Source organism: Streptomyces sp. NPDC090021 (assembly GCF_044748225.1).
Classification (GTDB): Bacteria; Actinomycetota; Actinomycetes; order Streptomycetales; family Streptomycetaceae; genus Streptomyces.
The window spans coordinates 1-57,671 of sequence record NZ_JBIVFO010000006.1 but is presented as its reverse complement, the minus strand read 5'-3'; the positions used below and the strand labels follow the sequence as shown (position 1 = coordinate 57,671).

General features: G+C 71.3%; 44 protein-coding genes and 2 pseudogenes (1 of these 46 running past the window's edge). 25 read left to right on the top strand and 21 right to left on the bottom strand.

From position 1 onward, the window contains the following. Window positions 1–1,754, top strand: the 3' portion of a protein-coding gene (locus ACIPXC_RS06040) for a heavy metal translocating P-type ATPase (RefSeq protein WP_401613958.1). Its footprint begins 505 nt before the window's first position; the window shows 1,754 of its 2,259 coding nt (coding positions 506–2,259); its start codon lies off the left edge, out of view; it ends in the stop codon at window positions 1,752–1,754. Window positions 1,755–2,135: 381 nt separating this feature from the next. Here the strand turns inward: ACIPXC_RS06040 and ACIPXC_RS06035 are convergent, their stop codons facing one another. Both ACIPXC_RS06035 and ACIPXC_RS06030 read right to left on the bottom strand, forming a co-directional pair. Further along, the gene (locus ACIPXC_RS06035; RefSeq protein WP_401613956.1) at window positions 2,136–3,425 is read right to left on the bottom strand and encodes a citrate synthase; all 1,290 of its coding nucleotides are present in this window, start codon (window positions 3,423–3,425) and stop codon (window positions 2,136–2,138) included. Window positions 3,426–3,607: 182 nt separating this feature from the next. After that, window positions 3,608–5,863 (bottom strand): ATP-dependent RecD-like DNA helicase, encoded by a 2,256-nt coding sequence (locus tag ACIPXC_RS06030; RefSeq protein WP_401613954.1) that lies wholly within the window; start codon window positions 5,861–5,863, stop codon window positions 3,608–3,610. A gap of 265 nt (window positions 5,864–6,128) precedes the next feature. Between ACIPXC_RS06030 and ACIPXC_RS06025 the strand changes: the two genes are divergently transcribed. Beyond that, entirely contained in the window at window positions 6,129–6,662 is a 534-nt protein-coding gene (locus ACIPXC_RS06025) for a DUF937 domain-containing protein (RefSeq protein ID WP_401613952.1), read from the top strand. Window positions 6,663–7,029: 367 nt separating this feature from the next. Here ACIPXC_RS06025 and ACIPXC_RS06020 read toward each other — a convergent pair whose 3' ends face one another. Next, entirely contained in the window at window positions 7,030–7,956 is a 927-nt protein-coding gene (locus ACIPXC_RS06020) for an EamA family transporter (RefSeq protein WP_401613950.1), read from the bottom strand. 88 nt (window positions 7,957–8,044) lie between these two features. Here ACIPXC_RS06020 and ACIPXC_RS06015 point away from each other — a divergent pair, with 88 nt between their 5' ends. Both ACIPXC_RS06015 and ACIPXC_RS06010 read left to right on the top strand, forming a co-directional pair. Beyond that, window positions 8,045–8,944: a LysR family transcriptional regulator gene (locus tag ACIPXC_RS06015; protein ID WP_401613948.1), complete on the top strand. Its 900-nt coding sequence runs from the start codon at window positions 8,045–8,047 to the stop codon at window positions 8,942–8,944. Window positions 8,945–9,337: 393 nt separating this feature from the next. After that, on the top strand, window positions 9,338–11,164 hold the full coding sequence (locus ACIPXC_RS06010; protein ID WP_401613946.1) for a glycoside hydrolase family 3 protein: 1,827 nt from the start codon (window positions 9,338–9,340) through the stop codon (window positions 11,162–11,164). 91 nt (window positions 11,165–11,255) lie between these two features. On the opposite strand, the gene ACIPXC_RS06005 is transcribed toward ACIPXC_RS06010, so the two are convergent. Both ACIPXC_RS06005 and ACIPXC_RS06000 read right to left on the bottom strand, forming a co-directional pair. Beyond that, window positions 11,256–12,689, bottom strand: coding sequence for an aminopeptidase (locus tag ACIPXC_RS06005; protein ID WP_401613944.1), 1,434 nt, complete (start codon window positions 12,687–12,689; stop codon window positions 11,256–11,258). A gap of 84 nt (window positions 12,690–12,773) precedes the next feature. Then, on the bottom strand, window positions 12,774–13,028 hold the full coding sequence (locus tag ACIPXC_RS06000) for a hypothetical protein (RefSeq protein WP_401613942.1): 255 nt from the start codon (window positions 13,026–13,028) through the stop codon (window positions 12,774–12,776). 395 nt (window positions 13,029–13,423) lie between these two features. On the opposite strand from ACIPXC_RS06000, the gene ACIPXC_RS05995 reads away from it, so the two are divergent. Then, complete coding sequence (locus ACIPXC_RS05995; RefSeq protein ID WP_401613940.1) at window positions 13,424–13,978, top strand: EF-hand domain-containing protein; 555 nt, start codon at window positions 13,424–13,426, stop codon at window positions 13,976–13,978. A gap of 27 nt (window positions 13,979–14,005) precedes the next feature. On the opposite strand, the gene ACIPXC_RS05990 is transcribed toward ACIPXC_RS05995, so the two are convergent. The 3 genes from ACIPXC_RS05990 to speB form a co-directional block, all read right to left on the bottom strand. Beyond that, window positions 14,006–17,857 carry an ABC transporter ATP-binding protein gene (locus ACIPXC_RS05990; protein WP_401613938.1) on the bottom strand — a complete coding sequence of 1,284 codons (3,852 nt, stop codon included), beginning with the start codon at window positions 17,855–17,857 and terminating at the stop codon, window positions 14,006–14,008. A gap of 189 nt (window positions 17,858–18,046) precedes the next feature. After that, on the bottom strand, window positions 18,047–19,732 hold the full coding sequence (locus tag ACIPXC_RS05985) for a thiamine pyrophosphate-binding protein (protein ID WP_401613936.1): 1,686 nt from the start codon (window positions 19,730–19,732) through the stop codon (window positions 18,047–18,049). Window positions 19,733–19,750: 18 nt separating this feature from the next. Further along, window positions 19,751–20,713 (bottom strand): agmatinase, encoded by a 963-nt coding sequence (speB, locus tag ACIPXC_RS05980; RefSeq protein WP_030032703.1) that lies wholly within the window; start codon window positions 20,711–20,713, stop codon window positions 19,751–19,753. 116 nt (window positions 20,714–20,829) lie between these two features. Here speB and ACIPXC_RS05975 point away from each other — a divergent pair, with 116 nt between their 5' ends. Continuing rightward, window positions 20,830–22,257: a PucR family transcriptional regulator ligand-binding domain-containing protein gene (locus ACIPXC_RS05975; RefSeq protein ID WP_401613934.1), complete on the top strand. Its 1,428-nt coding sequence runs from the start codon at window positions 20,830–20,832 to the stop codon at window positions 22,255–22,257. On the opposite strand, the gene ACIPXC_RS05970 is transcribed toward ACIPXC_RS05975, so the two are convergent. The 4 genes from ACIPXC_RS05970 to ACIPXC_RS05955 all read right to left on the bottom strand — a co-directional run bounded on the left by ACIPXC_RS05970 (window position 22,254) and on the right by ACIPXC_RS05955 (window position 27,275). Beyond that, complete coding sequence (locus tag ACIPXC_RS05970) at window positions 22,254–23,036, bottom strand: M48 family metallopeptidase (protein ID WP_401613932.1); 783 nt, start codon at window positions 23,034–23,036, stop codon at window positions 22,254–22,256. The two genes, ACIPXC_RS05975 and ACIPXC_RS05970, sit on opposite strands and share 4 nt — an antisense overlap. Window positions 23,037–23,041: 5 nt before the next feature. Continuing rightward, window positions 23,042–26,602, bottom strand: coding sequence for a type I restriction endonuclease subunit R (locus ACIPXC_RS05965; protein ID WP_401613930.1), 3,561 nt, complete (start codon window positions 26,600–26,602; stop codon window positions 23,042–23,044). Between the two features lie 128 nt (window positions 26,603–26,730). Beyond that, on the bottom strand, window positions 26,731–27,051 hold the full coding sequence (locus ACIPXC_RS05960) for a hypothetical protein (protein ID WP_401613928.1): 321 nt from the start codon (window positions 27,049–27,051) through the stop codon (window positions 26,731–26,733). Then, entirely contained in the window at window positions 27,051–27,275 is a 225-nt protein-coding gene (locus tag ACIPXC_RS05955; RefSeq protein WP_401613926.1) for a hypothetical protein, read from the bottom strand. The genes ACIPXC_RS05960 and ACIPXC_RS05955 overlap by 1 nt, the downstream gene beginning before the upstream one ends. Window positions 27,276–27,481: 206 nt before the next feature. Between ACIPXC_RS05955 and ACIPXC_RS05950 the strand changes: the two genes are divergently transcribed. Together ACIPXC_RS05950 and ACIPXC_RS05945 are read left to right on the top strand one after the other, a co-directional pair. Next, window positions 27,482–28,276 carry a helix-turn-helix domain-containing protein gene (locus ACIPXC_RS05950; RefSeq protein WP_401613924.1) on the top strand — a complete coding sequence of 265 codons (795 nt, stop codon included), beginning with the start codon at window positions 27,482–27,484 and terminating at the stop codon, window positions 28,274–28,276. Next, complete coding sequence (locus tag ACIPXC_RS05945) at window positions 28,269–28,490, top strand: DUF397 domain-containing protein (protein WP_401613922.1); 222 nt, start codon at window positions 28,269–28,271, stop codon at window positions 28,488–28,490. The genes ACIPXC_RS05950 and ACIPXC_RS05945 overlap by 8 nt, the downstream gene beginning before the upstream one ends. Window positions 28,491–28,537: 47 nt before the next feature. On the opposite strand, the gene ACIPXC_RS05940 is transcribed toward ACIPXC_RS05945, so the two are convergent. The 4 genes from ACIPXC_RS05940 to ACIPXC_RS05925 all read right to left on the bottom strand — a co-directional run bounded on the left by ACIPXC_RS05940 (window position 28,538) and on the right by ACIPXC_RS05925 (window position 34,394). Then, window positions 28,538–29,503 carry a restriction endonuclease subunit S gene (locus ACIPXC_RS05940; protein WP_401613920.1) on the bottom strand — a complete coding sequence of 322 codons (966 nt, stop codon included), beginning with the start codon at window positions 29,501–29,503 and terminating at the stop codon, window positions 28,538–28,540. A gap of 241 nt (window positions 29,504–29,744) precedes the next feature. Further along, a complete protein-coding gene (locus ACIPXC_RS05935) occupies window positions 29,745–32,348 on the bottom strand; it encodes an N-6 DNA methylase (RefSeq protein ID WP_401613918.1) in 2,604 nt (867 codons plus the stop codon). Window positions 32,349–32,442: 94 nt separating this feature from the next. Next, the gene (locus ACIPXC_RS05930; protein WP_401613917.1) at window positions 32,443–33,123 is read right to left on the bottom strand and encodes an RloB family protein; all 681 of its coding nucleotides are present in this window, start codon (window positions 33,121–33,123) and stop codon (window positions 32,443–32,445) included. Continuing rightward, on the bottom strand, window positions 33,123–34,394 hold the full coding sequence (locus ACIPXC_RS05925; protein ID WP_401613915.1) for an ATP/GTP-binding protein: 1,272 nt from the start codon (window positions 34,392–34,394) through the stop codon (window positions 33,123–33,125). Before ACIPXC_RS05925 ends, ACIPXC_RS05930 begins: the two co-directional genes overlap by 1 nt. A gap of 142 nt (window positions 34,395–34,536) precedes the next feature. Here ACIPXC_RS05925 and ACIPXC_RS05920 point away from each other — a divergent pair. Next, window positions 34,537–34,807: pseudogene (locus ACIPXC_RS05920) on the top strand (helix-turn-helix domain-containing protein); the annotation flags it as partial. Window positions 34,808–34,843: 36 nt separating this feature from the next. On the opposite strand, the gene ACIPXC_RS05915 reads toward ACIPXC_RS05920, so the two are convergent. After that, window positions 34,844–35,704 carry a hypothetical protein gene (locus ACIPXC_RS05915; RefSeq protein WP_401613913.1) on the bottom strand — a complete coding sequence of 287 codons (861 nt, stop codon included), beginning with the start codon at window positions 35,702–35,704 and terminating at the stop codon, window positions 34,844–34,846. 215 nt (window positions 35,705–35,919) lie between these two features. On the opposite strand from ACIPXC_RS05915, the gene ACIPXC_RS05910 reads away from it, so the two are divergent. Both ACIPXC_RS05910 and tesB read left to right on the top strand, forming a co-directional pair. Beyond that, window positions 35,920–37,077 (top strand): acyl-CoA dehydrogenase family protein, encoded by a 1,158-nt coding sequence (locus ACIPXC_RS05910; RefSeq protein WP_030655469.1) that lies wholly within the window; start codon window positions 35,920–35,922, stop codon window positions 37,075–37,077. A gap of 6 nt (window positions 37,078–37,083) precedes the next feature. Further along, complete coding sequence (gene tesB, locus ACIPXC_RS05905) at window positions 37,084–37,959, top strand: acyl-CoA thioesterase II (RefSeq protein WP_401613911.1); 876 nt, start codon at window positions 37,084–37,086, stop codon at window positions 37,957–37,959. 30 nt (window positions 37,960–37,989) lie between these two features. Here tesB and ACIPXC_RS05900 read toward each other — a convergent pair. The 3 genes and pseudogenes from ACIPXC_RS05900 to ACIPXC_RS05890 all read right to left on the bottom strand — a co-directional run. Further along, window positions 37,990–38,298, bottom strand: a pseudogene (locus ACIPXC_RS05900) (DUF4253 domain-containing protein); the annotation flags it as partial. Between the two features lie 75 nt (window positions 38,299–38,373). After that, window positions 38,374–39,153 (bottom strand): phosphatase, encoded by a 780-nt coding sequence (locus tag ACIPXC_RS05895; RefSeq protein ID WP_401614163.1) that lies wholly within the window; start codon window positions 39,151–39,153, stop codon window positions 38,374–38,376. A 98-nt stretch (window positions 39,154–39,251) separates the two neighbouring features. Then, window positions 39,252–39,830, bottom strand: a complete 579-nt coding sequence (locus ACIPXC_RS05890; RefSeq protein WP_401613909.1) for a TetR/AcrR family transcriptional regulator — start codon at window positions 39,828–39,830, stop codon at window positions 39,252–39,254. A 99-nt stretch (window positions 39,831–39,929) separates the two neighbouring features. Between ACIPXC_RS05890 and ACIPXC_RS05885 the strand changes: the two genes are divergently transcribed. From ACIPXC_RS05885 to ACIPXC_RS05825, 13 genes are all read left to right on the top strand, one after another. Next, complete coding sequence (locus tag ACIPXC_RS05885; RefSeq protein ID WP_401613907.1) at window positions 39,930–41,546, top strand: carboxyl transferase domain-containing protein; 1,617 nt, start codon at window positions 39,930–39,932, stop codon at window positions 41,544–41,546. Window positions 41,547–41,572: 26 nt separating this feature from the next. After that, window positions 41,573–43,591 carry an acetyl/propionyl/methylcrotonyl-CoA carboxylase subunit alpha gene (locus ACIPXC_RS05880; protein WP_401613905.1) on the top strand — a complete coding sequence of 673 codons (2,019 nt, stop codon included), beginning with the start codon at window positions 41,573–41,575 and terminating at the stop codon, window positions 43,589–43,591. An 11-nt stretch (window positions 43,592–43,602) separates the two neighbouring features. After that, complete coding sequence (locus tag ACIPXC_RS05875; RefSeq protein WP_401614161.1) at window positions 43,603–44,520, top strand: hydroxymethylglutaryl-CoA lyase; 918 nt, start codon at window positions 43,603–43,605, stop codon at window positions 44,518–44,520. A gap of 7 nt (window positions 44,521–44,527) precedes the next feature. Continuing rightward, window positions 44,528–45,688: an acyl-CoA dehydrogenase family protein gene (locus tag ACIPXC_RS05870; protein ID WP_392579807.1), complete on the top strand. Its 1,161-nt coding sequence runs from the start codon at window positions 44,528–44,530 to the stop codon at window positions 45,686–45,688. 148 nt (window positions 45,689–45,836) lie between these two features. After that, the gene (locus ACIPXC_RS05865) at window positions 45,837–46,877 is read left to right on the top strand and encodes an ABC transporter substrate-binding protein (protein ID WP_401613902.1); all 1,041 of its coding nucleotides are present in this window, start codon (window positions 45,837–45,839) and stop codon (window positions 46,875–46,877) included. Window positions 46,878–46,984: 107 nt separating this feature from the next. Beyond that, a complete protein-coding gene (locus ACIPXC_RS05860) occupies window positions 46,985–47,884 on the top strand; it encodes a siderophore-interacting protein (protein ID WP_401613900.1) in 900 nt (299 codons plus the stop codon). 147 nt (window positions 47,885–48,031) lie between these two features. Next, the gene (locus tag ACIPXC_RS05855) at window positions 48,032–49,522 is read left to right on the top strand and encodes a pyridoxal phosphate-dependent decarboxylase family protein (RefSeq protein WP_401613898.1); all 1,491 of its coding nucleotides are present in this window, start codon (window positions 48,032–48,034) and stop codon (window positions 49,520–49,522) included. Beyond that, the gene (locus ACIPXC_RS05850; RefSeq protein WP_401613897.1) at window positions 49,506–50,807 is read left to right on the top strand and encodes a lysine N(6)-hydroxylase/L-ornithine N(5)-oxygenase family protein; all 1,302 of its coding nucleotides are present in this window, start codon (window positions 49,506–49,508) and stop codon (window positions 50,805–50,807) included. Before ACIPXC_RS05855 ends, ACIPXC_RS05850 begins: the two co-directional genes overlap by 17 nt. Continuing rightward, complete coding sequence (locus tag ACIPXC_RS05845) at window positions 50,804–51,391, top strand: GNAT family N-acetyltransferase (protein WP_401613895.1); 588 nt, start codon at window positions 50,804–50,806, stop codon at window positions 51,389–51,391. Before ACIPXC_RS05850 ends, ACIPXC_RS05845 begins: the two co-directional genes overlap by 4 nt. After that, window positions 51,388–53,169, top strand: a complete 1,782-nt coding sequence (locus ACIPXC_RS05840) for an IucA/IucC family protein (RefSeq protein ID WP_401613893.1) — start codon at window positions 51,388–51,390, stop codon at window positions 53,167–53,169. The genes ACIPXC_RS05845 and ACIPXC_RS05840 overlap by 4 nt, the downstream gene beginning before the upstream one ends. 136 nt (window positions 53,170–53,305) lie before the next feature. After that, complete coding sequence (locus tag ACIPXC_RS05835; RefSeq protein ID WP_401613891.1) at window positions 53,306–53,605, top strand: hypothetical protein; 300 nt, start codon at window positions 53,306–53,308, stop codon at window positions 53,603–53,605. A 9-nt stretch (window positions 53,606–53,614) separates the two neighbouring features. Next, window positions 53,615–55,198: an alpha/beta hydrolase gene (locus ACIPXC_RS05830; RefSeq protein ID WP_401613889.1), complete on the top strand. Its 1,584-nt coding sequence runs from the start codon at window positions 53,615–53,617 to the stop codon at window positions 55,196–55,198. Window positions 55,199–55,230: 32 nt separating this feature from the next. Further along, a complete protein-coding gene (locus ACIPXC_RS05825; protein ID WP_401613887.1) occupies window positions 55,231–55,746 on the top strand; it encodes a hypothetical protein in 516 nt (171 codons plus the stop codon). A gap of 34 nt (window positions 55,747–55,780) precedes the next feature. On the opposite strand, the gene ACIPXC_RS05820 is transcribed toward ACIPXC_RS05825, so the two are convergent. Beyond that, entirely contained in the window at window positions 55,781–57,361 is a 1,581-nt protein-coding gene (locus ACIPXC_RS05820; RefSeq protein WP_401613885.1) for a beta-N-acetylhexosaminidase, read from the bottom strand. A 51-nt stretch (window positions 57,362–57,412) separates the two neighbouring features. Here ACIPXC_RS05820 and ACIPXC_RS05815 point away from each other — a divergent pair. Next, window positions 57,413–57,671, top strand: a 259-nt coding sequence (locus tag ACIPXC_RS05815) for a DUF4429 domain-containing protein (RefSeq protein WP_401613883.1), incomplete at its 3' end; no start/stop codon positions are given.

Genomic DNA, 57,671 nt, shown 5'->3' with positions numbered 1-57,671 from the left:
TCTCGGTCGGTACGCTCGCCGCCTTCGCCTGGTCACTGTGGGCCCTGTTCTTCGGCCACGCGGGTATGCCCGGCATGCGCCACGGCTTCGACCTCAGCATTTCCCGCACCGACGGCTCCTCCGCCATCTACCTGGAGGTCGCCGCCGGAGTCGTCACCTTCATCCTCCTCGGCCGCTATCTGGAGGCCCGCTCCAAGCGGAAGGCGGGCGCGGCCCTGAAGGCCCTGCTGGAGCTCGGTGCCAAGGACGTCGTCGTCCTGCGCGCGGGCAGGGAGGTGCGCATCCCGGTGGCCGCGCTCACCGTCGGCGACCGCTTCGTCGTCCGCCCCGGCGAGAAGATCGCGACCGACGGCACGGTCGTCGAGGGCAGCTCCGCCGTCGACGCCTCCATGCTGACCGGCGAATCCGTCCCGGTCGAGGTGTCCGTGGGCGACGGGGTCACCGGCGCCACCGTCAACACCTCCGGGCGCCTGCTCGTCGAGGCCACCCGGGTCGGGGCCGACACCCAGCTCGCCCGGATGGCCAAGCTGGTGGAGGACGCACAGAACGGCAAGGCCGAGGTGCAGCGCCTCGCCGACCGGATCTCCGGGGTCTTCGTCCCCGTCGTGCTGGTCCTCGCGCTCGCCACCTGGACCGGCTGGCTGCTCGCCACCGACGACGCGACGGCCGCCTTCACCGCCGCCGTGGCCGTCCTGATCATCGCCTGCCCGTGCGCCCTGGGCCTGGCCACCCCGACCGCGCTGATGGTCGGCACCGGGCGGGGCGCGCAGCTCGGCATCCTGATCAAGGGCCCCGAGGTGCTGGAGTCCACCCGCCGCGTGGACACCATCGTCCTGGACAAGACCGGCACGGTGACCACGGGCCGGATGACCCTCGCCGGGGTCGTCACCGCCGAGGGCGTGGACGAGGCGGAACTGCTGCGCCTGGCCGGATCCCTGGAGCACGCCTCCGAGCACCCGATCGCCCGGGCCGTCGCCACCGCCGCCGCCGACCGGGCCGGCGCCCTGCCGGTGCCCGAGGGCTTCGAGAACCTCGCCGGTCTCGGCGTCCAGGGCGTGGTGGACGGGCACGCCGTGCTGGTGGGCCGCGAGCAGCTGCTGGCCGACTGGTCGATCACCCTGCCGGACGGGCTCGCGCGGGCCAAGGCCGCCGCCGAGGCCGAGGGGAGCACCGCCGTGCTGGTGGCCTGGGACGGCGCCGCGCGCGGTGTCCTGACCGTGGCCGACGCGGTCAAGGAGACCAGCGCCGAGGCGGTCGCCCGGCTGCGGGAGCTGGGGCTGACCCCGGTGCTGCTGACCGGCGACAACCGGGCCGTCGCCGAGACCGTGGCCCGCGAGGTGGGCATCGACGAGGTCATCGCCGAGGTGCTCCCGCAGGACAAGGTGGACGTCGTACGCCGGCTCCAGGCGCAGGGCCGTACGGTCGCCATGGTCGGTGACGGGGTCAACGACGCGGCCGCGCTGGCCCAGGCCGACCTGGGGCTCGCCATGGGCACCGGCACCGACGCGGCCATCGAGGCCGGCGACCTGACCCTCGTACGGGGCGACCTGCGGGTGGCGGCGGACGCGATCCGGCTCTCCCGCCGGACCCTGGCCACCATCAAGGGCAACCTGTTCTGGGCCTTCGGCTACAACGTCGCGGCGCTCCCGCTGGCGGCGGCCGGTCTGCTCAACCCGATGATCGCGGGGGCGGCGATGGCCTTCTCCTCGGTCTTCGTAGTGACCAACAGCCTGCGGTTGAGGTCCTTCCGCTAGCGGATTACCTTCGCATCGTTCCCACACTTCCTTCACGGGAGACACAGATCACAGTGACCTCAACGTAACCATCCGGGGTCGTGACAGGTCTAATGGGGCGATGCCAGGAACGTCTTGGGGGACGTTCCACGGAAACCTTGGGGGTTTTCCGTGGCATCCGCCGGCCGGGACACGTGCCCGCGGGAGGCTTTGAGCGGCCCTCCCGACCCGAACGGGTCCCGGCTCAAGGACGCCCCGATCCGGGTCCCGTGGGGGGAATCCGTTTCGGGGGGAAAAGGGAAGCGCCCCGACCGTCGACCCGTGGGGGGATCGACGGCGGGGCGCTTCTCGTATGTCCGGGGCGGCGCCGCGCAGAGGTACGCGGCGCCGGGCGGCCTCGGGTCAGCGGGCCTCGACGGGAACGAAGTCGCGCAGGACCTCGCCCGTGTAGATCTGGCGCGGGCGGCCGATGCGGGAACCCGGCTCCTTGATCATTTCCTGCCACTGGGCGATCCAGCCGGGGAGCCGGCCGAGCGCGAAGAGCACGGTGAACATCTCGGTCGGGAAGCCCATGGCCCGGTAGATCAGACCGGTGTAGAAGTCCACGTTCGGGTAGAGGTTGCGCGAGACGAAGTAGTCGTCGGCGAGCGCGTGCTCCTCCAGCTTGAGCGCGATGTCGAGCAGCTCGTCGCTCTTGCCGAGCGCCGAGAGGACGTCGTGCGCCGCCGCCTTGATGATCTTCGCCCGGGGGTCGAAGCTCTTGTAGACGCGGTGCCCGAAGCCCATCAGGCGGACGCCGTCCTCCTTGTTCTTCACCTTGCGGATGAAGGAGTCGACGTCGCCGCCGTCGTTCTTGATGCCTTCCAGCATCTCCAGGACGGACTGGTTGGCGCCGCCGTGCAGCGGACCCCACAGGGCCGAGATGCCGGCGGAGATCGAGGCGAACATGTTCGCCTGCGAGGAGCCGACCAGGCGCACGGTGGAGGTGGAGCAGTTCTGCTCATGGTCCGCGTGCAGGATCAGCAGCTTGTCGAGCGCGGAGACCACGACCGGGTCCAGGTCGTACTCCTGGGCCGGCACCGAGAAGGTCATGCGCAGGAAGTTCTCGACGTAGCTGAGGTCGTTGCGCGGGTAGACCACCGGGTGGCCGACCGACTTCTTGTACGCGTAGGCCGCGATCGTCGGGAGCTTGGCGAGCAGGCGGATCGTGGAGAGGTTGCGCTGCTTCTCGTCGAACGGGTTGTGGCTGTCCTGGTAGAACGTGGACAGCGCGCTGACCACGGACGACAGCATGGCCATCGGGTGGGCGTCGCGCGGGAAGCCGTCGTAGAAGCGCTTCACGTCCTCGTGGAGCAGCGTGTGCTGGGTGATCTCGTTGCGGAACGACGCGAGCTCGTCGACGGTCGGCAGCTCACCGTTGATCAGCAGGTAGGCCACCTCGATGAAGGACGAACGCTCGGCCAGCTGCTCGATCGGGTAGCCGCGGTAACGCAGGATGCCCTGCTCACCGTCGAGGTAGGTGATCGCGGACTTGTAGGCGGCGGTGTTGCCGTAGCCACTGTCCAACGTGACGAGCCCGGTCTGGGCCCGCAGCTTCGAGATGTCGAAGCCCTGGTCACCGACGGTGCTTTCGACCACCGGGTAGGTGTATTCACCGTCCGCGTACCGGAGTACTACAGAGTTGTCGCTCACGTCATCCCTCACCGACGTAGTGCCTCTTCTTCGAGGTGCCCTGACTGCCTCTACCTTCCCCCATTTGGCGCAGAAGAGTGCACTCGGGGTCGGCCTTTGGTCTTTCTGACGGCACTGAGTGCCGCCAACCTGCTCATCCTGCCCCCTCCGCACCGGTGCGGGAACCCCAAATGATCGATCATTTAGGTGATGTTTCCCACCGGTATCCGTCCGGAGAGCCTCGGCGCGACCGCCGTGTACCTCCTGCCTGCGGAAACGGTACGCACCGCCTGCCCGAGGGCCTTCCGGGACCCGACGAGGACGACCAGCTTCTTCGCCCTGGTCACGGCCGTGTAGAGCAGATTCCGCTGGAGCATCATCCAAGCGCCGGTGGTGACCGGGATCACCACAGCGGGATATTCACTCCCCTGGGAGCGGTGGATGGTGACGGCGTAGGCGTGGGCCAGCTCGTCGAGCTCACCGAATTCGTACACGATCTCCTCGTCCTCTTCCGTCCGCACCGTCAGGCGCTGTTCGTCCGCGTCCAGACCGATGACCACGCCGACCGTGCCGTTGAAGACGCCGTTGGCCCCCTTCTCGTAGTTGTTGCGGATCTGGGTGACCTTGTCGCCCACCCGGAAGACCCGGCCGCCGAAGCGCTTCTCCGGCAGGTCCGGCCGGGCGGGCGTCATCGCCTGCTGGAGCAGCCCGTTGAGGTTCCCGGCGCCCGCCGGGCCGCGGTGCATGGGGGCGAGCACCTGGACGTCCCGCCGCGGGTCGAGGCCGAACCGGGCCGGGATCCTGCGGGCCGCCACGTCCACGGCCAGCACACCCGCCGCCTCGGTGTCCTCCTCGGGGAAGAGGAAGAAGTCCGGCAGTCCGTCGGTGATCGGCGGCAGCCCGGTGTTGATCCGGTGCGCGTTGGTGACCACGCCGGACTGCTGGGCCTGCCGGAAGATCCGGGTCAGGCGCACCGCGGGCACCGGCCCGCCCTCCGCCAGCAGGTCCCGCAGCACCTCCCCGGCACCGACCGAGGGCAGCTGGTCCACATCCCCCACCAGCAGCAGGTGGGCACCCGGCGCCACCGCCTTGACCAGCTTGTTGGCCAGCAGCAGGTCCAGCATCGAGGCCTCGTCGACCACGACCAGGTCGGCGTCCAGCGGCCGGTCCCGGTCGTACGCGGCGTCCCCGCCCGGCTTGAGCTCCAGCAGCCGGTGCACGGTGGAGGCCTCGGCCCCGGTGAGCTCCGAGAGCCGCTTCGCCGCCCGGCCGGTGGGCGCGGCCAGCACCACCTTGGCCTTCTTGGCGCGGGCCAGCTCGACGATGGAGCGCACGGTGAAGGACTTGCCGCAGCCGGGCCCGCCGGTGAGGACGGCGACCTTGCGGGTCAGCGCCAGCCTGACCGCGTCCCGCTGCTCGGGGGCGAGCGCGGCTCCCGTACGCCCGGCGAGCCAGCCGAGGGCCTTGTCCCAGTCCACGTCCTGGAAGGACGGCATCCGGTCCTCCTCGGCGCGCAGGAGCCGGCGCACCTGCCCGACCAGGGACAGCTCGGCCCGATGGAAGGGCACCAGGTACACGGCGGTCAACGGGTCGGGCCCGCCCTGCGGGTCCGGCACGGACTCCCGTACGACGCCCTCCGGGTCGGCGGCCAGCTCGGCCAGGCACTCGATCACCAGACCGGTGTCCACCTGGAGCAGTTTGACCCCGTCGGCGATGAGCTTCTCCTCGGGCAGGAAGCAGTGGCCCTGGTCGGTGGACTGGGACAGGGCGTACTGCAGTCCGGCCTTGACCCGCTCGGGGCTGTCGTGCGGGATCCCGACGGCCTGGGCGATGCGGTCGGCGGTCAGGAAGCCGATGCCCCACACGTCGGCCGCGAGCCGGTAGGGCTGGTTGTTGACGACGGAGATGGAGGCGTCGCCGTACTTCTTGTAGATGCGCACCGCGATGGAGGTGGAGACGCCGACACCCTGGAGGAAGACCATGACCTCCTTGATGGCCTTCTGCTCCTCCCAGGCGGCCCCGATCAGCTTCGTCCGCTTGGGGCCGAGACCCGGCACCTCGACCAGCCGCTTCGGCTCGGCCTCGATCACGTCGAGGGTGTCGGTGCCGAAGTGCTCCACGATCCGGTCGGCGATCCTCGGCCCGATGCCCTTGATCAGGCCGGAGCCGAGGTACCGGCGGATGCCCTGGATGGTCGCGGGCAGGACGGTGCGGTAGTTCTCCACGGTGAACTGTTTGCCGTACTGCGGGTGGGAGCCCCAACGGCCCTCCATCCGCAGCGATTCGCCGGGCTGCGCCCCCAGCAGCGCGCCCACCACGGTGAGCAGGTCGCCGCTGCCGCGGCCGGTGTCGACGCGGGCGACCGTGTAGCCGCTCTCCTCGTTGGCGTAGGTGATGCGCTCGAGCACGCCCTCGACCACCGCCAGTTGCACCGCCGCCCGTACCCCGTCCGTTGCCATGACCCGAAGCTACCGGGCGGCGCCGACATCCCGTCACTCCTGTGGACAGCGCGAAGGGGGTCCCGCCTCACGGCCGGACCCCCTCACGGTTACCCCTCCCACGTCGGACTTCCCGATCCCCCCGGATCCCTCCCCGGAAGTACCGACGCTCCATACGACCCGCGGTTCCCCCGGAGGGTTGCATCCGGAGTCACAGATTTACATTTCCGTTACCCAACGCCTACCCGAGGTGCTGGCAAATCGGTACACACGTAGCGTTTCAGGCATGAGCGAATCCTCCCTCCAGGACGACGTGCTGGGCGAGCTCGGTGACGACCGGCTGAACGAGATCGCCTCGCTGCTCGGCACGGACACCGCCGGAGCGCGCGACACGGTCACGACCACCGTCGGGGCGATGACCGGCGACCTCGAACAGAGGGCCGGTGCCGACGACGAGGACGGTGCCGAGGTACGCCGGGCCTTCGCCGAGGTGGCCGAGCCCCCGCTGCAGGGCGTGTCCACGCTCGGCGGCCTCGGCGGGCTGCTGAGCGGCGGAATGATGGCCGGGGTACTGGCCAGGCTGAGCAAGCCGGTGGCCGCCGCCGTCTCGAAGAAGACCGGCATCCCCGCGGCCTCCGTCAGCCGGGTCATCGAGATGCTGATCCCGGTACTGCTGGCGGTGTTCGCCCGACGCGCGGCCTCCGGCAGGTCGGCCGGCGGTACGGCGGCCGGCACCCCCGCGGCCCCCGGCGCGGCCCCCGCGGGCGAGGGCGGACTCGGCGACCTCCTGGGGCAGATCCTCGGCGGCGGCAGGCAATAGCCCTCCGCGGCACCCGCACCGCCCAGCGCTGGCCGGGCGGCCGGGGCAGCCCCCGGCCGCCCGGCCCGCGACGACCTGGGCCGGAGCGCCGAGCCGGACGGCGGCCCGGCGGGCCCGGTGACGCGCGTACGGGAGGACGGCGCACCCGGCACCGCCCGCCCGCGGCTGCTCCTGGTCGACCCGAGGGGCGCGGCCGCGGCGTCGGCGCGGGCTGCTGGTCGGCACGGTCGCCGCCTCCGCCCGCTCGGTCGGCTACCGCGAGCCGGTGCAGTGGACCGACGACGTACCGGCGGGCGCCCGCGAGCTCTGCCCGCGGCCGGGTCCACCCTGGTCGCGGAGCGCCCGCACCGCTCGTACAGGGTCCCCCTCACCGGGCAGGACCGGCGCCCGCCTCCGCAGGACGGCGCCCCGCGCCGACGGCGGCGGTACCGGCCAGGGACCGCGCGGGCGCCAGCGACGTCAGCGCCACCCCGCCCACCAGCAGCACCGCCGCCACCCAGCGCAGGCCCGACACCTGCTCCCCCAGCACCAGCGCCGCCGAGGACATCCCGAAGACCGGCACCAGCAGGCTGAAGGGAGCCACCGACGAGGCCGGGTAGCGGCGCAGCAGACAGCCCCACGCCCCGAAGCCGAACACGGTCGAGATCCACGCGACGTACGCGATGACGCCCACCCCGGACCAGTCCAGGGCCCGCAGCGCGGCCAGATCCCGCTCGGGGCCCTCCAGCAGCAGCGACAACCCGAACAGCGGCAGTACGGGCACGGTGCACACCCACACCATGAAGTTCAGCGCGTCGGGCGGGGAGGCCTTGCGCGTCAGCACGTTGGAGACGCCCCAGCAGGCGGCGGCCGCCACGACCAGGGTGAAGCCGAGCACCGGCCCGGAGGTCCCCCCGTCCACCGCGGCGACGGCGATCCCGGCCAGCGCCACCGCCATCCCCGTCACCCGCACCCGGCCCGGGCGCTCGCGGAGCACGACGGCGGCGAGGACGGCGGTGAAGACCGCCTGGATCTGCAGGACGAGCGAGGACAGCCCGGCGGGCATCCCCGCGTCCATACCGGTGAACAGCAGTCCGAACTTGGCGATGCCGAGAGCGGCGCCGACCCCGAGGACCCACTTCCAGGCGACCTTCGGCGGCCCGACGAAGAACACGGCGGGCAGCGCGGCGACGAGGAAGCGCAGGGCGGACAGCAGCAGGGGCGGAAAGTGGTCGAGTCCGATCTCGATGACCACGAAGTTGAAGCCCCAGACGGCGGCGACGAGCACGGCGAGTGCGGTGTGTACGGGACGCATGGACCGAGCATCCGCCCCTCGACCATGTAGCACCAGCGCGGATCTCTTCACTCATGGATGAAGCACTGCTAATGAATAGGATGGGGGCATGCTCGATCTCGCCCGGCTGCGCGCCCTGCACGCCGTATCCGTCCACGGCTCGGTCGCGGGCGCGGCGGCCGCCCTCGGCTACACCCCCTCCGCGGTCTCGCAGCAGATCGCCAAGCTGGAGCGGGAGACCCGTACCACCCTGCTGGAACGGCGCGGGCGCGGCGTCGCCCTCACCGAGGAGGCCCGCCATCTGGCCGATACGGCACAGGAGTTGCTGGCGATCGTCGAACGCGCCGAGACCACCCTGGAGGAGCGACGCGGGCAGCCGAGCGGGCTGCTCACGGTCGCCGCGTTCGCCTCGGCCGCACGCGGCCTGCTGCCCGGGGTACTGGCCGACCTGGCCCACCGCCACCCGGCCCTGGACGTGCGCCTCACCGAGGTCGACCCGCACCTGTCCGTGGACCTGGTGGCCCGGGGCGTCACCGATCTGGCCGTGGCCCACGACTGGGACATCGCCCCGCTGCCCGCACCCGAGGGGGTGGAACAGGCCCTGATCGGGGACGACCTCTGCGACCTGGTGGTACCCGCCGGCCACCCCTTCACCGCCCGCGCGGCCGTCCGGCGCGGCGACCTCGGCGGTGAGCGCTGGGTGTGCCAGCCGCCCGGTCGGGTCTGCCACGACTGGCTGATGCGGACGCTGCGCGCCGCGGGCTTCGAGCCGGACATCGCGCACGTCGCCGAGGAGAACCACACCATCGTCGCCCTCGTCGCGGCCGGACTCGGAGTGGCGGTCGTCCCCCGGCTGGGCACCGGCCCCCTCCCGCCGGGAGCCGTGGCCGTACCGCTGGAACCGGGCCCCGTCCGCCGGCTGTACGCCCTCTGGCGCACCGGAGCCGCCCGCCGCCCGGCCATCACCGAAACGGTCCGCACCCTCCAGACCCACTGGACCGAGCAGTAGGCCGGCCGACGGGCCGGGTGCGGGCCGGCCGAGGCGGGCCGGGTGCGGGCCGGCCGAGGCGGGCCGGGTGCGGGCCGAGGCTGGCCGGGTGCGTACCGGGGGCGGGCCGGCCGACGGGCCGGGTGCGGGCCGGGGTGTCCCCGCGGGGCGCCGGATACGGCCACCCCTCCACACAGCGCGCCGCCCCGCCACGTCCGCCGCCCTGCCGGGACACCCCGGCGCGCGCCCGGCCCCGCCGCCCCCGCACCGATCCGGCCCACCGGCCCACCGGGCCGCCCCGCCGCCCCGCCGCCCCGGCCAGGGCCTCCGCCCCGACCCGCCGCCCCGCCCCCACAGGGCGACACGCAGCGACACGCCCGGCCGCCGCCGGACGGCAGAGGTAGGGTCCGGCGCGTGCCGAACCACGCCTCCCGCCGGAACCTGCTCGCCGCGGCCGTCGCGGTCGCCGCCACGGCCGCGGGTGCGGCCGCCGCCTCGGGTCCCGCACGCATTGCCGCCGGCCACACCACCGACGACGCCCTCAACCCGGACGGGCCCGCCGGCCGCCGCCCCGACCGGGCCCGGCTGCGGCGCGCCGTCGCCCGGATGAGCCTCGCCGAGAAGGTCGGGCAGCTCTTCGTCTCCCGGGCGTACGGGCATTCCGCGACCGACCCCGACCCGGCGGACGCCGAGCAGAACCAGGCGGCGTTCGGTGTGCGCACCGCCGCCGAGCTGGTCTCCCGCTACCACCTCGGCGGGATCGTCTACTTCGCCTGGGCCCACAACACCCGTGCCCCGCAGCAGATCGCGGCGCTCTCGGCCGGCCTGCAGCAGACCGCCCTCACCACCGGCGCCCGGATCCCGCTGCTGCTCTCCACCGACCAGGAGCACGGCGCCGTCGCCCGGATCGGCAGGCCCGCGACCCTGTTCCCGGGAGCCATGGCCCTCGGCGCCTCCGGTTCCGCCGCCGACGCCCGGCGCGCCGCTCGCATCGCGGGCACGGAACTGGCGGCCATGGGCATCCGGCAGGACTACGCGCCGGTGGCCGACGTCAACGTCAACCCGGCCAATCCGGTCATCGGCGTCCGCTCCTTCGGCTCCGACCCGCGCGCCGTCGCGGAGCTGGTCGCCGCCCAGGTGCGCGGCTACCAGGGCGCCGGGGTGGCCGCCACGGCCAAGCACTTCCCCGGCCACGGGGACACCGAGACCGACAGCCACGTGGGCCTTCCGGTCATGCGGCACACCCGCGCCGCCTGGGAGGAGCTCGACGAGCCGCCCTTCCGGGCCGCGGTGGAGGCCGGGGTGGACGCGATCATGACGGCGCACATCGTCTTCCCCGCACTCGACCCCTCGGGCGACCCGGCGACCCTCTCCCGGCCGATCGTCACCGGCATCCTGCGCGAACGCCTCGGCTTCCAGGGGGTGGTGGTCACCGACGCCCTGGACATGGCCGGGGTCCGCCAGAAGTACGGGGACGACCGGGTGCCCGTACTGGCCCTACTGGCGGGCTGCGACCAGTTGCTGAACCCGCCGGACCTGCCCCTGGCCCACCGCAGCGTGCTGGCGGCCGTCGGGTCGGGCGAGCTGACCGAGGAGCGCGTCGAGGAGTCGGTGCTGCGGATCCTGGAACTGAAGTCCCGCCGGGGCCTGTTCGAGGAGGTGTATCCCTCCGCCGCGGCGGTGGGCGCGGTCGTCGGCGCACGCGAACACCTGGACGCCGCCGACCGGATCGCGGCGGCGACCACGACCCTGCTGGCCGATCCCGGCAAGCTGCTGCCGATCGACGCCAAGGCCGCGCCCCGGCTGCTGGTCACCGGGACGGACCCGGTCTCCCCCAGCGGCACGACCGGCCCGCCCACCGTCGTACTGGCCCGGGAGCTGACCGCGCTGGGCTGCCGGGCCACGGCGGTGGCGCCCTCGCGCGCGGTGGCCGCGGCGGCCGGGCACGCGGCGGTGGTGGTGTGCACGTACAACGTCCCGGAGGGGGACGGCCCGCAGCGCACCCTGGTGACGGAGCTGATCGCCACCGGTGTCCCGGTGGTCCTGGTGGCACTCCGCAACCCGTACGACCCGGCCCGGCTGCCGGCCTGCGCGGCGGAGCTGGCGACGTACTCCTGGGGGGACGCGGAGATGCGGGCGGCGGCCCGCGTCCTGACGGGGGCGGCGCGGCCCTCGGGCCGTCTGCCCGTCCCGGTCCCCGGCCGCTACCCGCTGGGCCACGGGCTCTCGTCCGGCTCCTGAGACCGGCCGCCGGTACGGCGGAGGGCGTGCCCGCACCGAACGCGGACACGCCCTCACCCCTGCGGGGGTACGGCCTCACGGCCTCGCCGCCCTACGGGCGCAGCTGCGGCTCGCGCTCCGGGTCACGCCGGTCGAGCTCGGCGTCCGGGGCCGCCAGCGGCGCCGCCCGGCCGGTGTCGGCGAGCGTCGCGGCCGGGGCCACGCCGGCCCACTGGAGGATCTTGGCGGTCGCGAGGGCCTTCTCGCCGTCGAGGAGCTTGGCGACGTTCGCCCCGTGGTTGGCGCCCGGGGCGATCATCACGTAGCTGTCGCGGGCCGTGTACCCGATGCGGAACGGCTCGGCGCCCCACGGGTCGTTCTGGCCGTACACGAAGAGCATCCGGTTCGCGTTGTCGCGCACCCACCTGTCGATGTCCGCCATGGCTCCGGGCTGGAAGGTCATGGGGATGTCGCGGGGCACGAAGTTGCGCGGCGGCTGGTAGCCGTAGCGGCTGAGGTTGCCCAGGTGCGGCTGCTTGATGTCCGGGGAGCCGAGCTGGGTGCCGGCCTGGTAGTAGTACGGCGTGTACGTCTCCAGGCCCTGGTCGGAGTAGGCGGAGAAGCCGGAGACGGCGTCGATCGAGTCCCAGATCTCCTGGTCGGTGGCGGTGGCGGCGGCCGGGATCGAGGCGCAGTCGGCCAGCAGGCTGTACTGCCAGAAGGCCCAGACGTAGTCGAGCACGACGGCCTCGTAGGCCTTGTCGAGGCTGCCGACGGTGCTGAAGGTCCAGCCGTTCTCGGCGGCGGCCGCCGCGTACGTGGCCTTCAGCGGCTCGCGGCGCACCAGCGCCTCGCGCTGCACGGCGTTCAGCCTGTCGCGGCACTCCTTGGTGCCGACCTTGGCGAAGAACCGGTCGTAGGCCGAGTCCTCCTTGTTGACTACGTCGTTGGGCGCGACGTACGCGACGACGCCGTCCATGTCGCGTGGGTAGAAGCGCTCGTAGTACGTCGCCGTCATGCCGCCCTTGCTGCCGCCGGTGGCCAGCCAGTTCTTCTTGTAGATCTTCTTCAGGGCGGTGAAGATGCGGTGCTGGTCACTGGCCGCCTGCCAGATGTCCAGGTTGGCCCAGTTGGCCGGGTCGGGCCGGGAGGGTGTGAAGAATCGATACTCCATGGACACCTGGTTGCCGTCGATGATGGTCGTCGGCTCACTGCGGCGCGGGTTGGTGTTGACGTTGTAGCCGGAGGTGAAGAACACCGACGGCCGCGAGACGTCCTTGTGCAACAGGGTCAGGCGCTGCTTGAAGGTGCCCTTCCACGGCTGCCGGTGGTCGACCGGCTGCTCGTAGTTCAGCACGAAGAATCGGTAGCCGGGGTACGGCTTCTCCTCGATCAGGCTCATCCCGGGAATGCCGAGGATCTGGTCCTTGATGTCCGCGGCCGCCGCCGGCGCCGCGGCGGTGGCCGCTTGTGCCGTGGAGCCGGCCGCACCCATGGTGCCGATGAGCACCACGAGCGACAGCAGCCATCGAAGCGTCTTGCGCATTCGCCCTCCCCTTGAGTTCACTTCGGTCGCCGTGAACCTAGCCGGGCCAACACGCCACTGAACAGACCCAGTTGGGACTGTCCCTCAGCACAGGATCCAGCCGGAGTCGGCCGAGCCGCCGGCTACGCTCCCCTTCACATACACACAGCGGCTGATCGCCCCGACGGTGACGGGCCCGGCATGTCGGGTGAATCGCCCGGCGTCGCGCACCGGTGCGCCGCCGCGCGGCTGGATGCTCACCGCCATCCGCCGCCGTTCACCGGCGGTCCGGGCCACGGCCATGGCGCAGGCCCGGTTGCGGCTCTTGTAGACGCGCAGCTCACCCGCGTCGAACGGCACCGTCCGCGCCAGCCGGCCCGTACAGCCTCCGCCCCCACCCGCGGCCTGGACGGGCGGCCCGGCGAACAGGCCACCGACACAGAGCCACAGGGCCGCCGTGAGCGCTCCCAGAGATGCGGCCCGGCGACCCGGCCCGCCCCGCCCCTTCACCATCCAGCCCCCCGATCGGTCGTGCGCACGGACGAAGTGCGCACGCACGTACGACGCCCGGACGCCCCGAATGGTTGCCGTCGCCAAGGACCCCGGCCGCCCCGCCGCGAACCCCCCTCCCTCGTACGGGTGCATCCACAACCCCCCGGCGGGAGTGCGGAAGTTCACAACCGGCCGGGACATTACGCTAGGTGACCGCAAGTCCGCACGCCGTAACCGCAGATGCAGCCGTGAAAGGCACTCACATGACGAACGACCTGCTCGACCGCAAGCTGGAGCGCGCCTTCACGCACCTGGACGCCGACCGGAGCGGGGTGATCGACGCCGACGACATCATCGCGCTCGGCTCCCGGCTGCTGTCCGCCCTCGCGGAACCGGCCGACTCGCCCAGGGCCACCCAGGTGATGGGCGGACTGGCCGACTTCTGGCAGGACCTCTTCACCGAGCTGGACCTGGACCGGGACGGCAAGGTCACCCCCGAGGAGTACAAGCAGGGCATGACCCGGCTGTACGCGCAGGGCGGACCGGCCTACGACCGTTCGTTCCGCCCGATGATGCGGGCGATCCTCACGATCGTGGACACCGACGGCGACGGGCTCATCAGCCCGGAGGAGTTCCACCGGGCGCAGGAGGCCTTCGACACGAACCTGAGCCCCGCCCACACCGATGAGCTGTTCCGGCGGATCGACGCGGACGGGGACGGCTCCCTGACGGTGGACGAACTCCTCGGCGCGGTACGCGAGTACTACACCGGTACCGACGAGGACGCCCCGGGGAACCTGCTGTTCGGCGAGTTCTGACCCCCGGGGCCCGGCCGCTCCCGCCGCTCAGGCCGCGGCGCGCTCGTCCTCCCCGACGAAGGTGCGCCACAGCTCGGCGTACCGGCCGCCGCGCGCCAGGAGCTCGGCGTGGGATCCGTCCTCGACGATACGGCCGCGGTCCATGACCACGACCCGGTCGGCGCGCGCGGCGGTGGTCAGCCGGTGCGCCACCACCAGTGTGGTGCGCTTGCCCGCGAGCCGGTCCGTCGCCTGGTTGACCTGGGCCTCGGTGGCCAGGTCCAGGGCGGCGGTGGCCTCGTCCAGGAGCAGCACGTCCGGGTCGACGAGCTCGGCGCGGGCCAGCGCGATCAGCTGGCGCTGCCCCGCGGAAAGGTTGCGGCCGCGCTCGGCGACAGTGTGCAGGTAGCCGCCGTCGAGGGTGGCGATCATCGCGTGGGCGCCGACCGCGCGGGCGGCGGCCTCCACCTCGGCGTCGCTCGCCTCCGGCCGCCCGTAGGCGATGGCATCCCGGACGGTCCCCGGGAAGAGGTACGGCTCCTGGGGGACCACGCCCAACCGGTGCCGGTACGCCGTCAGGTCGAGCTCCCGCAGGTCGGTGCCGTCGGCGGTGATCCGGCCGGAGGTCGGGTCGTAGAACCGGGCCACCATCTTGACCAGGGTGGACTTCCCGGCTCCGGTCTCGCCGACGAAGGCGACGGTCTGACCGGCGGGTATGCGCAGGCTGATGCCCGCCAGGGCCTCGCCCTTCTCCCCGCGTTCGGCGGCCGTCCCGTACTGGAAGCGGACGTCCTCGAAGGCGATCTCGCCGCGCAGCTCCGGCAGCTCGCGCGGGGCCTCGGGCCGCGGGGTGGTGGTGGGCTCGCGCAGCAGGTCCTGGATGCGGCCGAGGGAGACGGTGGCCTGCTGGTAGCCGTCGAAGACCTGGGAGAGCTGCTGGACGGGGGCGAAGAACAGGTCGATGTAGAGCAGGTACGCGACCAGCGCGCCGGTGGTGAGCGTCCCCGCCTCCACCCGGCCCGCGCCGACAATCAGTACGGCGGCCGCGGCCACCGAGGACAGCAGCTGGACGAACGGGAAGTAGACCGATATCAGCCACTGGCCACGGACCCGGGCCTCCCGGTAGGAGTCGCTGCGCTCGGCGAAGCGGGTGGCGCCGGAGCCCTCGCGGCGGAAGGCCTGGACGATGCGCAGACCGGAGACGGACTCCTGGAGGTCGGCGTTGACCAGGCTGACCCGGTCGCGGGCGAGCTCGTAGGCGGCGACGGACTTGCGGCGGAACACGATCGTCCCGATGACCAGGACGGGCAGGGTCGCGAAGACGATCAGGGCGAGCTCGACGTCGAGGACGAGCAGGGCGACGAGGATCCCGAAGAAGGTGAAGACGGAGACGACGGCCGTGACCAGTCCGGTCTGCAGGAACGTGGACAGCGAGTCCACGTCCGTGGTCATCCGGGTCATGATCTTGCCGGTGAGCTCGCGCTCGTAGTAGTCGAGGCCGAGCCGCTGGAGCTGGGCGAAGATCTTGACGCGGAGGGAGTACAGGACCCGCTCGCCGGTGCGGCCCGTCATCCGGGTCTCGGCGAACTGCGCGGCCCACTGGGCGACGACGACCGCGAGGGCGAGCCCCGCGGCCGCCCAGACGGCGCCGAGCACGGCGGCTTCCACGCCCTGGTCGATGCCGTACCGGATCAGGACGGGCAGCAGCAGTCCGGCGCCCGCGTCCACGGCGACGAGGGCGAGGCTGATGGCGAGCGGCGCCCAGAACCCCTTGAGGAGGCGGCGCAGCCCGTAGCCGTCCTCGGCGGCCGCGGCGCGCGCCTCGTCCACGTCGGGCCGGTCGTCGGCGGGCGGCAGCGCGGCCACCTGCGCGAGGAGTTCGGGGGTGGCGGGCGTCCCGGCCACCGCGCCGGCCATGGAGTGGCCGGCTCCGGGCGCCCCGGCGCCGGCGGCGGGAGCCGTCGCGGGGGCCCCGTCGGGCTCCTCGCGGCGGCGCCACAGCTCGGGGGTGATCCCGGCGGGGACCCTGCGCTTGGCGTTGACGGGCTCGGAGTCGATCTCGGCTTCCAGCTCGATGTCGCGTTCGAGGTCGCGGTCGAGCTCGCTCTCGAACTCGGCCATCGCGAGGGCGTCCGGGGTCCGCGGCGAGCCGGCGCCGAGCGCGTCGGGGTCGGTCAGCAGCCTGCGGTAGAGCGGCGAGCGCTCCTGCAGCTCCGCGTGCGTCCCGATCTCGGCGAGCCGCCCCTGGTCGAGTACGGCGATCCGGTCGGCCAGCGCGAGCGTGGAGCGGCGGTGGGCGATCAGCAGGGTGGTGCGACCGGCCATGACGGCGCGCAGGGCCTCGTGGATCTCGTGCTCGACGCGGGCGTCCACGGCGGACGTGGCGTCGTCGAGGAGCAGCAGCCGGGGGTCGGTCAGGATCGCGCGGGCCAGGGCGATCCGCTGGCGCTGGCCGCCGGAGAGGGTCAGACCCTGCTCTCCCACCTTGGTGTCGTACCCGGCGGGCAGGGCTCGGACGAACCCGTCGGCCTGGGCGGCGCGGGCGGCGGCCTCGATCTGCTCGTCGGTGGCGCCGGGGTGGCCGTAGGCGATGTTGGCGCGGATGGTGTCGGAGAAGAGGAAGGAGTCCTCGGGGACGAGTCCGATCGCGCCGCGCAGGGACGCGTAGGTCAGCTCGCGGACGTCGTGGCCGCCGATGCGGACGGTGCCGCCGTCGGCGTCGTAGAAGCGCGGCATGAGGAGCGAGACGGTGGACTTCCCGCTGCCGGAGGCACCGACGACGGCGACGGTCTCGCCCTCCGCCACGGACAGCGAGAACCCGTCGAGGACGGGCCGCTCGGGGTCGTAGCCGAAGCGGACGTCCTCGAACTCGACGGTGGCGGGCGCGTCGGCGGGCAGCTCGTGCGCGCCCTCGCGGATCGCGGGCTCGGTGTCGATGAGCTCGAAGACCCGCTCCCCGCCGGCGCGAGCCTGCTGGGCGACGGTGAGGACCATGGCGAGCATGCGCACGGGTCCGACGAGCTGGGCGAGGTAGGTGGAGAAGGCGACGAAGGTGCCGAGGGTGACCCGCCCCTCGGTGGCCAGCCAGCCGCCGAGCGCCAGCATGGCGACCTGGGCGAGCGCGGGCACGGCCTGCAGGGCGGGGGTGTAGCGGGAGTTGAGCCGGATGGCCCGCATCCGCCCGGCGAACAGCCGGCGTCCGGCGTCGCGGAGCTTGGCGGTCTCCTGCTCTTCCTGGCCGAAGCCCTTGACGACGCGTACGCCGGTCACGGCCCCGTCGACGACGCCCGCGACGGCGGCGGCCCGGCTCTGCGCGTACCAGGTGGCGGGGAAGAGCTTCTTGCGGCTGCGCTTGGCGATGAACCAGAGCGCGGGGGCCATCAGCAGGGCGACGACGGTCAGCAGCGGCGAGAGCCACAGCATGATCCCCAGGGATATCCCGAAGAGCAGGAAGTTCCCGATGGTCATCGGGAGCATGAAGAGCAGGCCCTGGATGAGCTGGAGGTCGGTGGTGGCGCGTCCCACGACCTGGCCCGTGGACAGCTCGTCCTGGCGGCGGCCGTCGAGGCGGGAGATGGTGTCGTACATGTCGGTGCGCAGGTCGTGCTGCACATCGAGGGCGAGGCGTCCGCCGTAGTAGCGGCGTATGTAGGTGAGGACGTACACGAGCAGGGCCGCGGCTATGAGCATCCCGGCCCAGGGGCCCATGGGCCTGGTGTGGTCCCCGATGACGTCGTCGATGATCACCTTCGTGACCAGCGGTACGAGTGCCATGACGGCCATGCCCGCCAGCGAGGAGCCGAGGGCGAGCAGCACGTTGGCCTTGTACCGCCACGTGTAGCCGGCCAGCCGCCTGCCCCAGCCCTGTTTCTCCCCCGCCGCTGTCTGTGCCGCCGCCACGTAGGCCTCCCCGTTCGGTCCTGTCCTGCCGGAAGCGGGAACGCCCCGACCGGCGGATTTCATCCCGCCGCAACGATTCGAACGTGTACGCCGGTGGCCTCCGGCGCACGCGGGGAGCCCCGTACTGTGCGCCGTCCGGGTCGCCCGCGCCCCCGCCCGGGGGCGCGGGCGGGCGGCGCGCGGCAGGGCTCAGAGGTGGGTCGGGGCGAACATCCTGAGGGTGGCCGGGAGGACGAGGACCGAGGGACCCGGGGTGGCGAGGGCCTTCTTGAGGTCGGCCGTCAGGGAGTCGGGGGTGGTCGTGGCGGCCGGGACGCCGAAGGACTCCGCGAGGGCGACGAAGTCGGGGCGGGTGAGCTCGGTGCCCGTGGTGCGTCCCTCGAAGGCGTCGGTCATGTACTCGCGCAGGATGCCGTAGCCGCCGTCGTCCACGATCAGCCAGGTGACGTCGAGGTCGTGCTGCCGGGCGGTGGCCAGCTCCGCGAGCGAGTACATCGCGCCGCCGTCCCCGGAGACGGCGAGGACGGGGCTGCCCGGATCGGCGACGCAGGCGCCGAGGGCCGCCGGGAAGGCGTAGCCGAGGCCGCCGGCGCCCTGGGCCGAGTGCATCGTGTTGGGGTGCTTGGCGTCGAAGGCCGACCACGCCCAGTAGGACAGGATCGTCATGTCCCAGAAGGACGGGGAGCGGGGCGGCAGCGCGGACCGGATCGAGGCCAGGAGGGACTGCTCCAGGGCCAGGTCCTGGTCGGCGAGGCGGGCGGCGATGTCCTCCAGGACCATGCGGACCCGCTCGGGGGCGTGGTCGTCCTGCCGCTCGGTCACCGTCTCCAGCAGGGCCTGGAGGGCGAGGCGGGCGTCCGCGTGGATGCCCAGGGCGGGGTGGTTGGACTCCAGCTTGCCGAGGTCGGCGTCGATCTGGACGATCCGGCCCGTGGGGAAGAACGTGTGGTAGTTCGACGACAGTTCGCCCAGGCCCGAGCCGACGACGAGGAGCACGTCGGCGTCCTCCAGGAAGTCCGTCATGTGGCGGTCCTCCAGCCAGGACTGCAGGGACAGCGGGTGCGTCCAGGGGAAGGCGCCCTTGCCGCCGAAGGTGGTGACCACGGGGGCGTTCAGGCGCTCCGCCAGCTGCCTGAGCTTGCCGGAGGCGTCCGCGCGGACGACCCCGCCGCCGGCGATGATCACCGGACGGGAGGCCCGTGACAGCCAGTGGGCCGCCACCGCCGTCAGCTCGGGTCGGGGGGCGAGCTCGTGCGGGGTCGCGTCCATGCCGGTGACCTGCGGGACGATTGTCTCCGACCGCAGCACGTCCTCGGGGATCTCCACCCAGACCGGGCCGTGCGGGGCGGTGAGCGCGGACTCCCAGGCCTCGGCGATCACCGAGGGGATCTGGGAGGGGGTGCGCGCCTCGTGGACGGACTTGACCACGTCCCGGAAGGACGCGGCCTGGTCGCGCAGCTCGTGCAGGTGGCCGCGCCGCCCGCCGCCGAGGCCCGCGACGGGTACCTGGGAGGAGACGGCGAGGACGGGGGCCGAGGCCGCCGCCGCCTCGGCCAAGGCCGGCAGGGCGGTAAGGGCACCGGGGCCGGTGGACAGCAGCAGCGGCGCGGCCTCGCCGGTGATCCGGCCGTACGCGTCGGCGGCGAAGCCCGCGTTGTTCTCCACCCGGAGGGTGACCAGCCGCAGGTCGGAACGGCCCACCGCGTCGAACAGGCCGAGGGCGTGCTGCCCCGGCAGTCCGAACACGGTGGTGGCGCCCAGCGAACGCAGTGTCTCCACGACCAGGTCCCCGCCCGTCCGCCCCGGCGGCGCGGCCAGGGCGGCGGCCGTCTGGGCCTCGGTGGGACGGAGTACCAGGTCGTGGTCGTGCGTCACGGGGGTGCGGTGCCCTTCCTACTTCGCCTTCGCCGCCGCGATCTGGCGGCTCATGATCGTGGTGAGCTCGTACGCGGTGTGCGAGGCCGCGACCGAGGTGATCTCCGCGTGATCGTACGCCGGGGCCACCTCGACCACGTCGGCGGAAACGAGGTTGCAGGAGGACAGGCCGCGGATGATCTCCAGGAGCTCGCGGGAGGTCATGCCGCCCGCCTCGGGGGTGCCGGTGCCGGGCGCGTGCGCCGGGTCCAGGACGTCGATGTCGATGGAGATGTAGAGCGGGCGGTCGCCGATGCGCTGGCGCAGCTGGTCGGCAACCTCGTCGGCGCCGCGGCGGTAGACGTCCGCCGAGGTGACGATGCCGAAGCCCATCTTGGCGTCGTCGTCGAGGTCCTGCTTGCCGTACAGCGGGCCGCGGGTGCCGACGTGGGAGAGGGCCTCGGTGTCGAGGATGCCCTCCTCCACGGCGCGGCGGAACGGGGTGCCGTGGGTGTACTCGGCGCCGAAGTAGGTGTCCCAGGTGTCCAGGTGCGCGTCGAAGTGCAGCAGCGCGACCGGGCCGTGCTTCTTGGCGACGGAACGCAGCAGCGGAAGGGCGATGGTGTGGTCGCCGCCGAGGGTCATCAGGCGGGAGCCGCCCGCCAGGAGCTCGTCGGCCGCGGCCTCGACCGTCTCGACGGCCTCGTTGATGTTGAAGGGGTTGACCGCGATGTCACCGGCGTCCGCGACCTGCGCGAGGGCGAAGGGGGAGGCGTCCTGCGCCGGGTTGTAGGGGCGCAGGAGGCGGGAGGCCTCGCGGATGGCGTTGCCGCCGAAGCGGGCGCCGGGGCGGTAGGAGACGCCGGAGTCGAAGGGCACGCCGACGACGGCGACGTCGGCGGAGCCGACCTCGTCGAGGCGGGGCAGCCGGGCGAAGGTCGCCGGGCCCGCGTAGCGCGGGATGCGGGAGGAGTCGACGGGTCCGCGCGGCTGCGTGCTCATGGCTGTGCCTCTTTCTCTGGCCTGACGTGTGCGGTACTTCGAGCGTAAGCGGGCCGCACGAGGGTGGGGAGTGTACGTTTCATCCATCTAGCCCTGCTGATGTGTACGGAGTATCCATGGCTGCCGCTGCTCGTGATCCGGAGTACGGCAACGGGCCCGCCGGGGAGCCGCTCACCCCGCCGGTGCTCCTCGCCTCACTGCTCGCCGACCGGGATCTCGGCCTGCGCCACCTGGCCGGGCCGGACACCGCCGGGGTGCACGGCGTGCACGCCTCCGAGATGCCCGACCCCTCCCCCTACCTGCTCGGCGGCGAGCTGCTGCTGACCGCCGGGGCGGGCCCCGCCGGGGACCCCGACGGGTACGTGGCCCGGCTGGCCGGGGCGGGGGCGGCCGCCCTCGGCTTCGGCGTGGCCCCGGTGCACGAGGAGGTCCCGGCAGCGCTGGCGCAGGCCTGCGCCCGGCACGGGCTGCCGCTGCTGGAGGTTCCGCCGCGGACCCCGTTCTCGGCGGTCGCCCGCGCGGTGGGGCGGCTGACGGCGGAGGCCCGGACCCGGGAGCTGCGCCGGACCACGGAGGCCCAGCAGGCGCTGGCGGCGGCCGCGGCCCGGCCCGATCCGGTCCCGGCGGTGCTGGCCCGGCTCGCCGCGAGCCTGGGCGGCTCGGTCGCCCTGTGGCCGGGCGGCCGGACGGCGGGCCCGGAGCTGCCCGCCCCGGCCCGGGAGGCGCTGTCCGCGCTGCTGGCCCGGGTCGGCCGCGAGGGCGGGCCCGCCACGGCCACGGACCGGGCGGGCGGCCACCACCTGGCCGCCTACGCCCTGGCCGGGCGGGCCGCGCTCGGCACCGCGACCCCGGCCCGCGCCCCCGGCGACCACACCGTGGCCTCGGTGGCCGCCGTACTGCTGACCCTGCTCACCGCCGAGCGGCCTGCCGGGGTCGAGGCCGCGGCCCTGACCCGGCTGCTGCTCGACGGGGATCCCGCCGCGGCCCTGGCCGCCGGGCCGTGGTACGCCGTCCACGCCCGCGGCACGGGGGATCCGCAGGCCCTCGCGGCCGCGCTGGGCACCGTACTGCTGGACCCGCACGAGGGCGGCGTACGGCTGCTGACCGACCGGGAGCCCGGCGCGCAGCCGGGCTGGCGGCTGGGGGTGAGCGCTCCCGCGGAGCCGGGCGCCCTGGCCGCGGCCGACGCCCAGGCCGGGCGGGCGCTCCAGCGCGCGGAGGCGGCCCGTACCCCGCTGGCCCGGCACGCCGACGCCGGCTTCGCGGGCCTGGTCGGGGAGGCCGAGGCCCGCGCCCACGCCGAGGCCCTGCTCGGGCCGCTCTCCCCCGCGCTGCGTGAGAGCCTGCGGGTCTGGCTGGCGCACCACGGCGGCTGGGACCGTACGGCCGCCGCCCTGGGGGTGCACCGCAACACCGTGCGCCAGCGCGTGGCGCGCTGCGCGGTCCTGCTGGACCGGGACCTGGACGACCCGGACGTCCGGATGGAGCTGTGGTTCGCGCTGCGCACGGTGGACTCGGGCGGTCCGGCCGCACAGCGTGGTTAGGCGATCTCGCCCATCCACATGCGGCGGCCCAGTTCGTCGAGCTCGTTCTTGCGTTCCTGGTACTCGGGCAGCGCCTGCCCCAGCAGCCGCCAGAAGTCGGCCCGGTGTCCGGACACGCGCACATGGGCCAGTTCGTGGGCGACGACGTAGTCCACGAGGTGCATCGGAAGCTGGAAGAGCGGCCAGCCGAGGCTCATCCGTCCGCATCCGGCTCGCTCACCGTCGTGACGAAAGCTTCCCCACCTGCTTCCCAGGTCGCGCACGTCGAGTTCCGGCTCCGCGACTGCCATGCGTGCCGCCCATGGCTGCAGCCGCCCGGACACCCACTTCTGCCCCGCCCGGCAGTACCAGTCGACGAGAGCCGCTCTCCCCCGCCCCGGATCGGCTGCCGTCTCCTCGCCCATGACCAGACGGCCGGCAATCAGCCGGACCCTTCTCCCGGTGGGCTGTTCCGCGGCCAGGCTGAGCCGGTAGGTCCGGCCCAGATAGCGGAAGACCTCCCCCTCTGCGAGTCGTTTCGTTGGGTTCAGCGGGCGGGTCGCCTCGCGCATCCCGACTTTGTCCACCAGCCAGGACCGGTGGGCACGGACGAAGTCCTCCGCGTCGGCGACCGGACGGCCTTCGGGTGTGTGGAGGGTCAGACCGGCGTCCGGCTCCACCGTGAGCGCGAAGCGCCTACGGCGCGCGCTGACCCGCACCCGCAGCTCCAGGCCGTCGACGGCCAGAAGGCCCCCCTCTGCCATGGAGGGGGACCGGCTGTCTTCGGCAAGGGCGCTCACGCGCCCTATTCTCCCCGGGACCGGGCCAGGAACTGCTGCTTGTGCGCCGCCGCGTACGCCGCGAGGCCCTCCGCGACGGCACGCAAGGGGGCCCAGTCGCCGCCGGCCGGCTTCAGCCCGCCGCCCAGCAGCCGGTTCTGCATGCTGCTCGCCAGCGCCGTGACGTCCTGATGCTGGCCCTGGTAGGAGGCCTTGGCCATGGTCTGCCCGGCCGTATCGCACACCGCTTCCACCAGCGGGCGGGCATCGGCAGCGGCCTGACCCCTCGCGACGCCGGGGTTCTCGGCCAGGAGCTTGTCCAGCAGCCGGTACACCTTCTGCTCCAGTGGGCTGAGCCCCTCCGTGGCAGGGTCCTCCGCATCCTCCCCACGAGCCTTGTCGATCAGGTCGCCGAACTCCCGGACCTGATCCTCGAAACGTCCGGGGAGATCCCGCAGGATCTCCTCCAGGCGCTCCGAGAGCTCCTGGTACTTCCCCGGATCCTCCCGCTTGACCCGCTCCTCCAGGTGGAAGCGGAGCGCGTGCCCCATCTCCGCGGCGGCCTCGCGCGCGGGGAGCCTGCGGACGTGGTCGTCGAAGGCGGGAGAGCCCACCGACACGGGGGCGATGACCTGGTCGATCTCCGGCCCCTCCAGATGATCGGCGATCATCGCGCGTACCTTGCGACCGTAGCGGCGCAGGGTGAACGTCCCGCCCGGCGCGTCCCGGTAGAGCCTGCGGACGCGCTTCTGCAGCATGCCCCAGAGCCGGGCGTGGGCCACGTACTCCAGACCGTCCTCGTGCGGGAGTACGCGTTCCAACACGGCGAGGAACTCGTGCAGCGCGGTGTCGAACGCGAACCGGGCGGGTTCGGGGTCGAAGGCTTCCAGCTTGCCGCCCAGCGTGGCCGGGTCGGCGAGGTCCGCGTCGCCGAGCCCGTAGGTGAGCAGGAGGTCGCGCACCGCGTCAGCCGCCGGCTTCAAACCGTCGAGCTCCGCGGACAGTCCGCGCATCGTGTCGTCGACGTCCGCCTGGTCGTACGCGGCGAGCGCGCCCGTCAGGTGCTCGAAGACGCCGTAGTAGTCGACGACGTATCCGACCTCCTTGCCCGGCGCGGGCCGGTTGACCCGGGCCACCGCCTGGAGCAGCTCGGCGTCCCGGATCGGCCGGTCCAGGTAGAGCGCCTGCTCGCGGGGGGCGTCGAATCCGGTGAGCAGCATGGACTTCACGATGAGGAAGGCGATGGGGCTGTCGGGGTGCACGGGGTCGGGCACGGCCGTCGGCTGCGCCTCGGCGGCGTCCTGGGACCAGGGGTGGTCGCCGGCACCGCCGTCCGGGCCCGTGAGGTCCTGTGCGGGCGGGTCGAAGGGCACGGCGGTGAGCCAGTCCGCTTCCGCTTCCAGGAGCGGGAAGGCCTGGTGGAAGCGTTCGATGTACGCGTCCTGCCGGGTCTTCTCCGTCCAGTGCAGCCACTGGCGCCGCTTCTTCTCCTCTCCAGGGGAGACGACCGGCACGAAGTCGATCCGGCGCAGCAGTGCGCGGTACTGGTGGGCCTGGTAGAGGTAGCGCTCGCGCCGAGGCAGCTTGTCCAGCGGGGTCCCGGCCAGCGACTCCGGGTCGAAAGCGGCGAGGTCGGCCAGCAGGGTGTCGCGCGCGAGCCGGAGGGCGTGGTGGTACTCCACGGCCGCCCTGCGGCTGACGGCGGCGACCTGGGCCTTGAAGCCGCCGCCGGGCAGCACCCAGGTGACCCAGTGTTCCAGCATGTCCTCGGCCTTGGCCCGGATCATCGGCTGGGACTCGGCCACGTCGCGCTCGGTGGGCGTGCGCTTGAGCAGCGTCCGGCGCTCCTCAGCCGTTCGGTCGCGGACCAGGTCGGCGAAGTTCCGGTCCAGGCCGTCCTTGTCGAAGACCTTGCCCTTGCCGGTACGGCCCTCGTAGCGGATACGGACGACGACACCGTCGCGTTCGGCCTCGGCCATCCGGTAGGTGTCGAGGAACGCGCCGAAGATCCGGCGGGTGTCGTCGGCCCGCTCGGTCATGATCGGCGTACCGGTGAATCCGATCTTCGCCGCGTTCGGGATCGCCTTGCGCAGGGCGGCGTGGAGCACGCTGGTGTGCGAGCGGTGGGCCTCGTCGACCAGGACGAGGATGTCGGCGGACCTGTTGCACTCGGGGAAGTCCACCACGGGCGGCGCGGCCTCGGACTTCGGCTTGGGCAGCTTCCTGGCCCGCTCGGCGTCCGCGTACTCCCCCGCGAGGTCCCGGCCGTCCCCGTCACCCGAGCCGTCGCCGTCCCCGTCTCCAGCGAAGTCGATTCCGGTGCCGTACTTCTGGATCATCGCGAAGACGACACGCCGCCCACCGTCCCTCAGCAGGCCCTCCATCTGGGTGCGGGTCTCGGCGGTCTGCACGTCCGACTCGCTGAGCCTGAGGGTCTTGGAGAGCTGGGTCTGGAGCTGGGTCCGGTCGGTGACCACGACCACCGTGAACTCGCTGAGATCGTGGTGCAGATGGATCCGGCGTACCAGGAAGGCCATGGTGAGGCTCTTGCCGGAGCCCTGGGTGTGCCAGATGATCCCGCCGCGCTCGTCGTCTGGTACGAGGGGGCCGCGGCAGCGCCCGTTCCGCAGCTTGTGCACCGCCTTCTCGGCCGCGCGGTACTGCTGGTGGCGGGCGACGGCCTTGACGGTGCGGGTACCGCCGGACTCGCTCTCGACGGGGAGCGGGATGACGTAGTGGCGTACGAGGTTGAGCAGCGCGGCGGGCCGCAGCACGACGCCGACGAGCTTGTGCCGTTCGTTGAGCTTGCCGGTGCCCTTGGGCAGCCCGGCCCTGAGCGTGGGCTCGTTCTCCGGCTCGATGCTGCGCCAGGGGTGGAAGTGGTCGGGGGTGGAGGTGACGGTGCCCAGGTACGCGGTCTGATCGGTCGCGGCGACCAGCAGCTGGACGGTCCGGAACAGCTCGGGCACGCCGGCGGGCGGCGGCAGGTCGGTGCCGTCGCGCTCGTCGTCGGCGAGCGGGTCGCCCGCGTAGTGCCGCAGGTCGAGGACGGCGCTGCGGATGGGGTCGGACAGCTCGGGGCTCTTGCACTCGACGGCGACGAGCGGGATGCCGTTCACGAAGAGGACGATGTCGAGTATCGACAGCTCACCGGAGCTGTTCGTGACACGCAACTGGTCGACGACGGTGAACGTGTTGAGGTTGACGCGCTCCTCATGCCACTCGATGTACTGCACGGTCGCGGAGGCCCCGCCGTGCCCGGCGGACGGGTTGCTGAGGACGGACCCGCTGAGCAGCAGGTCGGTGGCGGCGAAGTTGGCGTGCGCGACGCTCTTGCCGCCGGTGCCTGCGGTGCCTGCGGCGAGCTCGGAGATGGCACGGGCCGCGTCGGCATCGCTCATCCACGGCTTGCCGTCGGCGGCCCGGACGTTGATGCGGCGCAGGGCGTCGCTCAGCTTGTCGGCGAGCAGCGGCATGCCGGCATTCAGCATGCCGACCTGCTTGCCGGGGATGTGGGTCCAGCCCATCGCCACCAGCTGGTCGACGATGGGCCGCTCGACCTCGTCCCGCTCGATTTGAACCACCATGCCCCCGCGCCCTCCGCCCACTGCCCGCTCAGGTGATCCATTGTGCGGGGCAGCGGGGGTGAGCGGGAGGGATCAGGCCGTACGGGAGCGGGTGGAGCCGGTCACGTACCCGGACATGCGGGGCGCCCTTACGTTCCGGGAGGCGGCTCGTCCCCGTCATGGACCGGGACGGGCAGCCGGGCGCCCCGGCTGCGGGCGATGCGGTGGACGTCGCGCAGCGCCTCGGCCATGCGGGCGGCGAGGTAATGGAGCTGAGCGGAGGTGGCACGGCAGTCGGAGAGCATGTCGTCGGCGTGGTCCAGCAGTTCGACGGCCATGCCGAGCTGCACGCTCTCGACGTTGTCGGCGACGCGGGAGAGGTATCCGCTCCCGTCGCCCATCAGGTAGCAGGGCTTCCCGTCCGGACTGGCCCAGGGCAGCAACCGCCCCTCGTCGGCACACCGGCCCATCACGCGGCCACCACCCGGCCGTGGATGACACGTGGCCCGATATCGACCCCGTGCAGGGCCAGCCACAACGCCACCCGCCGGGCCCGCTGCCGGCGGGCGTGGGCGCGGCGTGCGCGGGCGGGGCAGTACGGGGTGCCGGGCCGGTCGGGCACCACCCGGGAACCCGGGTCGGCCCAGAGCAGGTACAGCAACGCCTCGAAGAGGCGGGCGATACAGTGCAACACGTCGTCAACTCCTGTTGGTTGGCGTCCACGCCCCCGGACCGTTCAGAGCGGTCGCGGGGGTCCTTGCGTGCACGGCCAGGAACGGCCGGGCGCAGGGACATCACGGGACATCGCTGAGTAGCGATCCCCTCACAGGGTGAGACGAAGCGGAGTAGCCTCGCCAGTGGGTGGCGTGTGACAACGCCTCTGTCACATGGGAGTTGACCGTGAGCAACATCTATGGGGACTGGTTGAAGGCGCAGCGCGAGACGGCCGGGCTCACCCAGCAGCAACTGGCCGACGCGGCGATCATGACCCGCTCGCACATCTCCCACATCGAGGCGGGCCGCCGCGTCCCGTCGAAGGAAGACGCGCGACGCCTGGACAGGGCACTGAACACGGGGAACGTGCTGAGCAGCTTCCTACCGGAGGAGGACGCGGCGGTCGCCGACTACTTCGAAGCGGCGCTGCTACTCGAACAGCAGGCAGCAATGATCCAGGAGTTCGCCCTCACACTAGTGCCGGGCATCCTGCAAACAGATCGCTACGCCCGTGCGGTTCTACGGCCTGCCTTCCCCCCGCGGAGTGAAGAGGAGTGTGACAGGCTCGTTGTCACACGTCTTGAACGCGCGAAGATCCTCGATGATCCAGTGACGCCCGTAGTGTGGACGCTGCTGGATGAGGCAGTGCTACGCCGCCCAATCGGTAGCGCGGAGATCATGTCGGAGCAGATGATGCACATCGTTCGCCTGGCAGAGCGCGAGCGTGTACGGGTCCACATCCTGCCGTTCAACTTGGGCTACCACCCACTACTTCAGGGGGTGTTGTCGCTCATGTCCTTCGAAGACCAGCCTCCGGCTGCGTACGGAGAGGGAGTGCTCATGGGCAAGCTTCATGACTCCCCTGCCCTGGTCCAGAGACTCCAGCACACATACACTCGCGCATTGGGCGATGCACTACCCCACAAGGAGTCAGTCGCCCTGCTGCGAGCGACGGCCGAGGGGTACGGACACCATGACTGAGCGCACCATCCAGGACTCGGCATCACTGACCGGCTGGCGTAAATCGTCCTACAGCAGTGGTGACGGCGGCACCTGCGTCGAGGTCCTTGACTGCCACCCGTCGGGCATCCCGGTCCGCGATTCGAAGACGCCGCACGGCCCCGCTGTGGTCTTCTCTGCAGCCGGCTGGTCATCGTTCGTCACAGCCATCAAGGACGCGAAGCTCCTCTTCTGAGCCCTCGGGCCCATGTGGTCGACTCCGGCTCACGGCCTGGCCAGCCGTCACTTCGACAACCCGCCAACAAAGCTTCTCTGACCCGAAATCAGCTCACTAGTAAGGCCCTCCTTAAGCTTACGCAACCCATTCAACTGCTGCTCGGCGGCCGTAATATCCTGCAACGACGCCGCGGCAAGCTGTACGATTCTCACCTGGTCGCCATACGGCGGAACTGGAATCCTAAACCCGAGAACATCCGATTTCGTAACATTCGGATCCTTCCTAGTGCTAGCCGCAAATCGACGCCACTGATGCCGCATATGTTGCATCGCAAGCAATAGATAGTCAGGGTTTAGGCCACCAAGCGGCTGGAGAACCGCAATCGCTTGATTCACCGCAGCGGGAACTCCGAGAATCGCTGTACGGCCAATCTGTTCCCATCCTCCATACATGGCCACCAGGACCGAGCGTTCCGGGAACTGACGCATCCGCAACTCAGAAATAGCAGCCTCGGTCAGCGTCTCATCTGTCGCCGAGATTAGCCCCTCATTGAGGTCCAAGGTCTTCACCCACGGCATGCCCGAGCTGCTGAAGTATCGAGACCCCGCAGCTCTACTCGGGGTTGCACCGGAGCTCACCTCACACAGGTTGCCAATCTCCTTGAGTGGCCAACCGCCACCTACTCCCTCACTGAATTCGCGGCCCAGAAGTCCGCTCCGCACATTCCGAATCTTAAGAATCCCAGAACAGAGACCTCGCTCCAATGTTGATACAGCATCAAGCCCCGCAACAAATCTCTGCTGATCAGAAATGGGGACGTCTGGGATCTCCATCCGGTTGATCACATCAGCGGAAATCTTGACCATGCTATCGGATGTACCCTGCGCCAATGCTGCGATGCATCGCCTAGCTTCTGGCGCCCGAAGCACAATTTCAAGGAACTCCGGAATATATCTACCCGAAGTCCGCAGCCTCATCATCAGGTCGGGATAGATGCAGGGGACACCAATATCCCGATAGATTCCCGCCATCCCCACCAGAATACGCGTGTTAGCTCGGCTAACTAGAAGATCTCCGTCAGTCAAGACTGCCGAGTGCTGGCCAAACACAGCCGAAGGGGCGTGCTTAAGTTGCCTCGGCTGAAATCCGTTTGGCGTAAGGCAGCCAAGGCCCAGCATCTCGACGCCAGTCCAGACTTGACTCTCTACCGGCGAGATTCCGTTGCGAATCGGCTCGGCGAGGATCGATCCCAGCGGAATTGTCTGCCAACCATCATTCCGCATAGCCCAGCTCCTTCAAGAAGCCGTCCAGCGTGGCCGCCGCTCGCTCGCGCTCCGCGCGGATCTCCTTGAGCGACACCACATACTTGTCTGACCACACCCCGTACGCATCGGCCAACTCGCGCCGCTTGCGGACCACATGCCCCTCCAGCTTGCCCGCCAGGTCGTCCCGGAGCAGCTCCAGCACCACCCGCCGCTCGGCCTCCGGGTCCAGCGCCAGTTTCTGCCGCGCCGCGAACAGGCCCGGCGGGTCCTCGCCCAGCTTGGGCGGGTCGCTCGGCCAGGGGAACCAGAAGTCCGCCTCCAGGCGCTTGATCAGAGCGGTGGCCTTGGTGCGCTCCTTCCTCACGTGCGCCAGCTCCGCCAGCTGCTCCACGCTCAGAGCGACCGCCTCGCGCGTCAACGCGTCCTCGTCGTCCGCCTCGCCGTCCTCCGACGGCTCCGGTTCCGCGTTGAGTTCCTTCCACCGCGCGTCCAGCTCCGCCTTGCGCGCGTCCGCCGTCGCAAGCCTCTCCAGGAACTCCGGTGCGATGGCCGCGACCACCTTGTGGTCGTACGCCTGTCGGCGCTCGGCGGCGGTCCGCTTGCGCAGCTTGCGGGTCTTCGGGTCCTGTTCCGGCGCCAGCAGGGTGTCTACGTTCTCGACCCAGCCGTCCAGGACGCCCGCGAAGCCGTTCTCCGACAGCGCGAGCAGGTCGTACTTGGCCTCGTACCACCAGCCGGCCACCGCGCCCGCGAGCGCGTAGCAGTCGAGGAGGTCCACCTCGCCCAGCCGCTCCACGAACGACTCGATCAGCTCACCGCGTACCGCCATCAGCCCGGCCTTGCGCTCCGACGCGGTCAGGTCGGCCAGGCGCTCCGGGGTGGCGGCCACCGCCTCCAGGTGGCGGGCCTCCTTCTCCCACCACCGTCCGAACGCGGCCCGCAGCACCTCCTCGCGCGGGCGGGCCAGCTCCGCCAGCCGCGCCGCGTCCGGGCGGCTGCCCTCCGGTAGGAAGTCCACGTAGTCGGGGTCCAGCGGGGAACGCTCCGCGAACAGGTCGGTCAGCTTCACCCCGTACGCGTCCAGCAGTTCCCTCTTCGCCTCGATCTCCGCGCGCGGCACCCCGCCCACCAGGTGGGCCCGCACGTCTTGCGGCTCCGGCGGCGGGGTGTTGTCCACGTAACGGCGGATGTTGAGGTTGTCGTCGTTGGCCGCCAACTCCTCGCGGCTCACGATCCGCGAGAAGCCCGGCACCTCGGTGTAGCCATGGAAGGTGGTGACGATCTTCTCTGCATGCTCCGGCAGCAGGACGTTCTGAGCGCGCTCCGAGTGGTATTCGCGGTCCGCGTTGATGAACAGCACCTTGCCCGCGCGCGCCGGGTCCTTGCGGCCCGGCGGGCGCAGCAGCAGGATGCAGGCCGGGATGCCGGTCCCGTAGAAGAGGTTGGGGGCCAGGCCGATGACGGCCTCGATCGCGTCCTCGTCGAGCAGCTTGGTGCGGATCTCCTGCTCGCCGCCGCCCCGGAACAGCACACCGTGCGGCATGACCGTGATGACCATGCCGGGGCCATGGGGTCCCTCCTGCTTGGTCTCCCACAGCATGTGCTGGAGGAACATCAGGTCGGCCTTGCCGCGCTCGCTGGTCATGCCGTACGTCGTGCGCTGGGCGGCGTACTGGAGGTCGGCGGCCACGTAGTCCATGGAGAACGGCGGGTTGCTGAGAACCCCGTCGAAGCGGTCCGCGTCGGACTTCGGAACGTGGGTCGGTTCGGCCAGGGTGTCGCCGGTGGTGAGGTCGAAGCGGCGTACGCCGTGCAGCACCATGTTCATCGTGGACATGATCCAGGAGCCGCTGTTGGCGTCCTGGCCGGCGAAGAACATGTCCGAGGTGTCCCCGCCGTGCTCCTCCACGTACTCCTTGGCGTGGATGAGCATGCCGCCCGAGCCGACGCACGGGTCGTAGATCCGCATGCCCTGCTTCGGGCCGAGCAGCTCGACCATCATCCGGACCACGGCGCGCGGGGTGTAGAACTCGCCGCCCTTGCGGCCGGCCGAGTCCGCGAACTCCTTGATCAGGTACTCGTACGCGGCGCCGATCAGGTCGGGGAACTCGAAGTCGTCGGTCCGCAGCCGGACCCGCCCGAAGTGCGCGATCAGCAGCTTGAGGCGCTGGTCGGCGAGCTTGGCCGCGCCACCGGAGGTGCCGGAGCCGCCGATGCGGTTGAAGTCGAGGTGGTCGAAGAGGCCCTTGAGCTTGCTGTTCTGGCCTTCCAGGGCCTGGAGGGCGGGGCGCAGCCGGTCCTCGTTGATGTTGTGGGTGGCCGAGGAGATCCACTTCCAGCGGGCGTTCCTCGGGACGAAGAGCACGTCGCGGTCGCTGTACGCGGAGTCCTGCTCCAGGTAGCCGTCCACATCCTCGCCGTCGAGTCCGAGCTCCTTGGCGGCGTACTCACGGATCCGGTCCCGCGCGGCCTCGAACTCGTCGTTGGCCCGCTTCAGGAAGAGCAGCCCGAAGATGTAGTCCTTGTACTCGGAGGCATCCATGGTGCCGCGGAGGATGTCCGCGGCGGCGAACAGATGCCGCTCCAGTTGCGCGAGCGTGAGCTTGGCCACGAATACGACTCCCTACGACCCCGATGCGACGTAGGAAACAGTACGGCGACAGTGGACACCGGAGAAAACCGCGTATCCGGCCGAGGCGGGCCCGTCAGTAGGCGGTGATCCCCAGTCCCTTCTCCACGAACTCGAAGACGTCCGTGTAGGGGTCGCGATGGAGCCAGGACACGTGTTCACCGTGCGCCGAGTTGATCTTCTGGGCGCGTTGTTTGGCCAGCTTGAAGCTGTTTTCCGGGATCTGGTCCGACTCCACGTGCTTGATGTTGTCGGTGTTCTTGGCGAACGGCAGGCGGGCGGTCACCTGACCACAGGCCCCACCGAACTGCGCGTCCACGGTCTTGACGTGCAGCAGTCGCCACAGCTCGAAGCAGGGGTGGGAGAAGGCGATCCGCACGCCCGCTTCCTTGGCCTGCTTCCGCGCCGCCTCGATCTGCTCGTGCTCATCGCGGTCGAACAGGCACCAGACCTGCGGCCAGAACTCCGATTCGGGGTCCAGTTTGCTGCGCTTCGCGGCGCGGACCTCCTCGCGCATCAGCCGGACGGCGTCCTCCACCAGCTTGATCGGCTTGCGGTGGGAGCCCGCCGCTGACTCGTTGGCGATGTGTACGTCGACCTGCACGCCCGGATCCTTCAGGACACCCCTGGCCCGGACGATCGCGATGTACTCGGGCTCGGTGACCTTGCCCTCCGTGAAGACGTGTACCACCCGGCGGCGCTTCCCGCCCTTCGGCTTGGCGGACGTCAGCGAGTCCTTCCCCCTCGTACGCGCCATCAGCTCCGCTCCACCCCGTGCTCCCGTTCCTGTGCGGTCGCGGCCATCAGACGCCGCGCGATCTGGCCCTCCAAGAGGGCCGGGACTCCGCCGAAGGCTCCCGCCAGGTAGGACCGCATGAGGTCCTCGTCCTTCCCCGGGGACGCGGCGGTCAGCGGGTAGAGCTCGGTCGCTCCGTCCTTGTCCTTCTCGGTCAGCCACACCTGGCCCGGCTCCAGCAGCCGCCCGCCACTAGGGGTGCTGAGCACCGAGGGGGCGTGCGAGGTGAAGACCAGCTGGGCGCCCCTGGGGTTCGCGTCCGGGTCGTGGAAGAGCCGGACGACCTCGGCGGCGAAGCGCGGGTGGAGGCTGGAGTCCAGTTCGTCGACGAGGAGGACGGCCCCTTCGTCCAGCGCGAGCAGCATGGGTCCGAGGAGGGCGAACCAGGAACGGGTGCCGAAGGACTCGTGCCGCCAGTCGAGGGCTACATCCGCGCCGCCCGACCGGTGGGTGAGACGGACCGTCGCAGGGCCCTTGCCCTGGCCCTCGTCGACGACCTCGGCGCCGGTGATGCCGAGGTCGGCGACCTGAAGCAGCTCGTTGATCCGGCGGGCACGGCTGCCGGCCAGCTCGCGCGTCGTGTACTGCTCGCGCTCCACTCGCTCGGTCTCCGGGCCGATCAGCCACATGTTGCGGCGGAACCAGTGGTAGAGCGCCGACAGCTGAGGGTGGTTGTCCGTACCCGCTGTGGACAGGAGCAGGGCGTTGGGACGGGTCCGCCGGGCCAGCTGGGTGCGGTCCTTCACGCGGGCGCCGGGCCAGTCGTAGACCTCGGCGCGGGAGGCGTCCCGGTCGAGCCATACCTGCCGGTGACCGCGCGGGTAGCAGTGCAGCCATTCGGCTTCGACGCGTGCCGTGCCCAGCTCGAAGCCGTAGGTCCAGCGCACACCGTCGAGGACGATGTCCGCCTCGAAGAAGCTCGGCTCGCCCTCCTCCTTGGCGTCGAGCGCGAAGGGACGGCGCGGGACGGTGTCGTGCGAGGCCCACCTCCCGTAGGAATGCAGGACGGCGGTGCGCATGTCCGTCATGGCGGCGAGCACGTTCGACTTGCCGGAGGCGTTGGCACCGAAGATGCCGATCAAGGGCAGAACCCCCACGGTCTGCCCACCGGCGAGCTCCACCGGCCGGGCGGCCTCGCTCGGCTCGCCCTCGTCGCCTCCGGACACGACGAACGACAGCTCCTGCTCATCGCGCAGGGACCGTACGTTCGCGGTGCGGAACCTCAGCAGCATGCTGCCCCCTCTCCGCGGCCAGGGTAATGGTCATCTAAGACAGCGGCTCGCGTCGGGCGGCATCGGGGCGTGCCGACGGCCTTATGGACTGGGCGGACATCTCTGCAGTGACTCACTTTGTGCAAGCCCTCCACTTCAGGCCGCGGACCTTCTCGACCCGGCGGAGGCCGACGCCCTCGCCGAGACGCTGCCGGCGCCGCTGGGGGCGGCCTACCGGGAGACGCTGCCGTGTGGTGCGCGCACCACACGGCAGCTGGGACCGCACGGCCGCCGCCCTGGCCGTGCACCGCAACACCGTCCGCGAGCGCGTCGCCCGGGCTGCGGTTCTGCTGGAGCGCGACCTGGACGACCCGGACACCCGGATGGAGCTGTGGTTCGCCCTGCGCAGGCTTCCCGGGGCCGGGGAGCGGTAGCCGGCCCCTCACGGGCCACCGGCCCCGCGCGCCGGGTCAGGGATTGGCGGTCACCTGGAAGTCGGCGCCGTAGACGTCGCCGGGGTCGGCGGTGTCGCGGGCACGCAGGTCGGCCAGGATGTTGGCCGAGCTGGTGTACACGTACCAGGGGTACGAGATGATCATGCCCTTGGTGATGCCCGCCCAGGGCCCCTCGGCCTTGAACCCGTTGGCCTCGGAGGGGTATGCCGTCCCCGGCACGTGCCAGATGGCGGGACCGCCCGAGTCACCGGCCTTGTGCTGGGGGTGGGCCTGGTAGACGCCCCTGTCGTTGTTGGTGATCCGGCCATACCAGACGCCGAGCTGGCCGGAGACGACCAGCTCGTTGTTGTTGAACCAGGCCGCGCCGAGCAGCCGCTCCCGGTTCGGGGCGGGGCTGAGGGCATTGGGGCTGGGGGTCCCGCCCGGCACCTCCAGCACCCCGGTCTGCTTCAGGTGCGGGCCCTGGGAGGACGGCGTCACGGCCGCGACCAGCTCGATGACCATGTAGTCCTTGGTGAGGTGGCCTGTCATGGACCCCTCCGGGTCCTTGAAGTACCGGACGTACCCGATCGGCCCGAAGCCGATGTCCTGCCGGTGGAAGACGGGTATGAGGTCCTCGTGGATCTCACGATCGGCGTATCCAGGGGCCGAGATGCAGTGCCCGGCCGAGAGGGCGATGTTCCGCCCGTAGCCGTCGCTGCCGACGGCCCCGATGGTGCAGAAACTGTCCGGGGTGGAGGCGTTGAAGACGATCTGCATTGCATTGTGGACCCGCTTGGCCTGCGGCGACTCCTGCGTCTCGGCATGGACCGTGCCCGCGCCGAGCGCAAGGGCCACCGCCGTCGCCAACGCAAGGCTGAACAGCCTCCTGAACATCTGGTTCCTGTCCTGTCGGGGGAAGGGCCGGGCGTATCGAGTCAACCGGCACGGCCCGGGCGACAGAAGGAGGTATCCGGCCAGCCGCCCTCGGGGCGCCGGTGTGACGTACGCGTGTACGACCACATCTGGACAGCCTGGTCAACTCGTCGGTAACTTAGTCTGAGCAAGCGCTTAATTTAGGCGGCGGACCGCCGCGACGAAGGGAGCCGGCCGTGCGCCGTACGGTGTTCAACGAGGACCACGAGGCGTTCCGCGAGACCATCCGCGCCTTCATCGAGGCCGAGGTCGTCCCCGTCTACGACGAGTGGTTCGCCGCCGGCCAGGCGCCGCGCGACTTCTACTACAAGCTCGGCGAGCTGGGCGTCTTTGGCATCAACGTGCCGGAGGAGTTCGGCGGCGCGGGCCTGGACACCCACAAGTTCGAGGCCGTCCTCTACGAAGAGACCTCCCGCGCGGGCGTCAACTTCGGCGGCTCCGGCGTGCACGTGCTGCTCGCCCTCCCCTACATCAAGATGCTCGCCGACGACGAGCAGAAGAAGCGCTTCCTGCCGAAGTTCGTCTCCGGTGAGGAGATGTGGGCCCTCGCCATGACCGAGCCGGGCACCGGCTCCGACGTCGCGGGCATGAAGACCACCGCCAAGCTCTCCGAGGACGGCACCCACTACGTCCTCAACGGCTCCAAGACCTTCATCACCGGCGGCGTCCACGCCGACCGCGTGATCGTCTGCGCCCGCACCTCCGCCCCGAGCGCGGACGACCGCCGCTTCGGCATCTCCCTGTTCGCCGTGGACACCAAGTCCGAGGGCTACTCCATCGGCCGCAAGCTCGACAAGCTGGGCCTGAAGACCTCCGACACCGCCGAGCTGGCGTTCGTCGACGTGAAGGTCCCCGTCGAGGACCTGCTCGGCGAGGAGGGCAAGGGCTTCTACTACCTCGGCCACAACCTGGCGTCCGAGCGCTGGGGCATCGCCTTCGGCGCGTACGCCCAGGCCGCCGCGGCCGTCCGGTTCGCCCAGCAGTACGTGACGGAGCGCACCGTCTTCGGCAAGCCCGTCGCGCACTTCCAGAACACCAAGTTCGAGCTGGCCGCCTGCCAGGCCGAGGTGGACGCGGCCCAGGCCGTCGCCGACCGCGCCCTGGAGGCCCTGGACGCGGGCGAGCTGACCCCGGCCGAGGCCGCCTCGGCGAAGCTCTTCTGCACCGAGGTCGCGCACCGCGTCATCGACCGCTGCCTCCAGCTGCACGGCGGCTACGGCTACATGAACGAGTACCCGATCGCCCGCCTGTACGCCGACAACCGCGTCAACCGCATCTACGGCGGCACCAGCGAGATCATGAAGTCGATCATCGCCAAGTCGATGGGCCTGTAAGCACCGTTGAACGAGGCACTGACGGATCTCCTCGATCTGCTCGACCTGGAACAGATCGAGGAGAACATCTTCCGCGGCACCAGCCGCACCTCCCTGGTGCCGCGCGTGTTCGGCGGCCAGGTGGCCGCGCAGGCCCTGGTCGCCGCCGGGCGCACGGTGCCCGCGGACCGTCTGCCGCACTCGCTGCACTCGTACTTCCTGCGGACCGGCGACTCCGGCGCGCCGATCGTCTACTCCGTGGACCGGATCCGCGACGGGCGCTCCTTCACCACCCGGCGCGTGGTCGCCGTCCAGCACGGGCAGCCGATCTTCCACCTCTCCGCGTCCTTCCAGACGTACGAGGAGGGGCTGGAGCACCAGGTCCCGATGCCGGCCGCCCCGGACCCCGAGTCCCTGCCGACGGCCCTCCAGGCGCTGCCCCCGTACCGCGAGATCTTCCGGGACCCGGGCACCGTCGAGCGGCTGCTGGAGGCCCGCGGCGCGGTGGACCTGCGGTACGCGACCACTCCGCCCTGGGGCACGGTCGGCGAACCGCTTCAGCCGCGCTCGCAGGTCTGGTTCCGCACCCAGGGCAAGCTCGCGGACGACCCGCTGCTGCACACCTGCCTGGCCACGTACGTCTCCGACATGACGCTGCTCGACGCGGTGCTGCTCGCGCACGGGCGCGGCGGATGGGCGGTGGGCGACGTGGTCGGCGCCTCGCTGGACCACGCGATGTGGTTCCACCGGCCGTTCCGGGCGGACGAATGGCTCCTGTACGACCAGGAGTCCCCCTCGGCCCACGGCGGCCGGGGCCTCGGCCAGGCCCGCATCTACACCCAGGACGGCCGCCTGGCGATCACGGTCATCCAGGAGGGCGTGGTCCGCGTCCCGCGCGCCTGACGCCGCGGCGGGCCACGGCCCGCGGGCGGCTCAGTCCCACCAGAACCCCCAGTGGCCGCATCCGGTGACGGCCTCGTCGGCGTAGGCCCGGATGCTGCCGGAGCCCTGCCAGATGTAGTCGGGCGAGAGCGCGAGGTGCTCCGCCGCGACGGGCAGGGCGCGGGCGGTCGTGGGCGGCGGGGCCGCCACCGACAGGTGGAGCTCGTCGAATCCGAGGGCGACGAGCCGGGCGCCGAAGCGGTCCTCCCAGGACCGGAGCACCACGCTGATCAGGGCGGTGTCGTTCTCGTAGTTGGTCGGCCCGCCCCAGCCGAGCGCGGTGGGCACGTCGGCTCCGCGGCGGGCGCCGACGGAAGAACCCCGGTCCGGCGGGGCCGGCCGGGGCTTCTCGCTGTCTGCGCCGCAGCTGCGCTGTCAGTGCAGGCCCGCCGCGTTCAGCAGGTACGCCACCATCGGGTCGTAGAAGCGCGGGTCGCGGACGTGGTCGTCCAGCGGGATCGCGACCTGGAGGGTGCCTTCGGCCTCGCCGAGGAAGAGGGCCGGGTCGTTGCAGTCGGCGTAGCCGACCGCGTCCAGGCCGCGCTGGGCCGCGCAGCCCGCCCAGCCGTGGTCGGCGACGACCAGGTCCGGCTGCGGGCGGCCCTCGGCCGCCAGGGCGTCCAGGATCGCGGCCATCGGGGCCGGGGAATGGGTGTGCCACAGGGTCGCGCCGCGTTCCAGTACGGCGATGTCCGCGAACTGCCATACCGAGCCCTCGTCGGCCGTCAGGCCGGACGGGATGACGACGATCTCACAGCCGGCCGCGCGCAGGGCCGCCGCCGTCGCGCGGTGGACGTCCAGCAGGCCGCCCGGGTGGCCGGTCGCGAACAGCACGCGCTGCCGGTCGGCCGCCGCCTTGCGCAGCCGGGCCGCCAGCCGGTCCAGGCCGGCCACGGTCAGCTCGGGGTCGATGGTGTCCTGGCCGAAGCGGAACGCCGGGTCGTCCACCACACCGCAGCGCTCGGCCATCACCGCGAGGACGTCCTGCTCGTCGGTCCAGCGGTCGCCCAGTTCCAGGCCCAGCCAGTAGTGCCGGTCGCCGTTGGCGAGCTTGCGGTAGTGGGAGAGGTTGTTCTCGCGCGGCGTCGCGACCTGCCCCGCGATCCGCGTGCGGACCAGATGGTCGACGAGTTCGGCGCGGCTCGGCGTTCCCACGGATCGGTCGGACGTCTCTATCGGCTTCGGCATACGGGCCATTCTGCCGCCGCCGGGGCGGAGGCGGCGCGTCCATTCCGGTCGGTGGACGCCCCGGGTCATGCCGACAGCGCCCCGAAGGCCCCGTGCGCGAGCCTGCGCAGCAGCGACTCGGTGGCCTCGCGGCCGAGGGCCCCCAGGTGCGGGGTGGAGTTGAGCAGGCCGAAGACCGCGTGCACGGCGACCCGTACCTCCGCCTCGCCGACCTCGGGGTGCAGCTCCCGTACGACCTCCACCCACAGCTCCACGTACTGGCGCTGCAGCTGCCGCACGAGCTTGCGGTCGGCCTCCCGCAGCCGGTCGAGCTCGCGGTCGTGGAGGGTGATCAGGGCGCGGTCGTCGAGGGCGAAGTCGATGTGGCCGTCGATGAGGGAGGACAGGACGCGGGCCGGGTCCCCGGCCGCCTCGGCGACCCGGTGGCGGCCGCCGGTGAGAAGGCGTTCGCTGATGCCGACGAGCAGCTCGGCGAGCATGGCGTCCTTGCCCGCGAAGTGCCGGTACAGGCCGGGGCCGCTGATGCCCACCGCGGCCCCTATCTCGTCCACGCCGACGCCGTGGAACCCGCGCGCGGCGAAGAGGCGGGCGGCCTCGCTGAGGATCTGCTCGCGTCGGGTGGGGGCGGCCGCTCTGATGCTCATGGGAAACCATTCTAGACAGGGCCGTTAGCGGTCGTTAACCTGAGCTCCACGAGCGTTAACGCTCATTAACCGCCTGGAACGAGCAAGGGAGCTCGACCGATGCAGCAGGCACCAGTGCTGACGAGCGCCGCGGACCCGGCGTCCGAGGCCTGGCGGACCAACGAGGCCGCCCACCGCGAGCTGACCGAGGGCCTGCGCGCCCGGCTCGACGCGGCCCGGCTCGGCGGCGGCGAGAAGGCCCGCGCCCGCCATACCGCCCGCGGGAAGCTCCTCCCGCGCGACCGCGTGGACACCCTCCTCGACCCGGGCTCCCCGTTCCTGGAGCTGGCCCCGCTGGCCGCCGAGGGGATGTACGGGGGCGCCGCCCCCGCCGCCGGGGTCATCGCGGGCATCGGCCGGGTCAGCGGCCGCGAGTGCGTGATCGTCGCGAACGACGCCACCGTCAAGGGCGGCACGTACTACCCGATGACCGTCAAGAAGCACCTGCGCGCCCAGGAAGTGGCCCTGGAGAATCGTCTCCCCTGCCTCTACCTGGTCGACTCCGGCGGTGCCTTCCTGCCCATGCAGGACGAGGTCTTCCCCGACCGGGAGCACTTCGGCCGCATCTTCTACAACCAGGCCCGCATGTCGGGCGCCGGCATCCCGCAGATCGCCGCCGTCCTCGGCTCCTGCACCGCGGGCGGCGCGTACGTACCGGCCATGAGCGACGAGGCCGTCATCGTCCGCAACCAGGGCACGATCTTCCTCGGCGGCCCGCCGCTGGTGAAGGCCGCCACGGGCGAGGTCGTCACCGCCGAGGAGCTCGGCGGCGGCGAGGTCCACTCCCGCGTCTCCGGTGTGACCGACCACCTCGCGGAGGACGACGCGCACGCGCTGCGGATCGTACGGAACATCGTGGCGACCCTGCCCGACCGCGGGGCCCTGCCCTGGTCGGTCGAGGCCCCGGAGGAGCCGAAGGTGGACCCGGCCGGGCTGTACGGCGCGGTGCCGGTCGACTCCCGCACCCCCTACGACGCCCGCGAGATCATCGCGCGGGTCGTGGACGGCTCCCGCTTCCAGGAGTTCAAGTCCGAGTTCGGCCAGACGCTGGTCACCGGTTTCGCCCGGATCCACGGGCACCCGGTCGGGATCATCGCGAACAACGGCATCCTGTTCGCCGAGTCCGCCCAGAAGGGCGCGCACTTCATCGAGCTGTGCGACCAGCGCGGCATCCCGCTCCTCTTCCTCCAGAACATCTCGGGCTTCATGGTCGGCCGCGACTACGAGGCCGGCGGCATCGCCAAGCACGGCGCCAAGATGGTGACGGCCGTGGCCTGCGCCCGGGTCCCGAAGCTGACGGTGGTGGTCGGCGGCTCGTACGGCGCCGGCAACTACTCGATGTGCGGCCGGGCCTACTCGCCCCGCTTCCTGTGGATGTGGCCCAACGCCAAGATCTCGGTGATGGGCGGCGAGCAGGCCGCCTCGGTCCTCGCGACGGTCAAGCGCGACCAGATCGAGGGCGCCGGCCAGGAGTGGCCGGCCGAGGACGAGGAGGCCTTCAAGGCCCCGGTCCGCGCCCAGTACGAGGAGCAGGGCAACGCCTACTACGCCACGGCACGGCTGTGGGACGACGGGGTCATCGACCCCATGGAGACCCGGCAGGTGCTGGGACTGGCCCTGACCGCGTGCGCGAACGCCCCGCTGGGTGATCGCGGCTTCGGCATCTTCCGTATGTGACGTGATGTGACGTGAGGACCTCACTGATGTTCAGCACTGTTCTGGTCGCGAACCGCGGCGAGATCGCGGTCCGGGTCATCCGCACCCTGCGGGAGCTCGGCATCCGCTCCGTGGCCGTCTTCAGCGACGCGGACGCGGACGCCCGCCACGTACGGGAGGCCGACACGGCCGTCCGGATCGGCCCGGCGGCGGCCGCGGAGAGCTACCTGTCCGTGGAGCGGCTGCTCGACGCCGCGAAGCGGACGGGCGCCGAGGCCGTGCACCCCGGCTACGGCTTCCTGGCGGAGAACGCCGCCTTCGCGCAGGCCTGCACCGAGGCCGGGCTGACCTTCATCGGGCCGCCCGCCTCCGCGATCTCCCTCATGGGCGACAAGATCCGCGCCAAGGAGACGGTGAAGGCGGCGGGCGTGCCCGTGGTCCCCGGCTCCTCCGGCAGCGGCCTGACCGACGCCGAACTGGTCGCGGCCGCCTCGGAGATCGGCATGCCGGTGCTGCTGAAGCCCTCGGCGGGCGGCGGCGGCAAGGGTATGCGGCTCGTACGGGACGAGGCGGTGCTGGCCGAGGAGATCGCGGCGGCCCGCCGCGAGGCGCGCTCGTCCTTCGGCGACGACACGCTGCTGGTCGAGCGGTGGGTGGACCGGCCACGGCACATCGAGATCCAGGTGCTGGCGGACGCCCACGGCAACGTGGTCCACCTCGGCGAGCGTGAGTGCTCGCTGCAGCGCCGGCACCAGAAGGTCATCGAGGAGGCCCCCTCGGTCCTGCTCGACGAGAAGACCCGCGCGGCGATGGGCGCGGCGGCCGTGGACGCGGCCCGCTCCTGCGGGTACGTCGGCGCGGGCACGGTGGAGTTCATCGTCCCGGGCGGCGACCCGTCCTCCTATTACTTCATGGAGATGAACACCCGCCTCCAGGTCGAGCACCCGGTGACGGAGCTGATCACCGGCCTGGACCTGGTGGAACTCCAGCTGCGGGTCGCCGCCGGCGAGGCCCTGCCCGTCACCCAGGACGACATCCGGCTGACCGGGCACGCCATCGAGGCCCGCGTCTGCGCGGAGGACCCGGCGCGCGGCTTCCTGCCGTCCGGCGGTACGGTCCTGGCGCTGTCCGAGCCGTCGGGCGGTGCGGTCCGCACGGACTCGGGCCTGACCGCGGGCGTGCCGGTGGGTTCGACGTACGACCCGATGCTGTCGAAGGTCATCGTGCACGGGCCGGACCGCCCGGCCGCCCTGCGCATGCTGCGGGCGGCGCTCGCCGACACGGTGATCCTGGGCGTCCAGACGAACGCCGGCTTCCTGCGGCGGCTGCTGGCCCACCCCGATGTGGTGTCGGGCGACCTCGACACGGGCCTGGTCGAGCGCGACCTCACGGGGCTCCTCCCGGAGGGTGTCCCGCCGGAGGTGTACGCGGCCGCCGCCCTGCTGGAAGCGCCGCTCGGCCGTCCGCACACACCGGCGAGGCCGGGCGGGTGGGTCGACCCGTTCGACGCCGCCGACGGCTGGCGCCTGGGCGGCACCCCCGCCTGGACGGTCCACCACTTCCGCCTCCCCGGCCAGGACCCGGTGGAGGTCCGTACCCGGCAGCTGGGCGCCGAGCAGGAGATCCTGCTGGACGCGGTCGGCGGCGGCGCACCGGTCCGCGGCCGGATCGTGGCCCGCACCCCCGACACCGTCACCCTCGAACTCGGCGGCGTCACCCACCGCTTCAGCCACGCCGCCTCCCCGGAGGGGACCTGGCTCGGGCGCGCCGCCGACTCCTGGCACGTCCAGCGCCACGATCCGGTGTCCGCCCACGGCGCGGCGAGCGCAGGGGCGGAGACCCTCGCCGCCCCCATGCCCGGCACCGTCACCGTCGTCAAGGTGGCCGTCGGCGACAGGGTGGCGGCCGGTCAGAGCCTGCTGGTCGTCGAGGCGATGAAGATGGAGCACGTCATCTCCGCCCCGCACGCCGGCACGGTCACCGAGCTGGACGTCTCCCCCGGCACCACCGTGGCCATGGACCAGGTCCTGGCCGTCGTCACCCCGGACGAGGAGGAGAGCGCGTGATCGGGCTGCCCATGAGCGTCCCGGCCCCCGGCCTGCCGGCCCGGGTCCGCATCCACGAGGTCGGCGCCCGCGACGGCCTGCAGAACGAGAAGACGGCCGTCCCCACGGAGGTCAAGGCGGAGTTCGTCCGCCGCCTGGCCGGCGCGGGCCTGACCACGATCGAGGCGACCAGCTTCGTGCACCCCAAGTGGGTGCCGCAGCTGGCCGATGCCGAGCAGCTCTTCCCGCTGCTCGCCGACGTGGACGCCGCCCTGCCCGTCCTGGTGCCGAACGAACGCGGCCTGGACCGCGCGCTCGCCCTCGGGGCGACCCGTATCGCGGTGTTCGGTTCGGCCACGGAGACCTTCGCCTCCCGCAACCTCAACCGCACCGTCGCCGAGTCCCTCGCGATGTTCGAGCCGGTCGTGGCCCGCGCCAAGGAGGGCGGGGCGCACGTGCGCGGCTACCTGTCCATGTGCTTCGGCGATCCCTGGGAGGGCGCCGTCCCCGTCCACCAGGTCGTCTCCGTGGCCAGGGCCCTGCTCGACCTCGGCTGCGACGAGCTGAGCCTCGGCGACACCATCGGCGTCGCCACCCCGGGCCATGTCCAGGCCCTGCTCTCCGCGCTGAACGAGGCCGGTGTCACCACCGACCGCATCGGCGTGCACTTCCACGACACCTACGGCCAGGCCCTGTCCAACACCCTCGCCGCGCTCCAGCACGGGGTCACCACGGTCGACGCCTCCGCCGGGGGCCTCGGCGGGTGCCCGTACGCGAAGAGCGCCACCGGCAACCTCGCGACCGAGGACCTGGTGTGGATGCTCGACGGTCTCGGCATCGAGACCGGGGTCGACCTGGCCGCCCTCACCGCCACGAGCGTGTGGATGGCCGAACGGCTGGGGCGCCCCAGCCCCTCCCGTACCGTCCGCGCCCTCTCCCACAAGGAGTAGTCACACCATGTCCCTCGACCACCGGCTCACCCCTGAGCACGAGGAACTCCGCCGCACCGTGGAGGCGTTCGCCCACGACGTCGTCGCCCCGAAGATCGGCGACCTGTACGAGCGGCACGAGTTCCCCTACGAGATCGTCGCCGAGATGGGCCGCATGGGCCTGTTCGGCCTGCCCTTCCCGGAGGAGTACGGCGGCATGGGCGGGGACTACCTCGCCCTCGGCATCGCCCTGGAGGAACTGGCCCGCGTCGACTCCTCGGTGGCCATCACCCTGGAGGCCGGGGTCTCCCTGGGCGCCATGCCCCTGTACCTCTTCGGCACCGAGGAGCAGAAGCGCCAGTGGCTGCCGAAGCTGTGCTCGGGCGAGGTGCTGGGCGCCTTCGGTCTGACGGAGCCCGGCGCGGGCTCGGACGCCGGCGGTACCCGCACGACCGCCGTCAAGGACGGCGACGAGTGGGTCATCAACGGCTCGAAGTGCTTCATCACCAATTCCGGTACGGACATCACCGGTCTGGTCACGGTCACGGCCGTGACGGGCCGCAAGGCCGACGGCCGTCCGGAGATCTCCTCGATCATCGTCCCGTCCGGCACGCCGGGCTTCACGGTGGCCGCCCCCTACTCCAAGGTGGGCTGGAACTCCTCGGACACCCGTGAGCTGTCCTTCGACGGCGTACGGGTGCCGCTCGCCAACCTGGTGGGCGAGGAGGGCCGCGGCTACGCCCAGTTCCTGCGGATCCTCGACGAGGGCCGGATCGCCATCTCGGCGCTCGCCACGGGCCTCGCGCAGGGCTGTGTGGACGAGTCGGTGAAGTACGCCAGGGAGCGGCACGCCTTCGGCAAGGCGATCGGCGACAACCAGGCCATCCAGTTCAAGCTGGCCGACATGGAGATGCGCGCCCACATGGCGCGCATCGGCTGGCGCGACGCGGCCTCCCGCCTGGTGGCCGGGGAGCCGTTCAAGAAGGAGGCGGCGATCGCGAAGCTGTACTCCTCCACCGTGGCCGTGGACAACGCCCGCGACGCGACGCAGATCCACGGCGGCTACGGCTTCATGAACGAGTACCCGGTGGCGCGTATGTGGCGGGACTCCAAGATCCTGGAGATCGGCGAGGGCACCAGCGAGGTCCAGCGCATGCTGATCGCCCGCGAGTTGGGCTTCGCCGGCTGACGCACGGTCCCGTGCGTGCGCGGGTGAGGTGAGGGGGCCCCGAAAAAACTTAGGGCCCCCTTACCAATTTCGGCCAAGGTTAGGCTAACCTTCCCCACGAACGGCACGCTGGTGGCCGCCCCGGTACGCACGAAATCGGACATCGATTATGCCCAAGTCCCGCAGTTTCTCCTTCACCCGTCGCGGCTTCATCGCCGCGGGCGGTGCCCTCGGCCTCGTCGCCACGCTCGCCGCGTGCGGCGGCACCGATTCGGCGAAGGGCGACGGCGACAAGGGCAGCACCGCCACCGCGTCCTCCGCTGCCTGGAGCTTCAAGGACGACCTCGGCAAGGACGTCAGCGCCAAGTCCACGCCGAAGAACATCGTCGCCTTCACCGGCACCGCCGCCGCGCTGTACGACTACGGCATCCAGGTCAAGGGCGTCTTCGGCCCGACCAGGACCGCCGACGGCAAGCCCGACGTCCAGGCCGGTTCGATGGACATCTCCAAGGTCGAGATCCTCGGCAACGTCTACGACGAGTTCAACGTCGAGAAGTACGCGGCCCTCCAGCCCGACCTGCTCGTCACCAACACCTGGGACGGCTCATACTGGTACGTGCCCGAGGCCTCCAAGGACAAGATCCTGAAGCTGGCCCCGCACGCCGCGATCGGCGTCGGCGGCAACGTCTCCATGGACAAGGCCCTGGAGCGCACGGCGGACCTCGCCAAGTCCCTGGGCGCCGACATGAACGCCAAGGCCGCCGCCGACGGCAAGGCCCGCTTCGAGGCCGCGGCCGCCAAGGTGCGCGAGGCCACCAAGGCCAACCCGGGCATCAAGGTCCTCGTCGGCTCCGGCTCCGCCGACCTCTTCTACGCCTCCACCCCGGACACCTCGGCCGACCTGAAGTACTTCAAGTCCCTGGGCGTCGAGTTCATCACCCCCGAGAAGCTCGACGAGGGCGGCTTCTTCGAGAGCCTGAGCTGGGAGAACGCCGGCAAGTACAAGGCCGACCTGGTCCTGCTCGACAACCGCACCGGCACCCTGCAGCCGGAGGAGCTGAAGGCCAAGGCCACCTGGGCCGAGATGCCCGCCGTGAAGGCCGGCCAGGTCGCCCCGCGCACCACCGAGCCCATCTACTCGTACGACAAGTGCGCCCAGATCCTGGAGGACCTCGCCAAGGCCGTCCAGAACGCCAAGAAGGTCGCCTGACCCACGCGCGGCGCCCGGTGACCCCGGGCGCCCGCCTCCAGGGCGTGTCCGCGCGGACACGCCCTGGGCGCGTCCGAGGCCGTACCGAATTCCAGGGGGACTTCCGCATGACCGTCACCGCGTCCGACACCCCGGCCGTGGCGCACTTCCGCTTCTTCGCGCTCGAAGTGCTCCGCACCCGCCGCCTGGGTCAGTCGTTCCTGCGGGTCACATTCGGCGGGGAGTCCCTCGCGGGCTTCCGCTCGGGCGGCTTCGACCAGAGCCTGTCGCTCTTCCTGCCCCCGTCGGGCGTGGAGCACACCGAGCTCCCGTCCACCGACGAGGACACCTGGTTCGCCGCCTGGCGCGGCATGCCCGACGAGGAGCGGCCGGTCATGCGCTCCTACACCGTGCGCGAGCAGCGCCGCGACGAGGCGGGCGCGGTCGAGGTCGACATCGACTTCGTCCTGCACGGCGATTCGTCCCCCGCCTCCCACTGGGCCGGCCGCGCGAGCACCGGCCGCCGGATCCTCGCGATCGGTCCGGCCGTCGCGGAGAACAAGTCCGTGCGCTTTCAGGCCCCGGCCGACGCCGACGCGGTCTGGATGTACGCGGACGAGACCGCCGTTCCGGCCGCGGCCGCGATCCTGGAGCGGCTCCCCGCGGACACCCGGGTCCGGGCCTGGTTCGAGGTCCCGCACGCGGACGACCGGCTCGCACTCGACACGCCCGCCGACGCGGACATCACCTGGATCGTGCGCGAGGGCGAGGACCGGGAGCGGACCGGACGGGTCCTGGACGCGCTGCGCCAGGCGCAGGTCCCGGCCGCCGCAGCCCCGTACGTGTGGCTGGCGGGCGAGGCCGGCACCGTACGCGCGGTGCGCCGCCACTTCGTGCAGGAACGATCCGTCGACCGCCGCTCGGTGCGCTTCACCGGCTACTGGCGGCTCGGCGCGAGCGAGGAGCAGCTCCTCGCCGAGGCGTACGCGGGCCGGGCGCCCAGCGAGGATCCCGCTTCCGAGCTGTAGTCAGCTCCGGTCAGTTCCACGGCAGTTCGAGATGGGCCCTGGTCACCACCAGGGCCCATCCCCATTTGGCCATTTAACTTAGGTTAGGCTAACCTAAGCACCACACGCCCCACCCTCCCCCTCTCCCCCCTGCCCGGAGGAAAGTTGATGCGCCGGCATCTGCTGAACGAGACGACCGCGGATATCTACCGCCGCTGCGTCACCGAGAGCGTCGACCGCGTCGCCGCCAAGCTCGCCACCACCGAACGGCCCCACACCGGCATATCCGTCGGCGAACTCGCTCCGGTCATCGACGGGATCGACCTCGACACCCCGCTCGGCGACTCCTCCGCCGCGCTCGCCGAGCTGGAGGACGTCTACCTCCGCGACGCCGTCTACTTCCACCACCCGCGCTACCTGGGCCACCTCAACTGCCCGGTGGTCATCCCCGCGGTGGTCGGCGAGGCCGTCATGGCCGCCGTCAACTCCTCCCTCGACACCTGGGACCAGTCCATCGGCGGCACGCTCATCGAGCGCCGCCTCATCGACTGGACCACGCGCCGCATCGGCCTCGGGGAGAAGGCGGACGGCATCTTCACCTCCGGCGGCAGCCAGTCCAACTTCCACGCCCTGCTGCTCGCCCGCGACGAGGCCTGCCGCACCGTCATGAAGCGCGCCATGGACGCCGGGATCGGCCTGACCAAGGCCGAACTCCTCCCCAAGCTGCGCATCTTCACCTCCGAGGCCAGCCACTTCAGCGTGCAGAAGTCCGCCGCCATGCTGGGTCTCGGCTACGAGGCCGTCATCTCCGTGCCCGTCGACCGCAACCGCCGCATGGACACCTCCGTCCTCGCGCTGGAGCTGGAGGAGTGCGCCACCGAGGGCCTCTTCCCCATGGCCGTGGTCGCCACCGCCGGCACCACCGACTTCGGGTCCATCGACCCGCTCCCCGAGATCGCCCGCCTGACCGCCGAGCACTCCGCGTGGATGCACGTGGACGCCGCCTACGGCTGCGGACTGCTGGTCTCCCCCACCCGCCGGCACCTCCTCGACGGCATCGAGCACGCCGACTCGGTCACGGTCGACTACCACAAGTCGTTCTTCCAGCCCGTCAGCTCCAGCGCGATGCTGGTCCGCGACCGCGACACCCTCCAGCACGCCACGTACCACGCGGACTACCTCAACCCGCGGCGCATGGCCGAGGAGCGGATCCCGAACCAGGTCGACAAGTCCATCCAGACCACGCGCCGCTTCGACGCCCTCAAGCTCTGGATGACGCTGCGCATCATGGGCGCCGACGGCATCGGCTCGCTCTTCGACGAGGTCATCGACCTCGCCGCCGCGGGCTACGACGTCATCACGGCCGACCCGCGCTTCGAGGTCGTCGTCGCACCGCAGATCTCCACCCTCGTCTTCCGCTTCCTGCCCGGCGAGGACGTTCCCGCGGAACTCCTCGACGAGGCCCAGCTCCACGCCCGCAAGGCGCTCTTCGCCTCCGGCGAGGCCGTCGTCGCCGGCACCAGGGTGGACGGGAAGCAGTACCTGAAGTTCACCCTCCTCAACCCGCAGACCACGACGGCCGACATCACCGCCGTCCTCGACCTCCTCGCCGCACACGCCGAGCAGTTCCTGGGAGAATCCCTTGCCGTCCACCACTGAGCCCCTCGACTTCATCGGCATCGGCCTCGGTCCCTTCAACCTGGGACTGGCCTGCCTGACCGCGCCGATCGACGAGCTGAGCGGCCTGTTCATCGAGTCGAAGCCACACTTCGAGTGGCACGCGGGGATGTTCCTGGACGGCGCGCACCTCCAGACGCCCTTCATGTCGGACCTGGTCACCCTCGCCGACCCGACGTCGCCCTTCTCCTTCCTGAACTACCTCAAGGACCAGGACCGGCTGTACTCCTTCTACATCCGGGAGAACTTCTACCCGCTGCGCGCCGAGTACAACGACTACTGCCGCTGGGCCGCCGACCGCCTCGACAACGTCCTGTACTCGACCTCCGTCACCGAGGTCACCTACGACGAGGCCGCCGCCCTCTACGAGGTCCGCACCGACCAGGGCGAGACCCACCGCGCCCGCCGCCTGGTCCTGGGCACCGGCACCTCGCCGTACGTCCCGCAGGCCTGCGCCGGCCTCGGCGGCGACTTCCTGCACAACGCCGCCTACATGCCGAACAAGGCGGAGCTGCAGAAGAAGAAGTCCATCACCCTGATCGGCTCCGGCCAGAGCGCCGCGGAGATCTACTACGACCTCCTCGCCGAGATCGACGTGTACGGCTACCAGCTCAACTGGGTCACGCGCTCCCCGCGCTTCTTCCCGCTGGAGTACACGAAGCTGACGCTGGAGATGACCTCCCCCGAGTACGTGGACTACTTCCACGCCCTCCCGGAGGACACCCGCTACCGGCTGGAGACCCAGCAGAAGAACCTCTTCAAGGGCATCGACGGCGACCTGATCAACGCCATCTTCGACCTGCTCTACCAGAAGAAGATCACCATGCCGGGCGCCGTGCCCACGACCCTGCTGACCAACACCTCGCTGAACAGCACGGCGTACGACACCACCACGGGCACCTACACCCTGGGGCTGCGCCAGGAGGAGCAGGAGCGGGACTTCTCCCTCAGCACCGAGGGCCTGGTCCTGGCCACCGGCTACAAGTACCGGACCCCCGAGTTCCTGGACCCGGTACGCGACCGCCTGAACTTCGACGGCCGCGGCCGCCTCGACGCCGCCCGCAACTACAGCGTCGACACCACCGGCCGCGAGGTGTACCTCCAGAACGGCGCCACCCACAACCACTCCCTGACCTCCCCCGACCTGGGCATGGCCGCGTACCGCAACGCGTACATCGTCGGTGAGCTGCTCGGCCGCGAGTACTACAAGGTCGAGAAGTCCATCGCGTTCCAGCAGTTCGCCGCCCCGGAAGGCACCCACGCATGAGCACCACCGACACCCTCTACTCCCGGACGGACTCCGTCCTCGGGGACTTCGCGATCCGCCCGCTGGACCCCTTCGCCGACGCGGAGCTGCTCCACGGCTGGGTCACGCACCCCAAGGCCTCGTTCTGGATGATGCAGGACGCCTCGCTGCCGGACGTCGAGCGCGAGTACACGCGCATCACGGCCCACGAGCACCACCAGGCCTACATCGGCCTGCACGAGGGCCGCCCGGCCTTCCTGATGGAGACCTACGACCCGAGCGAGCTGGAACTGGTCGGCCTGTACGACGCCCGGCCGGGCGACGTCGGCATGCACTTCCTCGTCGCGCCCAGCGACCGGCCCCTGCACGGGTTCACCCGCGCGGTCATCACGACCGTCATGGCCGCGATCTTCACCGACCCGGCCACCGTCCGCGTCGTCGTCGAGCCGGACGTCGCCAACACCGCCGTGCACGCCCTCAACGAGGTCGTCGGTTTCGTGCCGGAGCGCCGGGTGACCAAGCCGGAGAAGGAAGCGCTGCTGAGCTTCTGCACCCGCGCCCAGTTCGAGGCCGCCACCGGCATCACCCAGGGAGTGTCGATATGAACCTCACCGACGCCGTCTCCCACCTCTCCCCCGAGCTGTGGGCCCGCGCCAACCGCGCCCTGGTCCGCAAGGCCCTCGCCGAGTTCGCGCACGAGCGCCTGCTGACCCCCGTCTCCCTCGGCGGCGACCGCTACTCGGTCGTCTCCGACGACGGCGCGGTGGAGTACCGCTTCGACGCCGCCCGGCAGGCCCTCGACCACTGGTCGGTGGACGAGGCCACCATCACCCGGCTGCGGGACGGCGCGTCCCTGCCGCTGGACGCCCTCGACTTCCACATCGAGTTCCAGCGGACCCTGGGGCTGAGCGCGGAGGTCATGCCGGTCTACCTGGAGGAGATCTCCTCCACCCTGGCGGGCTCGGCCTTCAAGTACACCAAGCCGCAGATCCCCGCCGACGTGCTGGCCAAGTCCTCCTTCCAGGACATCGAGACCGGCATGACCGAGGGCCACCCCTGCTTCGTCGCCAACAACGGGCGGCTCGGCTTCGGCGTGCACGAATACCACGCGTACGCCCCGGAGGCCGCGAAGCCGGTCCACCTGGTCTGGGCCGCCGCGCACAAGGACGTCGCCACCTTCACGGCGGGCGCCGGCCTGGAGCACGACAGCTTCATGCGCGCCGAGCTCGGTGACGCCGCGGTCGAGCTGTTCGCGGCGAAGCTGCGCTCGCTGGACCTGGACCCGGCGGACTACCTGCTCTTCCCGGTCCACCCCTGGCAGTGGTGGAACAAGACCACGATCACCTTCGCCACGGAGATCGCGAACCGCCGGCTGGTGCTGCTCGGCGAGGGCGAGGACGCCTACCTCCCGCAGCAGTCGATCCGTACGTTCTTCAACACCACCACCCCGACCAAGCACTACGTCAAGACGGCCATCTCGGTGCTGAACATGGGCTTCATGCGGGGCCTGTCGGCCGCCTACATGGAGGCCACCCCCGCCATCAACGACTGGCTGCACCAGCTGATCGAGTCCGACGAGGTCCTGCGGTCCGTCGACTTCTCGATCATCCGCGAGCGCGCGGCCATCGGCTACCGGCACCTGCAGTACGAGCGCGCCACCGACCGCTACTCGCCGTACCGCAAGATGCTGGCGGCCCTGTGGCGCGAGTCCCCGGTGAACTCCCTCGGGGACGGCGAGCGGCTGGCCACCATGGCCTCGCTCCTCCACGTGGACGCCGAGGGCAGGTCCTTCGTCGGCGCCCTGATCGAGGAGTCCGGGCTCACCCCGGCCGAGTGGCTGAAGCCGTACCTGCGCGCGTACCTGCTGCCGCTGGTGCACTGCTTCTACCAGTACGACCTCGCCTACATGCCGCACGGCGAGAACACCATCCTGGTCATCAAGGACGGCGTCGTACAGCGGGCGATCTTCAAGGACATCGCCGAGGAGATCGTCATCATGGACGCGGACGCGGTGCTGCCGCCCGCGGTGGAGCGGATCCGGGCGGACGTCCCGGAGGACATGAGGCTGCTGTCGATCTTCACGGACGTCTTCGACTGCTTCTTCCGCTTCCTGTCCTCCATCCTCGTCTCGGAGGGCATCTGCACCGAGGACACCTTCTGGCGGGCCGTGGCCGACTGCGCCCACGACTACCAGGAGTCCATGCCGGCCCTCGCGGAGAAGTTCGAGCGCTACGACTTCTTCGCCGAGGAGTTCCAGCTGTCCTGCCTCAACCGCCTCCAGCTGCGCAACAACAAGCAGATGGTCGACCTCTCCGACCCGTCCGCCGCGCTCCAGCTGATCGGCAACCTCAAGAACCCCGTCGCGGCCTTCGCCCGACGGTGATCACCGGGAGGGGCGCTGCCGACTACGGTCCCTCGGCGGCGCCCCGCCTCCCGCCGTCCGCATTCCGAACGAACTGGCGAATCGGTTCCCTTGCGCATACGATCTCCGCGATCACGGGAAGCACCGGAGCGTTTCAATGACGTGGGACCAGAACATTTCGCAGAGTGAACTGCGCGCATCGGCCGGGGCGGTGGACACCCTGGTGAAAGACCTTCAGCCGGTCCTCACGAAAGCCCTGGCGGACCTGACCGAAGCAGGAACCTCCTTCGCGCCCTGGACCGCCGGAGCGAGGATGACGGGCGCGAGCAACGGCTGGGGAAGCGCATTGCGAACCCTCCAGCAAACCTTCGCCGACCACGCCGAAGGTCTCCGGGGCCTGGCGAACGGCACTGACGTGATGGAACAGGAAATCCTGTCCAAGTTCCGGGGCTGGTGACCTGCCGCCGTGCCCGAACTCTTCGCCCAGCTGTTCCGGCAGGACTTCGCCGAACTCGACGCCGCCACCGCTTCCTGGAAAGAACTCGCCAAGGCCTTCGACGACACCCAGCGGGGCAGCACCAAGCGTGTGACCGGCCCCCTGCACAAGGCGGGCTGGGCCGGTGTCAGCGCCGGCTACGGCTTCTCCGCCATGGAGGCCACCGAGACCAAACTCGGCACGGCCGAGGTGAACGCCCGCCTGATCGCCACGATCCTCCAGGCGCTCGGCACCAAGATGCGCGCCGCCCAGCGCAATCTGCGCAACGCGGTCGCGGACGCCGAAGCCGCCGGGCACAAGGTCCGCGAGGACGACGGCTGGGTCGAGGCGAAGCAGGCCGTCGACCCCAAGTACCACAACGACCCCGACTACGCAGGCCTGCAGCGCGAGGCCAACTCCGGTCTCGGGGGTTTCCGTGCCCGCATCGACGCGGCGGTCGAGGAGGCCAGGACCGCCAGCCAGACCGCCGCCGACGCGCTCTACCAACTGGACCCGTTCGACCTCGACAAGCGCTACGGCGGCGCGCACGCCCAGGAGGACGCGGCGCGGGTCGCCGAGTACGCCGGTATCGACCCGAAGGCCATCCCGGACGGCAAGAACCCCCAGCGGTCCAGGGACTGGTGGGCCGGCCTGGACGAGGAGAAGCAGCAGTTCTACCTCGCCGCCTACCCGGAACGGATCGGTTCGCTGGACGGCCTGCCCGCACCCGTGCGCGACGAGGCCAACCGGAGCGCCCTGGACCTGCGCCTGAACGACTACGCACTGCGGGAAGGCACGCTCGGGTACCACGACCGGTACAACTACCGTAACCTGACCACGCTCAAGGACCGGCTGGAGAAGACCGACAGCGGTCCGCCGGACAAGCAGATGTACCTGCTCGGATACGGCACCGAGAAGGACGGCCGCGCGATCGTGGCCCTGGGCAACCCGGACACAGCGCGCCACACCGCCGTCGTGGTGCCGGGCACGGACAACCAGTTGGACAACTACGGCGGTCAGCTGGACCGCATCGCCAAGCTGCAGGACTCCGCTCGGAACTCGGCCGCCCCCGGCGAGGAAGTCGCCGTCATCAGCTGGATGGACTACGACGCCCCCGAAATCGACGGCAGCGTCGCCACACCCGGCAGGGCGCACGCCGGGGAGGAGGACCTTCGGGACTTCACCCACGGCCTGCGCTCCGCGCACCAGGGCGAGCGCACCCACCTGACCGTCATCGGCCACAGCTACGGATCCACCATGACCGGCGCCGCCGACGCCGGTGGCCGCGGTCTGGACGCGGACGACGTGGTGGTGGTCGGCAGCCCCGGCCTCACCGTGGAGCGGGCGAACCAGCTCCACGTGAACCCGCAGCATTTGTGGGTGGGGGCCGCCACGGACGACAAGGTCTCCAACTGGGCCTCCGGTGCCACCCTCGGGGAGGACCCGAAGGACCCCGCCTTCGGAGCGCAGCGGATGCCCGTGGACACCGCCGGACACAGCGGCTATTGGAACGAGGGCAGCCGGAGCCTGGACAACCAGGGCCGCATCATCGCCGGGCTGAAGCCGCGGCCCTGACCGTCGAACCGATCCGAAGGAGACCTCGAACCATGTCCAGGACCCTCAGGGTTTCCCTCACCCTCGCCGTCACACTGCTGCTTGGAGGCTGCATGTCCGACAACGGGGCCAACGACCCGCTCCCCCGTATGAGCAGGGACAAGGCACAGGCCTGGGCGCAGCACTGGGTCGAATCCATGGCCCGCACCACGAAGTCCGAGATCATCGCGGGTACTCCCGAGGCGAACTTCCACAACTGCACCGGCAAGAACGGCGAGACCGCCGACGACGGCCGCTTCATGCTGATGTTCAACGCCCGGACCAAGCTCCCCAGGGACCGGTACGTCGAGGCCACGAGAGCGCTGAAGGACGAACTCGCCAAGCAGGGCTTCGAGATCGTGGGCTACCAGGAGGGCCCGGGCCAGGAGCGCGGTGCCTACGGGCTCCAGGCCAGCCACCCGAAAGACAAGCAGTACGTGTCCGCGGGCGATGTCGGCGACGACGTGTGGAACCTGTCGGTGGACACCCCCTGTCTCCTGCCGCCCGACGCGGAGCAGCAGCAGTTCTGACAGCCGGCGGCCCCCGGTGTGCCGGGCCGGCCGGTCAGCGCGCCCACGGGACGTCCGGGGCGCGGTGGTAGCCGATGCCCTGGGCGTCCAGGCGGGGCGCCTGCGCCGCGAGGCGGCGGCTGTACGCCGTCCAGTCGAGGGCGGCCTGCGGGGACCAGCCCAGCTCCGCCAGGCCCAGCACCCGCGGGAACGCCATCTGCTCCCACTCGGCCCGCGTCGCGACGTTCTCCGTCCACAGCGGGGCCTCCACCCCGAGCACCGCCGACTCGGGCACCCCGGCCAGGTAGGCCCCCGGGTCCCAGGAGTACGACCGCGCGACCGGGACGTAGCCGGCCCATGACAGCCCCGGCTTCGTCGCCGCCTCGTACTTCATGTCCAGGTACACCCGGTCCGCCGGCGACAGGATCAGCCGGTGTCCGGCCTTCGCCGCCGCCGCCACGGCCGACCGGTCCGCAGCCGGGGTCCTGTCGTGGCCCCAGTACTGGAGCACCGCGCCGGCCGCCGGCCGCGCCGATGCCAGCTGGTGCCAGGCCACCACCGTCTTGCCGTGGCGGGCCACCGCCTCCTGGGCCCGGTCCATGAAGGCCGCGTAGTCCGCCGCGGGCGTCGCGTGCGCCTCGTCGCCGCCGAGGTGCAGGTAGCGGCCGGGCGTCAGCTCCGCCAGCTCCCCGAGCACGTCGTCGACGAACTCGTACGTCCGCTCCTTCGCCACGCACAGCGAACTGAAGCCGACCTTGGTCCCGGTGTACCGGGGCGGCGCCTTCCCGTCGCAGTTCAGCTCGGCGTAGGAGGCGAGCGCCGCGTTGGTGTGGCCCGGCATGTCGATCTCCGGGACCACGTCCACGTACCGCTCGCCCGCGTACGCGACCAGCTCGCGGTATTCGTCCTTGGTCCAGTGGCCGCCCGGCCCGCCGCCGACCTCGCCGGCGCCCCCGTACTCGGCGAGCCGCGGCCAGGAGTCGATCGCCAGGCGCCACCCCTGGTCGTCGGTGAGGTGCACGTGCAGCGTGTTGATCTTGTACTGGGCGAGCTGGTCCACGTACCGCTTCACCTGTTCCAGGGTGAAGAAGTGCCGGGCGATGTCGACCATGGCCCCCCGGTGGGCGAAGCGCGGCCGGTCGGTGACCGTGCCGCCCGGCACCGTCCCGGGCCCCGCCACGGGCACCAGCTGACGCAGGGTCTGGCCCGCGCGGAACAGCCCTGCCGGGGTTCGTGCGACGAGGTCGACCCCGCTCGGCCCGGACACCAGCCGGTACCCCTCCTCCCCGACCCCGTCGGCCGCAGGGTCGATCCTGAGCCGGATCCCGTCCCCCCTCGCCCCGCCGATCACCGGCAGCGGCAGCCCGCTCGGGCCGCGCAGCTGCTCCGCGAGGAGCTCGCCCACCCGGCGGACCTCCTCGCCCGCGCCCGGCCCCGTACGGACGACCGTGCCCGGCCCGAAGGAATAGCCGGGACCGGAGGCGTGCGCGGAGACCGGCGCCGGCAGGAGCCGTTCGAAGGGGGTGAGCGCCGTGGGCGGGTCGTCACCGGCGCTCGCGTCGTCGCCGTGGACGGCGGTGCAGGAGACGGCACCGAGGACGAGGAGGGTGCCGAGCGCGCGTCGCAGGACTCTCATATCCCAGGTATAGGCCAACTGGCCCGCCGTGCACGGTGGGAGAATCATCGAATGGCGGAAATCATCCAGAAGGACGGAACCTGGACGTTCGACGGCGACGCGGTGCGCATCGTGCCCGGCCGCGACAAGGGGGTGGGGCTGCTGCGGCAGACCCTGGGCGAGGTGGTCGTACCGTTGCGCGCGCTCGCGGGGATCTCCTACGAGCCCGGCCGGACGGCCGGTCGGCTGCGGCTGCGGCTGCGTGAGGGGGCCGACGCGCTGACCCAGGTGACGGGCGGGCGACTGCCGGAGGCCTCCGACCCGTACCGGC

What these genes read in the sequence shown, in the direction of transcription:
- ACIPXC_RS06030 (WP_401613954.1), bottom strand. Translation starts at nt 5,863, where the DNA reads ATGGCAACGGACGGGGTACGGGCGGCGGTGCAACTGGCGGTGGTCGAG.
- ACIPXC_RS06025 (WP_401613952.1), top strand. Translation starts at nt 6,129, where the DNA reads ATGAGCGAATCCTCCCTCCAGGACGACGTGCTGGGCGAGCTCGGTGAC.
- ACIPXC_RS06020 (WP_401613950.1), bottom strand. Translation starts at nt 7,956, where the DNA reads ATGCGTCCCGTACACACCGCACTCGCCGTGCTCGTCGCCGCCGTCTGG.
- ACIPXC_RS06015 (WP_401613948.1), top strand. Translation starts at nt 8,045, where the DNA reads ATGCTCGATCTCGCCCGGCTGCGCGCCCTGCACGCCGTATCCGTCCAC.
- ACIPXC_RS06005 (WP_401613944.1), bottom strand. Translation starts at nt 12,689, where the DNA reads ATGCGCAAGACGCTTCGATGGCTGCTGTCGCTCGTGGTGCTCATCGGC.
- ACIPXC_RS05995 (WP_401613940.1), top strand. Translation starts at nt 13,424, where the DNA reads ATGACGAACGACCTGCTCGACCGCAAGCTGGAGCGCGCCTTCACGCAC.
- speB (WP_030032703.1), bottom strand. Translation starts at nt 20,713, where the DNA reads ATGAGCACGCAGCCGCGCGGACCCGTCGACTCCTCCCGCATCCCGCGC.
- ACIPXC_RS05975 (WP_401613934.1), top strand. Translation starts at nt 20,830, where the DNA reads ATGGCTGCCGCTGCTCGTGATCCGGAGTACGGCAACGGGCCCGCCGGG.
- ACIPXC_RS05965 (WP_401613930.1), bottom strand. Translation starts at nt 26,602, where the DNA reads ATGGTGGTTCAAATCGAGCGGGACGAGGTCGAGCGGCCCATCGTCGAC.
- ACIPXC_RS05960 (WP_401613928.1), bottom strand. Translation starts at nt 27,051, where the DNA reads ATGGGCCGGTGTGCCGACGAGGGGCGGTTGCTGCCCTGGGCCAGTCCG.
- ACIPXC_RS05945 (WP_401613922.1), top strand. Translation starts at nt 28,269, where the DNA reads ATGACTGAGCGCACCATCCAGGACTCGGCATCACTGACCGGCTGGCGT.
- ACIPXC_RS05940 (WP_401613920.1), bottom strand. Translation starts at nt 29,503, where the DNA reads ATGGCGGGAATCTATCGGGATATTGGTGTCCCCTGCATCTATCCCGAC.
- ACIPXC_RS05930 (WP_401613917.1), bottom strand. Translation starts at nt 33,123, where the DNA reads ATGGCGCGTACGAGGGGGAAGGACTCGCTGACGTCCGCCAAGCCGAAG.
- ACIPXC_RS05925 (WP_401613915.1), bottom strand. Translation starts at nt 34,394, where the DNA reads ATGCTGCTGAGGTTCCGCACCGCGAACGTACGGTCCCTGCGCGATGAG.
- ACIPXC_RS05915 (WP_401613913.1), bottom strand. Translation starts at nt 35,704, where the DNA reads ATGTTCAGGAGGCTGTTCAGCCTTGCGTTGGCGACGGCGGTGGCCCTT.
- ACIPXC_RS05890 (WP_401613909.1), bottom strand. Translation starts at nt 39,830, where the DNA reads ATGAGCATCAGAGCGGCCGCCCCCACCCGACGCGAGCAGATCCTCAGC.
- ACIPXC_RS05885 (WP_401613907.1), top strand. Translation starts at nt 39,930, where the DNA reads ATGCAGCAGGCACCAGTGCTGACGAGCGCCGCGGACCCGGCGTCCGAG.
- ACIPXC_RS05880 (WP_401613905.1), top strand. Translation starts at nt 41,573, where the DNA reads ATGTTCAGCACTGTTCTGGTCGCGAACCGCGGCGAGATCGCGGTCCGG.
- ACIPXC_RS05875 (WP_401614161.1), top strand. Translation starts at nt 43,603, where the DNA reads ATGAGCGTCCCGGCCCCCGGCCTGCCGGCCCGGGTCCGCATCCACGAG.
- ACIPXC_RS05870 (WP_392579807.1), top strand. Translation starts at nt 44,528, where the DNA reads ATGTCCCTCGACCACCGGCTCACCCCTGAGCACGAGGAACTCCGCCGC.
- ACIPXC_RS05865 (WP_401613902.1), top strand. Translation starts at nt 45,837, where the DNA reads ATGCCCAAGTCCCGCAGTTTCTCCTTCACCCGTCGCGGCTTCATCGCC.
- ACIPXC_RS05860 (WP_401613900.1), top strand. Translation starts at nt 46,985, where the DNA reads ATGACCGTCACCGCGTCCGACACCCCGGCCGTGGCGCACTTCCGCTTC.
- ACIPXC_RS05855 (WP_401613898.1), top strand. Translation starts at nt 48,032, where the DNA reads ATGCGCCGGCATCTGCTGAACGAGACGACCGCGGATATCTACCGCCGC.
- ACIPXC_RS05845 (WP_401613895.1), top strand. Translation starts at nt 50,804, where the DNA reads ATGAGCACCACCGACACCCTCTACTCCCGGACGGACTCCGTCCTCGGG.
- ACIPXC_RS05840 (WP_401613893.1), top strand. Translation starts at nt 51,388, where the DNA reads ATGAACCTCACCGACGCCGTCTCCCACCTCTCCCCCGAGCTGTGGGCC.
- ACIPXC_RS05835 (WP_401613891.1), top strand. Translation starts at nt 53,306, where the DNA reads ATGACGTGGGACCAGAACATTTCGCAGAGTGAACTGCGCGCATCGGCC.
- ACIPXC_RS05825 (WP_401613887.1), top strand. Translation starts at nt 55,231, where the DNA reads ATGTCCAGGACCCTCAGGGTTTCCCTCACCCTCGCCGTCACACTGCTG.
- ACIPXC_RS05820 (WP_401613885.1), bottom strand. Translation starts at nt 57,361, where the DNA reads ATGAGAGTCCTGCGACGCGCGCTCGGCACCCTCCTCGTCCTCGGTGCC.